This is a genomic window from Streptomyces sp. NPDC001513 (genome assembly GCF_042894695.1).
Lineage (GTDB): Bacteria > Actinomycetota > Actinomycetes > Streptomycetales > Streptomycetaceae > Streptomyces.
Genome location: NZ_JBIAVU010000003.1, coordinates 1 through 55,608 on the forward strand (window position 1 = coordinate 1; position 55,608 = coordinate 55,608).

Annotated in this window: 48 protein-coding genes, 1 other RNA gene and 1 pseudogene (1 of these 50 only partly in view); 19 read left to right on the top strand and 31 right to left on the bottom strand. The window is 73.0% G+C overall.

All coding sequences use genetic code 11. The annotated features are described in order from the left end of the window. Nucleotides 1-220 precede the first annotated feature (220 nt). Nucleotides 221-622: RNase P RNA component class A (gene rnpB / locus ACFYZ4_RS06585), an RNA gene on the bottom strand. A 77-nt stretch (nt 623-699) separates the two neighbouring features. Between rnpB and ACFYZ4_RS06590 the strand changes: the two genes are divergently transcribed. Together ACFYZ4_RS06590 and ACFYZ4_RS06595 are read left to right on the top strand one after the other, a co-directional pair. Continuing rightward, nucleotides 700-1,434, top strand: coding sequence for a MerR family transcriptional regulator (locus tag ACFYZ4_RS06590; protein ID WP_351304655.1), 735 nt, complete (start codon nt 700-702; stop codon nt 1,432-1,434). Next, nucleotides 1,431-2,267: a hypothetical protein gene (locus ACFYZ4_RS06595; RefSeq protein WP_390783253.1), complete on the top strand. Its 837-nt coding sequence runs from the start codon at nt 1,431-1,433 to the stop codon at nt 2,265-2,267. The genes ACFYZ4_RS06590 and ACFYZ4_RS06595 overlap by 4 nt, the downstream gene beginning before the upstream one ends. Here ACFYZ4_RS06595 and ACFYZ4_RS06600 read toward each other — a convergent pair. Continuing rightward, nucleotides 2,264-3,706 carry an RNB domain-containing ribonuclease gene (locus ACFYZ4_RS06600; RefSeq protein ID WP_390783254.1) on the bottom strand — a complete coding sequence of 481 codons (1,443 nt, stop codon included), beginning with the start codon at nt 3,704-3,706 and terminating at the stop codon, nt 2,264-2,266. The genes ACFYZ4_RS06595 and ACFYZ4_RS06600 overlap by 4 nt on opposite strands. A 102-nt stretch (nt 3,707-3,808) precedes the next feature. Here ACFYZ4_RS06600 and yaaA point away from each other — a divergent pair, with 102 nt between their 5' ends. Beyond that, entirely contained in the window at nt 3,809-4,612 is an 804-nt protein-coding gene (gene yaaA / locus ACFYZ4_RS06605; protein ID WP_390783255.1) for a peroxide stress protein YaaA, read from the top strand. A 146-nt stretch (nt 4,613-4,758) separates the two neighbouring features. Here the strand turns inward: yaaA and ACFYZ4_RS06610 are convergent, their stop codons facing one another. Then, a complete protein-coding gene (locus tag ACFYZ4_RS06610) occupies nt 4,759-5,508 on the bottom strand; it encodes a bifunctional DNA primase/polymerase (protein WP_390783256.1) in 750 nt (249 codons plus the stop codon). Between the two features lie 170 nt (nt 5,509-5,678). Further along, nucleotides 5,679-6,290, bottom strand: coding sequence for a TetR/AcrR family transcriptional regulator (locus ACFYZ4_RS06615; protein WP_351304030.1), 612 nt, complete (start codon nt 6,288-6,290; stop codon nt 5,679-5,681). Nucleotides 6,291-6,423: 133 nt separating this feature from the next. On the opposite strand from ACFYZ4_RS06615, the pseudogene ddaH reads away from it, so the two are divergent. Beyond that, nucleotides 6,424-7,242: pseudogene (ddaH, locus tag ACFYZ4_RS06620) on the top strand (dimethylargininase); the annotation flags it as partial. Between the two features lie 3 nt (nt 7,243-7,245). On the opposite strand, the gene ACFYZ4_RS06625 reads toward ddaH, so the two are convergent. Together ACFYZ4_RS06625 and ACFYZ4_RS06630 are read right to left on the bottom strand one after the other, a co-directional pair. Then, the gene (locus ACFYZ4_RS06625; protein WP_390783257.1) at nt 7,246-8,262 is read right to left on the bottom strand and encodes a small ribosomal subunit Rsm22 family protein; all 1,017 of its coding nucleotides are present in this window, start codon (nt 8,260-8,262) and stop codon (nt 7,246-7,248) included. Between the two features lie 68 nt (nt 8,263-8,330). Beyond that, nucleotides 8,331-9,629: a Bcr/CflA family multidrug efflux MFS transporter gene (locus ACFYZ4_RS06630; RefSeq protein ID WP_390783258.1), complete on the bottom strand. Its 1,299-nt coding sequence runs from the start codon at nt 9,627-9,629 to the stop codon at nt 8,331-8,333. A 108-nt stretch (nt 9,630-9,737) separates the two neighbouring features. Between ACFYZ4_RS06630 and ACFYZ4_RS06635 the strand changes: the two genes are divergently transcribed. Beyond that, nucleotides 9,738-10,499, top strand: coding sequence for an SDR family oxidoreductase (locus tag ACFYZ4_RS06635; RefSeq protein ID WP_390783259.1), 762 nt, complete (start codon nt 9,738-9,740; stop codon nt 10,497-10,499). Nucleotides 10,500-10,514: 15 nt separating this feature from the next. On the opposite strand, the gene ACFYZ4_RS06640 is transcribed toward ACFYZ4_RS06635, so the two are convergent. Further along, entirely contained in the window at nt 10,515-10,823 is a 309-nt protein-coding gene (locus tag ACFYZ4_RS06640; protein ID WP_390783260.1) for a hypothetical protein, read from the bottom strand. Between the two features lie 121 nt (nt 10,824-10,944). Between ACFYZ4_RS06640 and ACFYZ4_RS06645 the strand changes: the two genes are divergently transcribed. Both ACFYZ4_RS06645 and ACFYZ4_RS06650 read left to right on the top strand, forming a co-directional pair. Next, the gene (locus ACFYZ4_RS06645) at nt 10,945-11,811 is read left to right on the top strand and encodes a PhzF family phenazine biosynthesis isomerase (RefSeq protein WP_351304016.1); all 867 of its coding nucleotides are present in this window, start codon (nt 10,945-10,947) and stop codon (nt 11,809-11,811) included. Between the two features lie 246 nt (nt 11,812-12,057). Next, entirely contained in the window at nt 12,058-12,627 is a 570-nt protein-coding gene (locus ACFYZ4_RS06650) for a GNAT family N-acetyltransferase (protein ID WP_390783261.1), read from the top strand. Between the two features lie 4 nt (nt 12,628-12,631). On the opposite strand, the gene efeU is transcribed toward ACFYZ4_RS06650, so the two are convergent. From efeU to ACFYZ4_RS06680, 6 genes are all read right to left on the bottom strand, one after another. Beyond that, on the bottom strand, nt 12,632-13,480 hold the full coding sequence (gene efeU, locus ACFYZ4_RS06655) for an iron uptake transporter permease EfeU (protein WP_390783262.1): 849 nt from the start codon (nt 13,478-13,480) through the stop codon (nt 12,632-12,634). 24 nt (nt 13,481-13,504) lie between these two features. After that, complete coding sequence (gene efeB, locus ACFYZ4_RS06660) at nt 13,505-14,812, bottom strand: iron uptake transporter deferrochelatase/peroxidase subunit (RefSeq protein WP_390783263.1); 1,308 nt, start codon at nt 14,810-14,812, stop codon at nt 13,505-13,507. Nucleotides 14,813-14,840: 28 nt separating this feature from the next. Next, nucleotides 14,841-15,995 (bottom strand): iron uptake system protein EfeO, encoded by a 1,155-nt coding sequence (gene efeO, locus ACFYZ4_RS06665; protein ID WP_351301017.1) that lies wholly within the window; start codon nt 15,993-15,995, stop codon nt 14,841-14,843. 210 nt (nt 15,996-16,205) lie between these two features. Next, nucleotides 16,206-17,102 (bottom strand): heme ABC transporter ATP-binding protein, encoded by an 897-nt coding sequence (locus ACFYZ4_RS06670; RefSeq protein WP_390783433.1) that lies wholly within the window; start codon nt 17,100-17,102, stop codon nt 16,206-16,208. A gap of 44 nt (nt 17,103-17,146) precedes the next feature. Then, entirely contained in the window at nt 17,147-18,385 is a 1,239-nt protein-coding gene (locus tag ACFYZ4_RS06675) for a FecCD family ABC transporter permease (RefSeq protein ID WP_390783264.1), read from the bottom strand. A gap of 1 nt (nt 18,386) precedes the next feature. Beyond that, on the bottom strand, nt 18,387-19,403 hold the full coding sequence (locus tag ACFYZ4_RS06680; protein WP_390783265.1) for a hemin ABC transporter substrate-binding protein: 1,017 nt from the start codon (nt 19,401-19,403) through the stop codon (nt 18,387-18,389). A 116-nt stretch (nt 19,404-19,519) separates the two neighbouring features. Between ACFYZ4_RS06680 and ACFYZ4_RS06685 the strand changes: the two genes are divergently transcribed. Genes ACFYZ4_RS06685 through ACFYZ4_RS06700 form a run of 4 tightly spaced genes read left to right on the top strand, consistent with a single transcriptional unit; the run spans nt 19,520 to nt 24,226 of the window. Further along, complete coding sequence (locus ACFYZ4_RS06685; protein ID WP_390783266.1) at nt 19,520-20,896, top strand: HtaA domain-containing protein; 1,377 nt, start codon at nt 19,520-19,522, stop codon at nt 20,894-20,896. Between the two features lie 56 nt (nt 20,897-20,952). Further along, nucleotides 20,953-22,392: an HtaA domain-containing protein gene (locus ACFYZ4_RS06690; protein ID WP_351301006.1), complete on the top strand. Its 1,440-nt coding sequence runs from the start codon at nt 20,953-20,955 to the stop codon at nt 22,390-22,392. A gap of 19 nt (nt 22,393-22,411) precedes the next feature. After that, complete coding sequence (locus ACFYZ4_RS06695) at nt 22,412-23,089, top strand: PhzF family phenazine biosynthesis protein (protein ID WP_390783267.1); 678 nt, start codon at nt 22,412-22,414, stop codon at nt 23,087-23,089. A 24-nt stretch (nt 23,090-23,113) separates the two neighbouring features. Next, nucleotides 23,114-24,226: a hypothetical protein gene (locus tag ACFYZ4_RS06700; protein ID WP_390783268.1), complete on the top strand. Its 1,113-nt coding sequence runs from the start codon at nt 23,114-23,116 to the stop codon at nt 24,224-24,226. A 25-nt stretch (nt 24,227-24,251) separates the two neighbouring features. On the opposite strand, the gene ACFYZ4_RS06705 is transcribed toward ACFYZ4_RS06700, so the two are convergent. Both ACFYZ4_RS06705 and map read right to left on the bottom strand, forming a co-directional pair. Beyond that, on the bottom strand, nt 24,252-24,899 hold the full coding sequence (locus tag ACFYZ4_RS06705) for a biliverdin-producing heme oxygenase (RefSeq protein WP_351300997.1): 648 nt from the start codon (nt 24,897-24,899) through the stop codon (nt 24,252-24,254). A gap of 139 nt (nt 24,900-25,038) precedes the next feature. Beyond that, on the bottom strand, nt 25,039-25,896 hold the full coding sequence (gene map / locus ACFYZ4_RS06710) for a type I methionyl aminopeptidase (protein ID WP_351300994.1): 858 nt from the start codon (nt 25,894-25,896) through the stop codon (nt 25,039-25,041). A 72-nt stretch (nt 25,897-25,968) separates the two neighbouring features. On the opposite strand from map, the gene ACFYZ4_RS06715 reads away from it, so the two are divergent. Then, nucleotides 25,969-26,205 (top strand): hypothetical protein, encoded by a 237-nt coding sequence (locus ACFYZ4_RS06715; RefSeq protein ID WP_351300991.1) that lies wholly within the window; start codon nt 25,969-25,971, stop codon nt 26,203-26,205. A 32-nt stretch (nt 26,206-26,237) separates the two neighbouring features. Here the strand turns inward: ACFYZ4_RS06715 and ACFYZ4_RS06720 are convergent, their stop codons facing one another. Continuing rightward, nucleotides 26,238-26,843, bottom strand: coding sequence for a hypothetical protein (locus ACFYZ4_RS06720; protein WP_390783269.1), 606 nt, complete (start codon nt 26,841-26,843; stop codon nt 26,238-26,240). A 95-nt stretch (nt 26,844-26,938) separates the two neighbouring features. On the opposite strand from ACFYZ4_RS06720, the gene npdG reads away from it, so the two are divergent. Then, complete coding sequence (gene npdG / locus ACFYZ4_RS06725; protein ID WP_351300985.1) at nt 26,939-27,643, top strand: NADPH-dependent F420 reductase; 705 nt, start codon at nt 26,939-26,941, stop codon at nt 27,641-27,643. A 91-nt stretch (nt 27,644-27,734) separates the two neighbouring features. Here npdG and ACFYZ4_RS06730 read toward each other — a convergent pair whose 3' ends face one another. After that, nucleotides 27,735-29,813 (bottom strand): TerD family protein, encoded by a 2,079-nt coding sequence (locus tag ACFYZ4_RS06730; RefSeq protein WP_390783270.1) that lies wholly within the window; start codon nt 29,811-29,813, stop codon nt 27,735-27,737. Nucleotides 29,814-30,053: 240 nt separating this feature from the next. Here ACFYZ4_RS06730 and ACFYZ4_RS06735 point away from each other — a divergent pair, with 240 nt between their 5' ends. Then, entirely contained in the window at nt 30,054-30,236 is a 183-nt protein-coding gene (locus tag ACFYZ4_RS06735) for a hypothetical protein (RefSeq protein WP_390783271.1), read from the top strand. A 12-nt stretch (nt 30,237-30,248) separates the two neighbouring features. On the opposite strand, the gene ACFYZ4_RS06740 is transcribed toward ACFYZ4_RS06735, so the two are convergent. Beyond that, on the bottom strand, nt 30,249-31,043 hold the full coding sequence (locus tag ACFYZ4_RS06740) for a site-2 protease family protein (protein ID WP_390783272.1): 795 nt from the start codon (nt 31,041-31,043) through the stop codon (nt 30,249-30,251). Nucleotides 31,044-31,116: 73 nt separating this feature from the next. Between ACFYZ4_RS06740 and ACFYZ4_RS06745 the strand changes: the two genes are divergently transcribed. Then, entirely contained in the window at nt 31,117-34,569 is a 3,453-nt protein-coding gene (locus tag ACFYZ4_RS06745; protein WP_390783273.1) for a BTAD domain-containing putative transcriptional regulator, read from the top strand. 57 nt (nt 34,570-34,626) lie between these two features. Here the strand turns inward: ACFYZ4_RS06745 and ACFYZ4_RS06750 are convergent, their stop codons facing one another. From ACFYZ4_RS06750 to panB, 3 genes are all read right to left on the bottom strand, one after another. Next, the gene (locus tag ACFYZ4_RS06750) at nt 34,627-35,478 is read right to left on the bottom strand and encodes an ABC transporter permease (protein WP_390783274.1); all 852 of its coding nucleotides are present in this window, start codon (nt 35,476-35,478) and stop codon (nt 34,627-34,629) included. After that, nucleotides 35,475-36,497: an ATP-binding cassette domain-containing protein gene (locus tag ACFYZ4_RS06755; RefSeq protein ID WP_384348871.1), complete on the bottom strand. Its 1,023-nt coding sequence runs from the start codon at nt 36,495-36,497 to the stop codon at nt 35,475-35,477. The genes ACFYZ4_RS06750 and ACFYZ4_RS06755 overlap by 4 nt, the downstream gene beginning before the upstream one ends. Before the next feature lie 178 nt (nt 36,498-36,675). Beyond that, nucleotides 36,676-37,545, bottom strand: a complete 870-nt coding sequence (gene panB / locus ACFYZ4_RS06760; protein WP_351291500.1) for a 3-methyl-2-oxobutanoate hydroxymethyltransferase — start codon at nt 37,543-37,545, stop codon at nt 36,676-36,678. Nucleotides 37,546-37,831: 286 nt separating this feature from the next. Between panB and ACFYZ4_RS06765 the strand changes: the two genes are divergently transcribed. Further along, a complete protein-coding gene (locus ACFYZ4_RS06765; protein WP_351291502.1) occupies nt 37,832-38,860 on the top strand; it encodes an endonuclease/exonuclease/phosphatase family protein in 1,029 nt (342 codons plus the stop codon). Nucleotides 38,861-38,872: 12 nt separating this feature from the next. Here the strand turns inward: ACFYZ4_RS06765 and ACFYZ4_RS06770 are convergent, their stop codons facing one another. From ACFYZ4_RS06770 to ACFYZ4_RS06785, 4 genes are all read right to left on the bottom strand, one after another. Then, nucleotides 38,873-40,627 (bottom strand): NAD+ synthase, encoded by a 1,755-nt coding sequence (locus ACFYZ4_RS06770; RefSeq protein WP_351291504.1) that lies wholly within the window; start codon nt 40,625-40,627, stop codon nt 38,873-38,875. 64 nt (nt 40,628-40,691) lie between these two features. Next, complete coding sequence (locus ACFYZ4_RS06775) at nt 40,692-42,080, bottom strand: DUF4352 domain-containing protein (protein ID WP_390783275.1); 1,389 nt, start codon at nt 42,078-42,080, stop codon at nt 40,692-40,694. A gap of 138 nt (nt 42,081-42,218) precedes the next feature. Further along, nucleotides 42,219-43,859, bottom strand: coding sequence for a multicopper oxidase family protein (locus ACFYZ4_RS06780; protein WP_390783276.1), 1,641 nt, complete (start codon nt 43,857-43,859; stop codon nt 42,219-42,221). A gap of 264 nt (nt 43,860-44,123) precedes the next feature. Continuing rightward, nucleotides 44,124-44,651, bottom strand: a complete 528-nt coding sequence (locus ACFYZ4_RS06785; RefSeq protein ID WP_390783277.1) for a hypothetical protein — start codon at nt 44,649-44,651, stop codon at nt 44,124-44,126. 73 nt (nt 44,652-44,724) lie between these two features. On the opposite strand from ACFYZ4_RS06785, the gene ACFYZ4_RS06790 reads away from it, so the two are divergent. Both ACFYZ4_RS06790 and ACFYZ4_RS06795 read left to right on the top strand, forming a co-directional pair. Then, nucleotides 44,725-45,426 carry a DUF998 domain-containing protein gene (locus ACFYZ4_RS06790; RefSeq protein ID WP_351291512.1) on the top strand — a complete coding sequence of 234 codons (702 nt, stop codon included), beginning with the start codon at nt 44,725-44,727 and terminating at the stop codon, nt 45,424-45,426. 83 nt (nt 45,427-45,509) lie between these two features. Beyond that, nucleotides 45,510-46,376 carry an alpha/beta fold hydrolase gene (locus tag ACFYZ4_RS06795; protein WP_390783434.1) on the top strand — a complete coding sequence of 289 codons (867 nt, stop codon included), beginning with the start codon at nt 45,510-45,512 and terminating at the stop codon, nt 46,374-46,376. On the opposite strand, the gene ACFYZ4_RS06800 is transcribed toward ACFYZ4_RS06795, so the two are convergent. The 4 genes from ACFYZ4_RS06800 to ACFYZ4_RS06815 all read right to left on the bottom strand — a co-directional run bounded on the left by ACFYZ4_RS06800 (nt 46,361) and on the right by ACFYZ4_RS06815 (nt 49,011). Continuing rightward, nucleotides 46,361-46,780: a CBS domain-containing protein gene (locus ACFYZ4_RS06800; RefSeq protein WP_351291514.1), complete on the bottom strand. Its 420-nt coding sequence runs from the start codon at nt 46,778-46,780 to the stop codon at nt 46,361-46,363. The genes ACFYZ4_RS06795 and ACFYZ4_RS06800 overlap by 16 nt on opposite strands. 360 nt (nt 46,781-47,140) lie before the next feature. Next, nucleotides 47,141-47,845 (bottom strand): DUF305 domain-containing protein, encoded by a 705-nt coding sequence (locus ACFYZ4_RS06805; protein ID WP_390783278.1) that lies wholly within the window; start codon nt 47,843-47,845, stop codon nt 47,141-47,143. Further along, on the bottom strand, nt 47,842-48,543 hold the full coding sequence (locus ACFYZ4_RS06810; RefSeq protein WP_351291517.1) for a DUF3105 domain-containing protein: 702 nt from the start codon (nt 48,541-48,543) through the stop codon (nt 47,842-47,844). Before ACFYZ4_RS06810 ends, ACFYZ4_RS06805 begins: the two co-directional genes overlap by 4 nt. Nucleotides 48,544-48,597: 54 nt before the next feature. After that, a complete protein-coding gene (locus tag ACFYZ4_RS06815; RefSeq protein ID WP_390783279.1) occupies nt 48,598-49,011 on the bottom strand; it encodes a hypothetical protein in 414 nt (137 codons plus the stop codon). Between the two features lie 172 nt (nt 49,012-49,183). Between ACFYZ4_RS06815 and ACFYZ4_RS06820 the strand changes: the two genes are divergently transcribed. Next, nucleotides 49,184-50,545, top strand: a complete 1,362-nt coding sequence (locus tag ACFYZ4_RS06820; protein WP_202201807.1) for a glutamine synthetase family protein — start codon at nt 49,184-49,186, stop codon at nt 50,543-50,545. Nucleotides 50,546-50,665: 120 nt separating this feature from the next. On the opposite strand, the gene ACFYZ4_RS06825 is transcribed toward ACFYZ4_RS06820, so the two are convergent. After that, on the bottom strand, nt 50,666-52,726 hold the full coding sequence (locus ACFYZ4_RS06825) for a PIG-L family deacetylase (protein WP_351291523.1): 2,061 nt from the start codon (nt 52,724-52,726) through the stop codon (nt 50,666-50,668). A gap of 239 nt (nt 52,727-52,965) precedes the next feature. Next, nucleotides 52,966-55,608, bottom strand: the 3' portion of a protein-coding gene (locus ACFYZ4_RS06830; protein WP_390783280.1) for a PIG-L family deacetylase. The gene runs 663 nt beyond the window's last position; the window shows 2,643 of its 3,306 coding nt (coding positions 664-3,306); its start codon lies beyond the right edge, outside the window; its stop codon occupies nt 52,966-52,968.

Sequence of the window (55,608 nt, forward strand, 5' to 3'; positions counted from 1 at the left end):
TGCGGGGATCACCCCGACACACACCCGACCCCGGCCCAACCGGCCCGGTTCGATCCCGGCCGCGGCGGCATTTCACCCCGGCCTGGCTGCACCATTCGGCTTCGCCGCACCAATTCAGCCCCTCCGGCGTTTGAGGAGCGGGGTTCGGGCCGGGCCCCGGTTTCCAGCCTCGCCGGCGATTGAGGCGCGGGGGCTGGGGCCGAGCCCCCGGAGGGAAGGGCAGACGAGTCGGCCTGTACGCCGGGTTCTGTCGCCCGGAGACCTCGCGGTCGCCGGGGAGACGGCCATCCATCTAGGACCGGTGTTGCCACCGGCCTCGTGCGGTCTACCCGCGAACTCGGGCGGGCAGCCCTCAAGCGTTCGCGCAGACCCGTCCGGAGACGGATCCTCTTGACCTTGCTCCGGGTGGGGTTTACCTAGCCGCCTGAGTCACCTCAGGCGCTGGTGGTCTCTTACACCACCGTTTCACCCTTACCGGGGACCGAGGTCCCCGGCGGTCTGTTTTCTGTGGCACTGTCCCGCGGGTTACCCCGGGTGGGCGTTACCCACCACCCTGCCCTGTGGAGCCCGGACGTTCCTCGGCGGGATCCGAGGATCCCGACGCGGCCGCCCGGCCGACTCGTCTGCCGTGGTGGACATGTTACCCGGGGCGACGGCCGCGCTTGACCTTGACGCAACGGCAGGGTTTCTACTGGGCTCATGCGGATCGGAGAGATCGCCGCGGTCGTCGGGGTCACCACCCGGGCGATCCGGCACTACCACCATGTCGGGCTGCTCCCGGAGCCGGAGCGGCGCCCCAACGGATATCGGGCCTACAGCGTCCGCGACGCCGTCCTGCTCGCCCGCGTACGCCGCCTCACCGAGCTCGGGCTGAGCCTCGACGAGGTGCGCGACGTGCTCGCGGACGACGCCGGGCGCGAACTGGCCGACGTACTCGAAGAGCTCGACGCCGACCTGGCCCGGCAGGAGGCCGAGATCGCGGAGCGCCGCCGGCGGCTCGCGGTGCTGCTCGCCGCCGGGCCGGGGGAGGGCGAGCCCCTGTCGCCCGCGCTCGCCGAACTGCTGGCGAAGGCGCCCGCGACCGATTCCCCGACCGCGGCCAAGGACCGTGAGCACCTGATCCTCCTCGACGCGGCGGGCGCGGGCGGCCAGGAGGTCTACGCCGCTCTCGGGCCGCTCGCCGCGGACCCCGCCGTGCTCGTCCTGTACGAGCGCCTCGACGAGCTCGCCGACGCCCCCGTGGACGATCCGCGGATCCCGGCGCTGGCGGCGGAGCTCGTGGCGTCCGTCCCCGATGAGGTGTTCGCCGCGATCCCCACCGACGGGACGGTCGTGGCCGGGTTCAAGGAGGCGCTGCTCGCCGAGTACGCGCCCGCGCAGGCGGAGGTCGTCCGCCGCGTCATGGAGGCGTTCATCGAGAGGGGGCGGGGATGACCCGCATACGGGCGGCGCGGATCGCCGTCACCGCCGTGGTCCCGGCGGAGCTGGGGCTCGTGGTGTGCCTGGCGGCCGGGGTGCGCGTGCCCGGCTGGGCGCTCGCCGCCACCGAGGTGGTGCTCGTCGCCGTGCTGCTGCTGGAGGCCTGGGTGCTGCACGGGCTCTACGCCGCCGGGCGGGCCCGCGGGGCCGGGCGCGGGGAGGCCCGGCGGGAGGCCGTGCGGGCCGTGGTCCCGGTCCAGGTACGGCGGCTGCTGCGGCACGAGCTGCACGCCCTCGCCGCCCTCGGCAGGTGGACGGTGCGCAGGCGGCACGGGGTGCGCCCCGGTGACCTGGCCGTCGCGTACACGGGGCCGCAGACGGCCATGATGTACGGGATGCTCTTCGTGTCGGTGGTGGAGACGGTGGCCCTGGCCTTCCTCATCCCCTGGCCGGCCGTCCACAGGGTGGTGCTCGTGCTCGACGTGTACGGGATCCTGATCGTGCTCGCCCTGCATGCCGCCTGCGTCACCCGGCCGCACGTGGTCCGCCCGGACGGGTCCCTGCTGATCCGCTACGGAGCCCTCTTCGACCTCGCCGTACCGCCGGACGCGGTGGCCTCGGTCCGGGTGGAGCGCCGCTACCCCGAGGGCCGGCTGGTCACGCTGTCGGAGGACGGGGTGCTCGACCTGATCGTCGGCAGCCAGACCACGGTGACCCTGGAGCTGAACCGGCCGGTGCGCTTCACCCGCCCGCTCGGCGCCACCGCCGAGGCGCGGACGGTGCGCTTCCACGCCGACGATCCGCGTGCGCTGGTCACCGCCCTGCGCCGGCAGCCGGCCACGTCCTAGGCGGGCGCGAAGAGGATCTTCGCCGTGCCCGGGTCGGCCTCCGTCAGCCGGACCCGGATGCGGTCGCCCAGCGGCAGCGCCAGCGTGGCGGACTCGATGCGTCCGACGACCGCCGGGTCCTCCAGGTGGACCGTGCCGACCAGCGGCTCGTGGTCGTTGACGTCGATGACCGTGGCCTCGAAGGTCTCGCCGACGCGGTCCTTCAGCACGGCCGCCTCGACGAGGTCCACGGACTCCCGCTCGACGGTGTTCGCCAGCCGGGTGCCCTCCGCCATCTCCCGGGGGAGCGCGTCCAGGGCCGCCACTGCCCACTGCGGAGGCTCGGCCCCGGCGACCGCCGCCACGCAGAGCTCGCCGGCGTACCGGTCGGCGAGTCGGCGCAGCGGCGCGGTGCAGTGGGCGTACGGGGCCGCCACCGCGGAGTGGATCGCCGGGTCGGGGGTCTCGCCGCCGGTGAAGACGGTGTAGCCCGCGCCGCGCAGCAGGGCCGTGCACTCCTGGAGGAAGGCGGCGTGGGCGGGGCGGTGCGGATCGAGGGAGCGTACGAGTTCGGCGTACGGGACGTGGTGCGGCCAGTCGATCCGCAGGGCCTTCGCCGCCCGCCGGAGCCGGCCGACGGCGCCGTCGGGGGCGCTCGGCAGCGTACGGAGGATGCCCGTGCCGGTGGCCAGCATCAGATCGGCCGCGGCCATGCCGGTCATCAGGGAGAGCTGCGCGTTCCAGCCGTCCGCGGGGAGCGGGGCGCGGTAGGCCAGGGAGTACGTGCCGTCGTGCTCGACGACCTCCTGCTCGGGCACGTTGAGCGAGATGCCGCCGCGCTCCTGTTCCAGGGCCTCGCGGAGCCGGCCGATGTCCCGCAGCAGGGCCAGCGGCTCCTCGGCCGTGCCGCTGTCGATGGCCTTCTGGACGCGGTCGTAGTCGAGTTTGGCGCGGCTGCGGACGAGGGCCCGCCGCACGTCGGCGGTCTCCACCCGGCCGTCGGGGTCCAGGTCGAAGCGCCACAGCAGGGCGGGGCGGGTGCGGTCGGGCAGCAGGCTGGCCGCGTCCTCCGAGAGCACGGCCGGGTGCAGCGGGATCCGCTCGTCGGGGAAGTAGAGGGTGGTGACGCGCCGGTGGGCCTCCGCGTCGAGCGGGCCGCCGGGGGTGACGAAGGCGGCGACGTCGGCGATGGCGTAGTGGACGCGGTAGCCGCCGGCGGGGCGCTTCGCCAGGTGCATGGCCTGGTCGAGGTCGACGGAGGACGGCGGGTCGATGGTGAAGAGGGGGATGTCGGTGCTGTCCAGGTCGGGGAGGCGGGGGTGCGCGGCCGCGTGCTCGGCCTCGGCGAGGACCGCCGCCGGGAAGTGCGCGGGCACTCCCAGCTCCGTCCGCAGTTCACGCAGCGCGGCCCGCAGAGCAGCCCCGTCTGCGCCGGTCATGTGCATCTGACGGCGTGGCATGGACCGAGCCTATGGTCGGGCGGCCCGGACGGCACGGCGAGCCGTCTACCCTGGCCGGGGGGCCGCATCCCCTGCGCCGTGTCGTATTGAAGGAGAACCACCGTGCTCGTGCTGCTGCCGCCGTCCGAAGGAAAGGCCGCCGGCGGCTCCGGCGCACCGCTGAAGCCGGAGTCCCTGTCGCTGCCCGGTCTGGCCCCGGCCCGTGCGGCGGTGCTGGAGGAACTGGTCGAGCTGTGCGCGGGCGACGAGCTCAAGGCGCGCGAGGTGCTGGGGCTGAGCGAGGGCCTGCGGGGCGAGGTCGCGAAGAACGTGGAGCTGCGCTCGGCGGTGGCCCGGCCGGCGGGGGAGATCTACACGGGCGTGCTGTACGACGCGCTGGGCCTGGCCGACCTGCCCGCGGCGGCGCGGGGCCGCGCGGAGGACGCGCTGCTCGTGTTCTCGGGGCTGTGGGGCGCGGTGCGGATCACCGACCGGATTCCCTCGTACCGCTGCTCGATGGGCGTGAAGCTGCCGGCGCTGGGCGCGCTCGGCGCGTACTGGCGGGGGCCGATGGCCTCCGTCATGCCCGAGGCGGCGGGCGAGGGGCTGGTCCTGGACCTGCGGTCCTCGGCGTACGCGGCCGCGTGGAAGCCGAAGGGCGAGGTGGCGGGGCGGACGGCGACCGTGCGGGTGCTGCACTCGCAGGTGGTGGACGGGGTGGAGAAGCGGTCGGTGGTGAGCCACTTCAACAAGGCGACGAAGGGTCGCCTGGTGCGTGACCTGCTGCTCGCGGGGGCCGCCCCGGCGTCGCCCGCCGAGCTGGTCACGGCCCTGCGCGACCTGGACTACGTCGTCGAGGCCGAGCCCCCCACGAAGCCGGGCAAGGCCTGGTCCCTCGACGTGGTCGTCACCCAGATCCACCATTGAGACCAACGCCGGCGAGGCTGGGCATTTCAGCCTCGCCGGTGGCATCAGCCATATCCAGCCCCGCCTGGGGGCACCTCCCAGCGGTAGCTGGGGGAGTTTGAGGCGCGGGGTGTGGGGCGGAAGCCCCAAGGCCGGGCGGAGCCCGGCTAGTGGCCCAGGGGCCAGGCGACGGCGGCCGGGGTCAGATTCGCGGTACCCGCGTAAGTGGCGCAGGCGTCCGTCAGCGTTTCCAGGAGCGTCAGCGGGTCCGGCAGCGGGTGCTCCATGCCGCGCAGCCACGTCACCGCGAGGTCACCGGGGAGGGCCGCCGGCGGGACCAGGACGTAGCTGCCGCGGCAGTGCCAGCGCAGCCCCGGGTGTTCGTCCATCGTCTCGGGATGGCAGTCCAGTTCGCACGGCCACCACTCGTCCTCGTCCTCGGGGGTGCCGCGGGTGGCGGTGAAGAAGAGCATGCGGGCCTGCTCGCCGGTGCCGCCGGACTCGGCGACGGGGCCGACCTCGATCCCGGCCTCCAGCAGGCGGGCCAGTGCGGCGGCGCCGGCTTCCAGCGGGACGTCGAGCACGTCGTGGACCATGCCGGTCGCGGTGATGAAGTTGGCCTGGGGCTGGTTGCGCGCCCAGCGTTCGACCTGTGCGCGGTCGGTGGTCGACTGGGTCTGCCAGGCGAAGGAGATGGGGTGCCGTGCGGGCGTCGGACAGCCGATCCTGTCGCACGAACATCGGTAGCCGGCGGGATGGGCGGCGGGGGCGAGCGGCAGACCGGCGGCGGCGACGGCCAGGAGGAGCGCCTCGCGCTCGCGTGCGGGGTCCTCGGTGGTGGGTTTCTGGCGCCGGCGCAGCCACTGGGAAATCCTGCTCTGCTCGCCGCGTTTGACGCGGCCGGACTCAGACCCCATCTATCCCCTCACCTCACCGTATCCCCGGCGGACCTTCACATCGTCCCACCATCCTGCGCCCCGGGTGACCGCTCTTGACGACCGGGGGCCGGGGATGAGTGACCGGCAAACCATTAGATATCGGCAGGAACGGGATGAATCCTCTCGGGTGGTCGCCGGCCGTCGGGCGGCTAGCGGGCGGTGACGTTGGCCACCCCGCCCAGCACCCGGTCCACCAGCGCGTCCGTGTAAGCGTGCGTCAGGGGTGCGGTGCGCAGCAGCCAGCGGTACGTCAGCGGCCCGAGCAGCATCTCGACCGTCAGCCGCAGATCGGTGTCCGGTGCGAGCTGGCCGGCCTCCCGGGCCGTGTGCAGCCGAGCCTCGTAAAGGGCGAGCTGCGGCTCCAGCAGCTGCTCGGTGAAGCGGGCGCCGAGTTCGGGGTCGGTGGCCCCGGCCGCCGTCAGGGCGCGCGCGGGGGCCTCGTACTTCTCGTCGTTGAACTCGTCGACCGTGGCGCGCAGTACGTACTTCAGGTCGGCGGCGAGGTCCCCGGTGTCGGGGAAGCCGGTCCACTGGCCCTCCGTCTCGGCGTCGCCGGCGAGGGCGAGCGAGGCGTCGAGGAGGACGGCGGCCTTCGACGGCCACCAGCGGTAGATGGTCTGCTTGCCGACGCCCGCGCGGGCGGCGATGGCCTCGATGGTCAGCTTGTTGTAGCCGACCTCCCCGACGAGGGCGAGCGCGGCGTCGAGGATGGCGCGCCGGGAGCGGTCGCTGCGGCGGGTGGCGTCAGGGGTCTTGGTCATGGCCCGAACCTATCAATGCGAGACGTCTCGTCTTCCTATGGTTGCGTAAACCACCCGGTCAGTTCACTGTGTCGTCCAGCGGGAGGAGAGACGATTCTCTTCCGTACTCGTCCAGAGTCGTGAAAGTCGTGAGGAGCCTTCTTTGCGCAGAGACGCCACACCCCGGCGCTACCTGATGTGCCCACCCGCACACTTCAAGGTCACGTACTCCATCAATCCGTGGATGGATCCCACGAAACCGGTGGACCTGCCCCTCGCACACGCCCAGTGGGAAGACCTGAGGGACCGCTACCGCGCCCTCGGCCACACCGTCGAGACCCTCGTACCCGACCCCGGGCTGCCCGACATGGTGTTCGCGGCGAACGGGGCCCTCGTCGTCGACGGACGGGTGCTCGGCGCCCGGTTCGCCTACCCGGAACGGGCCGCCGAGGCCGAGATCCACCTCGACTGGTTCCGCGGCCACGGCTTCCAGGACGTCCACGAGCCGTCCCACGTCAACGAGGGCGAGGGCGACTTCGCGGTCACGGCCACCTACATCCTGGCCGGCCGGGGCTTCCGCTCCAGCCCGCTCTCGCACGACGAGGCCCAGGAGTTCTTCGGCCGGCCCGTCATCGGCCTCGACCTGGTGGACCCGCGCTACTACCACCTGGACACGGCGCTCAGCGTCCTCGACGGCGACGAGATCATGTACTACCCCGACGCCTTCTCGCCCGGCAGCCAGGGCGTGCTCAGACGCCTCTTCCCGGACGCCCTGATCGCGGACGGCCGGGACGCGGCCGCCCTCGGCCTGAACGCGGTGTCCGACGGCCGGCACGTCCTGCTCCCGCAGGCGGCCACCGGCCTGCTGGAGCCGCTGCGGGACCGGGGGTTCGAGCCGATCCCGATGGATCTGGGCGAACTGCTCAAGGGCGGCGGCAGCGTGAAGTGCTGCACGCAGGAGCTGCGGCCCTAGGTCCTAGTCGTCTTCGGAGGGGGGCGGCCAGGCCTGGCCCCAGTCGGCGTCCCGCGCCGCCTTGTAGAGGTCGCCGTGGCGTTTGGTCACGTTGACCCGGGTCAGGCCCGCCCCCTCGCCGTCCTGCGGGCCGCACAGCTCCAGCAGGACGAGCCCCTTGCGGATCTGCGGCCTTCGGGTGATCCGGGAAGCGGCCGGCTCCACCGGGAAGCGGGTCGCGGCGACGTAGCTGAACTTCTCGTCCTCGTACGGGAGTGAGCCGCCCTTGACCTTCCGGTGCAGGGAGGACCGGCTGACCCGCGCCGAGAAGTGGCACCAGTCCTGACCGACCTCGATCGGACAGGTCCCGTCGTGCGGGCACGGGGCGGCGACCCGCAGCCCGGCCGCGATCAGCTGGTCGCGGGCCTCGCGGATGCGGAGGTAGCCCTCCGGCGTGCCCGGCTCGATCAGCACCACCGCCTGCCCGGCCCGCGACGCCTCGGCGACCACCGCGGTACGGGCCTGCGGGGTCAGCTCGCCCAGCACGTACGAGACCGTCACCAGGTCGGCGTCGGGCAGGGACAGGCCGGAGCCGATGACGGCCCGCCGCCAGTCCGCCGCGCGGAGCACCGGCGAGGCCGAGGCGCGCGCCAGCTCCTGGCCGAGCTTCAGCGCCGGCTCCGCCCAGTCCAGCACCGTGGTCTGCCGCGGGCCGTCCCAGGTGGCGTCCACCGCCCAGGTCGCGGCGCCCGTGCCGCCGCCCACGTCCACGTGCGAGCCCGGCGCCCAGTCCGGCGCCGCCTCGGCCAGGCCGTCCAGGGCCGCCCGTACCGCCTCGAAGGTGGCGGGCATCCGGTACGCCGCGTACGCCGCCACGTCGGAGCGGTCGCGCAGGACGGGGGCGTCGGTCGGGGTCTGCCCCCGGTAGCTGGCGATGAGCCGCTCGACGGCGGCCGCGGCCTGCTTGGGCGGGAGGCCGTCGAGCAGCCCGCCGAGCGTGTGGCGGAGGGTCTCGGCGGTGGTGGGGGCGGAGGCGTTCACCTGCGAAGTTTATGTCGCGAGCGGAACGCCCCCGACCCTCCCCCAGACTCCGTCCGGGGCCCCCCGCCTCAGACGCCGGCGGGGCCGGATTTCCACGGGCGGCAGAGGCCCAGGAAGGCGGTCAGGGAGAGGAGGGCGCAGACCAGTTGGACCAGTGCCATCGGGACGGCCGTGTCCTCGCCCGCGATGCCCACCAGCGGCGAGGCGATCGCGCCGATCAGGAACGAGGACGTGCCGAGGAGCGCGGAGGCCGAGCCCGCCGCGTGCGGGGTGCGCATCAGGGCCTGGGCGTTGGTGTTCGGCAGGACCACGCCCATCGCCGACATCAGGACGAACAGCGCGGCGGCGATCGGGGTCAGCCCGACCTCGCCGAACACCCCCGTCGACATCAGCAGCAGGGCCACCGCCGCCGCCGTGATGGTCGCGAGGCCGACGGCCAGGACCTTGTCCAGGCTGACCCGGCCGACCAGCAGCTTGCCGTTGACCTGGCCGACGAGGATCAGGCCGACGGAGTTCAGGCCGAAGAGCAGGGCGAAGGCCTGGGGCGAGGCCCCGTAGATCTCCTGCACCACGAAGGGGGAGGCGGAGATGTACGAGAAGAGCACGGCGAAGGCGAAGCCGCCGGTCAGGGTGTAGCCGGCGAAGACGCGGTCGCCGAGCAGCCCGCGCATGGTCCGCAGGGCGGAGCCGACGCCGCCGGTGTGCCGCCGCTCGGGCGGCAGGGTCTCGCCGAGGCTGCGCCAGACCATCAGGGTGAGGACCGTGCCGACGCCGGTGAGGACGACGAAGACGCCCCGCCAGTCGGCGAAGCGCAGCACCTGGCCGCCGATGAGCGGGGCGATGATCGGGGCGGCCCCGGATATGAGCATCAGGGTGGAGAAGAAGCGGGCCATCTCGTCGCCGTCGTACAGGTCGCGTACGACGGCCCGTGCGATGACGATCGCGGCGGCGCCGGCCAGGCCCTGGAGGAGCCGGAAGGAGATCAGCAGCTCGGCGGTCGGCGCGAGGGCGCAGATCGCGGTGGCCAGGACGTAGACGACCATGCCGGCGAGCAGGGGCCGGCGCCGGCCCCACTTGTCGCTCATCGGGCCGATCACGAGCTGGCCCAGGGCCATGCCGGCGAGGCAGGCCGTCAGGGTGAGCTGGACGGTCGCGGCGGGGCTGTTCAGGGCATCGGTGACCTGCGGCAGGGCCGGCAGGTACATGTCCATGGACAGCGGGGGGAGGGCGGTGAGCCCCCCGAGTATGAAGGTGACGAGAAGCCCCGTGCGGCGTGCTGCCGTCAGGGGCTTCGTGGTGACGGGGGCGGAGGGCGATTCGGGCGACGAGTCGTGCGAGGGTGCCGTCGCGGGGCCTCTCTCCGACATGCGGAACTCCAGTCTGCTCATCTGCTTTACGCACCCCTGACCGACCCATGCTCTCAGCAATCGGAACGTCCCGGGACCGGGCGGCCGTGTGACGTACCCTGCGGGCCCATGGACGAAAGTACGAAGAAGATCGCCGTGGTCACCGGCGCCGGCTCCGGAATCGGCCGCTCCGTGGCGCTGACCCTGGCCGCGGCGGGCTGGTCCGTGGCCGTCGCGGGCCGCCGGACCGAGCCGCTCGAACAGACCGCCGCCGCGGCCGGATCCGACGCCGACGTGCTGTGCGTACGGGCGGACGTCAGCGACCCGGACGACGTGACTGCGCTGTTCGAGTCAGTGCGGGCCCGTTACGGGCGCCTCGACCTGCTGTTCAACAACGCCGGCACCTTCGGCCCGGGCGGGGTCCCGCTGGAGGACATCACCTACGAGGCCTGGCGCTCGGTCGTGGACGTCAACCTGACCGGCGCCTTCCTGTGCGCGCAGGCCGCCTTCCGGCAGATGAGGCGGCAGGACCCGCAGGGCGGCCGCATCATCAACAACGGCTCCATCTCGGCGCACGTGCCGCGCCCGAACTCCATCGCCTACACCGCGACCAAGCACGCGATGACGGGCCTGACGAAGTCCCTGTCGCTGGACGGACGTCCGTACCGGATCGCCTGCGGCCAGATCGACATCGGCAACGCGGCGACCGAGATGACCGAGCGGATGCAGACCGGCATCCTCCAGGCCAACGGGCAGCTGGTCGTCGAACCGGTGATGGACGCCGCCGACGTGGCCCGTACGGTCCTGCACATGGCGGAACTCCCGCTGGGGGCCAACGTGCAGTTCGCGACGGTGATGGCGACGTCGATGCCGTACATCGGGCGGGGCTAGGCCGGCTCTTCCGGCCTAGGCCGGCTCCGGCGCGTCGGTCCCGTGCTGTGCGCGGGCCGCGAGCCGGCCCTGGAGGAACGGGTCGGCGTCCGGGGCGTACGGGCCCCGGTGCGCGGCCAGGTGTTCCTCGATGCGCTCCCACTCGGCGACCACGGCCGGGTCGGCGGCCGCCGCGCGCGCCGCCTCGAGCTCGGCCTCCACCTGGTGGTGCCCCATCCCGACGGCCTCGGCGCGGACCCGGTCGACGGCGGTGCGCTCTCCCGGGGCCGGGTCGTGCGGCTCGTGGGCGGCCTCCACGGCGGCCTCGTCGGGGTGCTCGGTCATCGTCGTCCCCGTTCTCGCGGTGCGTGTGCCGGTCGCCCCGCTCGTACCCAGCGCGGAGCCGTCCACTCCGTCGGGCCCGAAAGGCCTGGACCCGCACGGTGCTCCGCACGATCATGGCCGCATGACCGTTACCGAGGTACTGCGCTACACGGCCTTCTCCCACGACCCCGCCGGCGGCAACCCCGCCGGGGTCGTGCTCGACGCGGCCGGGCTGGACGACGGCGCGATGCTCGCGATCGCCGCCCGCCTGGGGTACAGCGAGACCGCCTTCCTGACCGCACCGCCCGAGGGGCTCGGCGGCCCGGCGGGCCGGTCCTTCACCGTGCGGTACTTCAGCCCCAAGGCGGAGGTCCCCTTCTGCGGGCACGCCACCGTGGCCACGGCCGTGGCGCTGGCCGAGCGGATCGGTCCGGGCGAACTGCTCCTCGCGACGCGGGCGGGCACCGTGCCGGTGTCCGTCACCGCCGAGGAAGGCGGGCGGCTGCGGGCCACGCTGACCAGCGTCGAGCCGCACATCGAGGAGATCGGCTCGGACGACCTCGCCGAGGCGCTGGCCGCGCTGGACTGGCCGGTGGGGGACCTGGACCCGGCGTTCCCGCCCCGGATCGCCTACGCCGGAGCCCGCCACCTGGTGCTCGGTGCGGCCAGCCGGGCGCGACTCGCGGACCTCGCGTACGACTTCGCCCGGCTGGAGGCCCTGATGCGGCGTCTGGACCTCACGACGGTCCAGCTGGTGCACCGGGCGGGCCCGGCGGAGTTCCACGTACGGGACCCCTTCCCGGTCGGCGGCGTCGTCGAGGACCCGGCCACGGGGGCCGCGGCGGCCGCGTTCGGCGCGTACGCGCGGGAGCTCGGGCTGGTCCCGGCGGACGCCGTGCTCACCCTCCACCAGGGCGAGGACATGGGCCGCCCGGGGATCCTCACGGTCGAACTCCGCGCCGGTGACCCCCGGGTCAGGGTGGGCGGCGAAGGCATCCGCCTCCCGTGACGGCGCATGTCGGCCCCGCCGGTCCCGACGCCCGGGCGTCCGCCCAGACCCACACGGAGAACGGCCCGTGCGGCCCGGCTTCCTGGGGCTCCGCCCCAGACCCTCCCCCAGACTCCGTCCGGGGGGACCCCCCCTCCTCAAACGCCGGAGGGGCTGGATATTTCAGCCTCGCCGGCGTTTGAGGAGCGGGGGTCCGGGGGCGGAGCCCCTGGGAACGGCGCCGCAGGCGAGTCGGGAGGTGCGCCCATGAGGGTGGTCGGATTTGCCGAGGCTGAGCTGCCCGCAGGGCTGCGGCGGGGGGTCGCGGAGCTGGAGGACGCGGCCTGGCCCGGGGCGGAGCCTGGGCATGATCCGGCCCTGGCTCCGCGGGCGCTGCTCCTGCTGGACGCGGACGGCGCCGTCGCCGCCTCGCTCGCCTTGCTGTTCAAGGAGATCCGGCTCGCGGGGCGGACCTACCGCGCGGCCGGGCTGAGCGCGGTCGTGACCCGGCCCGCGCTGCGCGGCCGGGGCTGCGGGGCGCGGCTGGTGGCGGCGGCCCGCGCCGAGCTCGCGGCGGACCCGGCCGTGGACCTGGTCCTGTTCAGCTGCGACCGCCCGCTGGCCCCCTTCTACGAGGCGGCCGGCTTCGCGCAGCTGCCCGGCACGGTGCTGGTGGGCGGCGCCCCCGACGACCCGGAGCCGCTCGCCACCGATGCCCCCGGCTTCGACAAGGTGGTGCTGGCGGACTTCTTCACGGACGACCCGGGCCGGGACCGCGCGGCCTTCACCGGCGTCCGCGTCCCGCTCCACCCCGGGCACACCGACCGGCTGTGGTGAGCGGTCAGCCCGCGGGCGCGGCGTCCGCGGGCTGCGGCTTCGGGCTGGCCGGGCGGCTGCGGTCGAGGAAGAACAGCACCAGCACGGGGACCAGGTACAGCGCCCACACCGTGAGCTGCAGGACGGTCGGGTCCGGCTGGAAGTTGAAGACGCCCTTGAGCAGCGTCCCGTACCAGCTGTCCGGCGGGATCGTCGCCGTGATGTCGAAGGCCTTGTCGCCCAGGCCGCCCAGGAAGCGGGCCTCCTGGAGGTCGTGGACCCCGTACGCGAGCACGCCCGCGGCCACGACCACCAGCATGGCGCCGGTCCACTTGAAGAACTTCGCCAGATTGATCTTCAGGGCGCCGCGGTAGAACAGCCAGCCCAGCACGATCGCCGTGGCGATGCCCAGCAGCACGCCGATCAGCGGGGCCGAGGAGCCCTCGCCGCTGGCCCGTACCGACGCCCACACGAACAGCGCGGTCTCCAGGCCCTCGCGGCCGACGGCCAGGAAGGCGGTGGCGACCAGCGCGCCCGTGCCCATGGCGAGGGCCGCGTCGAGCTTGCCGTGCAGCTCGGCCTTCAGATGCCGCGCGGTGCGCTTCATCCAGAAGACCATCCACGTCACCAGGCCCACCGAGATGATGGACAGGCTGCCGCCGAGGAGCTCCTGCGCCTCGAAGGTCAGCTCCTGGGTGCCGAATTCGAGCATCGCGCCGAAGGTGAGCGAGAGCGCGCAGGCGATCCCGATGCCGATCCACACGGGACGCAGGGCGTCCCGGCGCTCGGTCTTCACCAGGTACGCGACGAGGATGCAGACGACCAGGCTGGCCTCCAGCCCCTCGCGCAGGCCGATCAGATAGTTGCCGAACACGGCGTTGTTCCTCTCCGGCGGGGACTACGCGAACAGCGTCCGGCCCCACCAGTCGTCCTTGTCGCGGACGCCCGGCGGGACGGCGAAGACGGCCGAACCCACGTGCTGGATGTATTCGTTGAGAACGTCGGACTTCGCCAGGCTCCGCTGGATCGGGACGAAGCCCTTGCGCACGTCCCGCTGGTAGGCGAGGAAGAACAGGCCCGCGTCGAGGCGGCCCAGACCGTCCGTGCCGTCGGTGAAGGAGTAGCCGCGGCGCAGGATCGTCGCACCGTTGTTGGTGTCCGGGTGCGCCAGGCGGACGTGCGCCTCCGGCTTCATGGCCTTCAGGAAGGGCTCGTCGCGCTCCTTGGACTTGCCGACGGGGGCACCCTCGCCCTTGTCGCGGCCGAAGATGTCCTCCTGCTCCTGGAGGGGGGTGCGGTCCCAGATCTCGATGTTCATCCGGATCCGCCGGGCCACCAGGTAGGAGCCGCCGGTCAGCCAGTCGCTGCCGTCGCCCGCGCCGACCCACACGTGCTTGTCCAGGGCTTCCTTGTCGGTGCCCGAGATGTTCCGGGTGCCGTCCTTGAAGCCCATCATGTTGCGCGGGGTCTGCTCGTCGGGCGTGGTCGACGAGGTCTTGCCGAAGCCCAGCTGGGACCAGCGCACCGCGGTCTTGCCGAAGCCGATGCGGGCGAGCTGGCGGATGGCGTGCACGGCGACCTGCGGGTCGTCGGCGCAGGCCTGGACGCACAGGTCGCCGCCGGAGCGGGCCGGGTCCAGGTTGTCGCCGGGGAACAGCTCCAGGTCGATCAGCGCCTCGGGGCGCTTGCCCTCCAGGCCGAACCGGTTCTTCGCGAACAGGCCCGGACCGAAACCGACGGTCAGGGTGAGGCGGGAGGCCTTCAGACCCAGCGCCTCGCCCGTGTCGTCCGGCGGGGCCTCCGGGAGGCCGCCGAAGCCGCCCTCGCCGACCGGCTGGCCGGCCGTCATGCGGCGGGCCGCCTCGGTCCACTCCTTGAGGAGCCGGACCAGCTCCTCGCGGCTCTTCGTCTTCACGTCGAAGGCCGCGAAGTGCAGGCGGTCCTGCACGGCGGACGCGATACCGGCCTGGTGCTCGCCGTGGAAGGGGACGGCACTCCCGGCGGCCGCGGCGGAGACCATGTCCGACCCGTCGCCGAAGGCGGCCACCGCACCGCCGGCCGCGGCGGCGCCGAGCGCGAGCCCGGCACCGCCCCAGCCCAGGACGGCGCGCCGCGAGGGCGCGGCCGGGGACGTGTCGGCCGTCTGCTGCGGCTCGGGCGCCGTCGGCTCCGACTCCGGCTCCGACTGCGCGTGCGACTCGGTCATGGTGCTCTCCCGCCTGCCTCTTCTGCCGTTACTTCGTGACCGCGGCGGCGAGCTTGGAGAGCGGCTCACCGAGGGCGCTGACCGCGTCCGAGAGCTCCTTCTTCTCCGCGTCGCCGAGCTTGTCGTACGAGGTGAACTCGTAGGACGCCTTGTCCGCGCGGTACTTGTCCAGCAGCACCGTCATCGCCGCGAACTGGGTGTCCAGCTGCTTGGCGAGCTCCGGGTCGTTCTTCGTGGCGATCGGCTTCAGCAGCTCGTACGCCTTCTCCGCGCCCTCGATGTTGGCCTTGAAGTCGACCAGGTCGGTGCGGGAGTAACGCTCCTCCTCGCCCGTGACCTTGCCGGTGGCGACCTCGTCGAGGAGCTCCTTGGCGCCGTTGGCCATCGAGCTGGTGGTGATCTCGGCCGTGCCGACCCTCTTCTGCCAGTCGGCCAGGTCCGCCATCAGGGTGTCGGCGAGCTTCTTCTCGTCGTCGCCGATCTTGTTGTCGGCCCAGAGGGCCTTCTCCAGGCGGTGCCAGCCGGTCCAGTCCTTCGCCGGGTCCTGGCCGGCCTCCAGGCCGTCCTCGCGGACGTCGACCTTGGGGTCGATGTCGCCGAAGGACTCGGCGACCGGCTCGGTGCGCTCCCAGCCGATGCGGGAGGCGGCGTACAGCTTCTTGGCACCCTCGATGTCGCCGGCCTTGACCGCGTCGGCGAAGGCCTGGGCCTTGGGGAGGGTCTCCTCGGCCTGCGCGACCACGTAGGCGCGGTAGGCGGCGACCGCGGCGTCCGCCTCGGGGCTGCGCTTCTCCTCGGCGGCGCCCTTGCCGGTGGCCTTGACCTTCTTGGCGATGCCGTCGCCCTTCATGCCGGGCTTGCAGACGATCTCGTAGTCGCCCGCCTTGATCTCGGCGGTGATGGAGGCCTTGGTGCCGGGGCCGATGTTCTCGCGCTCGGTCACGATGCGGGCGTCCGGGAAGAGGACGTAGACCTCGGTGACCTTCGAGCCCTTGTTCTCGACGTCGATCTGCACCTTGCCCGACGGGAACTCCGTCTTCGACACGTCGCAGGCGCTGTCGGAGGCCGCGACCTTGATCACGTCGTCGCCACCCGCGTCGCTCTTCTGCGAGCAGCCGGTGACGGCGGTCAGAGCGGCCGCGACGGAGGCGGCGGCGATGACGGTGAGGCGGGCGGGGCGCATACGGGGCTCCTGGGCGTCGGACGAAGGGGCCGTCCCAAGGGGGAGAGGCCAGTGAGGCGGACCTAACTTAACCGAGGCTTACCTGAGCCATACCCACCCGTCCAGTGATTCAGCTCTCACCTTCTCGCGGGGGGTGGCGGCCGGACACGGAGCCGTCACGGACCCTCCACGGCAGCCCCATGGCCGGGTCAAGCCACGGTCAAGACGGGCTCAGACGGGCTGTTCGTTCCGCACTGCGGAAGGCTTGGCCGGGATGGCGGAAGGCTCCGCCGTGCGGACGGGGACCACCAGCGGGGCCCCGGTGCGCGGGTGGGGGAGCACCTCCACCGGCTGCCGGTAGACCCGGCTGAGCAAGGCGTCCTCGAACACCTCGGCGGGCGGTCCGGCCGCCGCGATCCGGCCGTCGTGCAGGACGGCCGCCCGGTCCGCGTAGGCGGCGGCCAGGCCCAGGTCGTGCAGGACGACGACCACCGCGTCCCCGGCCGCGGCCCGCTCCCGGCAGATGCGCAGCACGAGCTCCTGGTGGCGCAGGTCGAGGGCGGCGGTGGGCTCGTCGAGCAGCAGCAGCGGGGCCCGCTGGGCCAGTACGCGGGCCAGTGCGACCCGGGCCCGCTCGCCGCCGGAGAGGGCGGAGAAGGGGCGCGAGGCGAAGTCCGTCACCTCGGTCGCGGCCATGGCGGCCGCCACCGCCTCCTCGTCGGCGTCGGCGAGGTGGGTGCCGGCCCAGGGGGCGCGGCCCATCCGGACCACGTCCTCCACCGGAAAGGGGAACGACAGTGCGGCCGACTGGGGGAGCACGGAGCGGCGCAGCGCGAGATCCGGGGCGCTCCAGTCGCCCACCGGGCGGCCGTCGATCCGGACCTCCCCGGAGGCGGCGGGCAGGTCGGCGGCGAGTGCGGCCAGCAGGGTGGACTTGCCGGCGCCGTTGGGGCCGACCAGCGCCAGCACCTCGCCGGAGCGGGCGGTGAGGTCGATGCCCGAGAGGACCTCGCGCGCGCCGAGGCGGACGTGCAGGTCCACGATCTCGGCGAGGGGCGTGCCGGGGGTGGGGCGGGACGGGAGGGTGCGCTTGTTGCGGGCGAGCAGCCCGGCCAGTCTGCGGGTCAGGTTGCTCGTCGCGTCGCTGGTCGCGCTGCTGGTCACACTGCTGGTCACGCCCAGCCTCCTTGCTTGCGGCGGGTGCGGCGCAGCAGCCAGAAGAAGAAGGGGCTGCCGATCAGGGCGGTCAGCACACCGAGCGGCAGCTCGGCGGGCTGGGCGAGGGTCCGGGCGGCGAGGTCGCCCGCGACGAGGACCACGGCTCCGGCGAGCGCGCTGCCGGGGACGAGGAAGCGGTGGCCGGGGCCGTTGGCCATGCGCAGCAGGTGCGGGACGAGCAGGCCGATGAAGGTGATGACACCGGCGACGGCGACGGCGGCGGCGGTCAGCAGGGCGACGACCAGGATCAGGGACAGGCGCAGCCGCTCGACCTCGACGCCGAGGTGGCGGGCCGGGCGTTCGCCGAGGGAGAGCAGGTCGAGGCGGCGGGCGTAGAACGGGGCGATCAGCAGGCCGGCGACGGCGCAGGGCAGGACGGCGAGCACCTTGGGCCAGGTGGCCTGGGCGAGGGAGCCGAGCTGCCAGAAGGTGATCTGGTTGACCTGGCCGCTGTCCGCGAAGAAGACGAACAGGCCGATGAGGGCGCCGGCGAAGGCGTTGACGGCGATGCCGGTCAGGATGAGCGTGACGACCTCGGTCTTCCCGCCGTTGCGGGAGAGGAGGTAGACGGAGCTGACGGTGATCAGGCCCGAGACGAACGCGCAGACGGTGATCGTCCAGTTGCCGAAGAAGCTGAGGCCGAGGCCGATGGCGGCGACCGCGCCGACGGCGGCGCCGGCCGAGATCCCGATCACGCCGGGCTCGGCGAGGGGGTTGCCGAAGACGCCCTGCATGAGCGCGCCGGCGCAGCCGAGGCTGGCGCCGACGAGCAGCGCGAGGACGACGCGGGGGAGGCGTACGTTCCACAGCACGCTCTCCCCGACCCGGTCGAGGGGGGCTCCGCCGAGGCCCATGCGGTGCTGGACGGAGGCGAGTACGTCGGGGGTGGGGATGCGGTAGGCGCCGGTGCCGGCGGAGACGAGGGCGAGGAGGAGGAGCGTGGCGACGAGGGCGGCGGTGAGCCAGAGAGCTCTACGGCCGCGCGGGGCCCCGGGCTCCGCCCGAACCGATCCAGCCTCTCCGGCGTTTGAGGAGCGGGGTCTGGGGCGGAGCCCCAGTTTCGGGAAGGGGTGGGTCGGGGAAGGCCGCCCGCAGGGCTCGGGCGCCTCCGGCACTTCGACGGCAGACGCTTCGTCGGGCTCGCCCGCATCGGCGGGGGATCCGGCCCGCGGGGAATCGTAGGGCAGGGTCATCTCAGGCGGCCTTGCCGTAGAGCTGGGTGACCAGGGAGGTCAGTACCTGGTCGGTGCGGGGGCCGTAGTTGAGGAGGACGCCGTCGTCGACGGTGACCACGCGGCGGTCCATGCCCGCCGGGGTCTGGGCGACGCCCGGGATCTTGACCAGGCCGTCGATGCCGCCGACCGATTCGAGGCCCTTGGACATGACCAGGATCGCGTCGGGGGCGGCGGCCGCGAGGGCCTCGCTCGTGATCGGGGTGAAGTCCTTCCCGAGCCCGGACTCCTTGCCGGTGTCGACCGCGCCGGCCGCCTCCAGCAGGGACGCCGCGCCGGAGTCCGAGCCGCCCAGCAGGTACACGGAGGCGGTGCCGCGGAGGTAGAGGAAGGCGACGCGGGGCTGCTTGCCGGAGGTGGCCGGGATGCCCTTGCGGACGGCTGCGATCCGCTCCGCGGTGCGCTGGTTGAGCTGGGTGCCCGCGTCCTTGACGCCCAGGGCGCCGGCGACCGTGTCGATGCGCTTCGGTACGTCGTCCAGGGACTTGGCCGGGGCGACGACGAGGACGGGGATGCCCGCGTCGCGGATCTGCTGGATCGCCTCCGCGGGGCCGCTGGTGGTCTCCGCGATGACGAGGGTCGGGCGCAGCGACAGGACGCTCTCGGCGGAGACGTCGTGGCCACGTGTCACCACCGGCAGGTCGGCGGCCTGTTCGAAGGTGGCGGTGATGTCCCGGGCGACGACCTGCCTGCCGAGGCCCAGGGTGTAGACGATCTCGTTGAGGCTGCCGGTCAGCGGGACGACGCGGTCCGCGGAGGTGACGGTGACCTGGGCGCCGTCGGCCGAGGGCACCGTCACCGGCAGTGCGGACTGCGGCGCCGTGGCGAGTGGTTCCACTCGGTCCGGAACGGCGGCTGTGGTGGGGGCGGATGAGCCCGGGGTGGTGGCCGTACCTCCGCAGCCCGTCAGTGCGAGTGCCAGTGCTGCCACGGCAAGCGCGAGGCGGGGAATGCGGTGTGACGCGGCGGGCGTAGGCACGAAGGCACCGTCCTGATCGTCCGACTGAGGTTCTGGGGACCGGGGGGTTACGTACCCGGCCGTGGGTAGCTTAGGTTAGCCTAACCTTGCTTAGCCATACCCAGGAGGGGACGTTCATGTCCGCTAGACCCGTCCGCGCGTTCGCCGTCACGCTGTTGGCGGCCCTGCTGGGAGTCCTGCTCCCGGCCACCGCCGCCCGGGCGGGCACCGTGCAGGGCGGTCGACTCGACTGGGGTATCAAATCGTCTTTCCAGAGTTATGTCACCGGTCCGGTCGCGAAAGGCAGTTTCAAGCTGAAGAGCGGAGCCGCCACGGTCGGCGGCAGTCTGTTCCGTTTCCACTCGGCGGCCGGCTCCTACGACCCGGCGTCCGGCACCTTCGAGGCCTCCTACTCGGGCGGGGTGACCTTCCAGGGACACCAGAAGTCCGACGGAGTCTACGAGCTGGACATGACCGTCAGCCGCCCCACCGTCAAGATCAGCGGCGGTAGCGGCACCCTGTACGTGGACGTCTCCAGCAAGGCCAAGGACACCGGCGCGGTCAGCAACCAGTCCCAGGTGCCCTTCGCTACGCTCGGCCTCGGCGGCATCAACATGAAGGGCGGCGCCAGCCCGCTGACCCTCACCAACGTCCCGGCCACCCTCACCGCGCAGGGCGCCCAGGCCTTCGCCGGCTACTACGCGGCCGGCACGCAGCTCGACCCCGTCTCGCTCTCCGCCGACGTCAAGGCGGCCCCGGCCGCGGAGCCCTCGCCGTCGGCGACCCCGCAGCCGGGCGCCAGCGAGCAGACCCCGCAGGCGCAGGGCGCCTTCGCCGACGCCGCCGTCGACTGGGGGGTGCGCCGCACCTTCCGCGAGTACGTCACCGGTTCGGTCGGCCAGGGCAAGTGGACCCTCGCCGAGGGCGCCCAGGACGGCGGCGCGCTGTTCCGCTTCCCGCAGGGCAAGGGCGCGTACGACGGCGGGAAAGGCACTCTTGACGCGGCCTTCGCCGGCACCGTCCAGTTCACCGGCGCCCATCTGGACCTCAAGCTCGGCAAGGTGAGCGTCAAGGTGGAGAACGGCAAGGGCGTGCTCTCCGCGGACGTGACCACCGGCAGCGAGACGAAGAACGCCGTCCCGCTGGTGGAGTTCGACGCCAAGGGCCTGAAGACCGAGGGCGGGCTGGCCACGCTGACCGAAGCCCCGGCCGTCCTCACCGAGGGCGGATCGCAGGCCTTCAACTCCATGTACAAGGCGGGCACCGAGATGGACCCCGTCTCGCTCGCCGTCGCCCTCGACGCCACCGCGAAGCTGCCGGCCCTGCCCGACCTGGGCTCCACCGCCTCGCCCGCGCCCGCCCCGACGGCCGTCGAACCCGCCCCCGCGGCGAAGGCCGAGGAGTCCTCCCCTGCCGGGCTGTTCATCGCCCTGGCCGTGGCCGTACTGGTCCTGGCCGGCGGCGCCGTCTTCCTGGTGGTCCGCAGGCGGCGTACGGCCGCCACCGTCGAGTAGTTCCCTCCCTTCCTCTCCCTTTCCCCTTCCTTCGTGTCCCCCAGGAGTTCCCAGCCATGTCGTCCATCCGCCGCCCGATCTCCCTCGCGGCCGCCGTCCTCACCGCCGCCGCGCTCGGCACCACCGCCCTCGTCCTGCCCGCCCAGGCCGCCGGAGGGCCCCCGACCCAGCCGATGGAGATCATCGGCGGCTCCCTCGACTGGGGTGTGCTCGCGAGCTACCGGGCTTACGTGACCGGCATGGCCAAGGGCGCCATCACCGTGGCGGACGGCGCCAAGCAGAACGAGGACGGCACGCTGCGCTTCGTCGAGCCGACCGGCCAGTACGACCCGGCCGGCGGCCACGTGGTGAAGGCGGCCTTCAAGGGCAGCGTCACCTTCTCCTCGCCCGCCCCGCCGACCGGCCACGGCTTCGAGGTCAAGCTCTCGGACATCCGTATCGACACCGGCACCAAGAACCTCACCGCGGACGTCACCAAGTCCGGCACGACCACGCAGGACGTGCCGCTGGCCAAGGTGGCCTTCGCCGGCCAGGCGATGACCGGCCTGGCGACCACGCTCACCAAGGAGGCGGCCGACGCGCTCGGTTCGCCGGGCTACGAGAACAAGGCGGGCGACCCGCTCACCGCGAAGCTGGAGTTCAAGCAGCCCACCCCGGACCCCGAGCCCACCCCGACGAAGCCCACCCCCACGCAGCCCACGCCCACCGCCCCGACGCCCACCGCTCCGGCCGACGGCGTGCAGAAGGTCCTCAGCGGCAAGCTGACGTGGGGCGTGAAGGAGTCCTTCCGCAAGTACGTGCTGGCCGCCGGCTCGATCACCCCCGCCGGCGGGGCCGCCAAGAACGGCGACCTCTTCGACTTCTCCTTCGGCAAGGGCGAGCTGGACGTCAAGAAGCAGAAGCTGAACGCCTCCTTCGAGGGCAACCTCCGCTTCCAGTACGCGGCCCACGGCATCGACATGACCTTCGCCAACCCCCGCCTCGACGCAACCGGCAAGACCGGCACCCTGTACCTGGACGTCAAGAACGCCTCCGGCAGCAAGACGGCCGTCCCCTTCGCCACGCTCGACCTGTCGAAGACCGACTACAAGACCAAGAACGGCGTGCTCACGCTGAACGCCGTCCCGGCCGCCTTCACCGCCGACGGCGCGGCGACCTTCGCCAACGACACCACCGGCTCCATGTACAAGGCGGGCGACGCGATCGACCCGCTCACCTTCTCCGTGGCCGTGGACAAGGACGCCACCCTTCCCACGACCACGGGCGGCACCACCGGCGGCACGGGCGGCACGGGCGGCACCGGAGGTACGGGCGGCACCACCGGGGGCACCGGCGGTACGGGCGGCAGCGTGGGCGGCGGCTCCGTCGGCGGCAACCTCGCCAACACCGGCGCCGAGATCCCGGCCGCGGCCCTGCTCACCACCTCCGGCGCGGTGATCGCGGCCGGCGCGGGCGCGCTGTTCCTCGCGCGCAGGCGGCGTACGGCCCAGGTCTGAGCCGTGCTTGAATTCCCGCGTGAACGATCTCGACGTGCTGAAGGTCTTCTGCGCGGGTGACGGCCGGTACGGCAACCTGCTCGGCGTCGTACGCGACGGCCGGACCTGCCCCGACGACGCGTCGAGGCAGGCGCTGGCCGCCGAACTCGGCTACAGCGAGACGGTGTTCGTCGACGACCCCGAGCGCGGGGTCGTCGACATCCGCACCCCCGGCACGCGGATGTCCTTCGCCGGACATCCGCTGGTCGGGGTCGCGTGGCTGCTCGACATCGAGGAGCTCCAGCCGCCCGCCGGATCCGTATGGGCCCGCGACGACGGGGAGTTCACCTGGATCACGGCCCGCGCCGAGTGGGTCGAGGGCAAGCGCACCGAGCAGTACGGATCCGTCGCCGAGGTCGAGGCGCTCCCGGCCCCGCCGCCGGGCGAGGGCTGGCTGTACGCCTGGGCCTGGGAGGACGAGACCGCGGGCCGCGTGCGGGCGCGCGGCTTCCCGCGCCGACCCGACGGGGTCATCGCCGAGGACGAGGCCACCGGCTCGGCGGCGATCCTGCTGACGGCCCAGCTCAACCGCGCCCTGAACATCACCCAGGGCGCCGGCTCCCAGATCCTCACCGCCCCCGGCCCCGACGGCACCGTAGAGATCGGCGGCCGCGTCCGCTTCGCCCGGGCGGTGACTCCGGCCGGCCCCCTGGGCTGATCGTTTGGCTCTAGGCTGCCGCCCGTGAGCGGAATAGACGTGGGCAACGGAGTGGTGGGCGCCATCCTCGGGGTGGTCTTCGCGACGCTGTTCCAACAAGGCCTGCAAGACGCGTGGTTCAAGGTCCGTCGCCGGTCGGCGGGCATGGTGCGCAGCATCACCTTCCGGGAGCATCAGCAGGGCGGCGCCTGGTCCACCTTCGCCCTCGGCCCCCTGCACACCTCCGCGCTCATCGTCGACGGGGACGGGCACGCGGTGATCTCGCCCGAGTCCGTCCACATCCAGGTCCTGGACGGCGACGTCGAACTGCCGGCGGAGATGGCGGCCTGGCGGGAGCAGATCGCGGCCGAGGAGGACCGGGCACGCGAGACGGGAGACCGGGTCCCGGTGTGGAACGGCCCGCGCTACGCCGTCGAGTCCCTCGACGTCTCGCGGACCGCCCTCGACGAGCAGGCGGAGATCCACCTGCGGCTGCGGCCCACGGACTACCACACCTTCCTCGCGGCCCAGCAGCTGGACCGCCGCTTCGCGGACGGGGGCACGCCCCGGACCCGCTATCTCGACCCCGAACAGCCGCTGGCCGCCCCGGCCTTCCTGCAGTGCAGCTTCGGCGTCAACATCGCCGTGGTCACCGCCGACCACCTGCTCGTCGTGAGCCACCGCAGCGAGCGCGTGCGTACGGCGCCGGGCGTGTGGAACTCCTCCGTCAACGAAGGGCTCTCCCGGCACATCGACTCGTCGGGGCGGGGCGCTCCCGACGTGCACGCCGCCGCCCGCCGGGGCATGCGCGAGGAACTGGCACTGGAGCCGCACGAGTTCACGCTCTCGCTGCTGGCCTTCGTACTGGACGTGGACAAGCGCGCCTGGAGCGCCCACTACTACGCCCGGCTGAACGACCTGACGGGCGAGCAGCTCCGGACGCGCATGAGCAGGGGAGTGCCCGACCGGTGGGAGCACCAGGCCGTCGAGTACGTCCCCTTCCGCTCGGCCGAGGTGACCCGGTACCTGCTGCGCCCCGACCGGATCCACCGCTGGGCGCCGGTGGCCCCGGCCCTGTTCCACCTCGCCCTGGTGCACGTACACGGCAGGGCGTCGGTGGAACGGGCCGAGGCGCAGGCGGTGCGCCGGCTCCGCTGAGCCGCGGGGCCGGCCCCCGGAGGGGTTACGCGCTGAGGCGGAACTCCTCGCCCAGCTCGCGGAAGACCGCGCCGTTGAAGTCGAAGGCGCGCTTGCACTCGTCGATGATGCGCTGCTTCTCCAGGTCGTCCGCGGCTATGGCGTCCAGCAGCTCGCGGTAGGTCCGCTTGAAGGCAGCCGGGTTGGAGATGTCCGCGAAGACGTAGAAGCGGACGCCGTCGCCCTTGCGCTCGAAGCCCCAGGTGCGCTCGGCCTTGTCGCGGATGATCTGGCCGCCGGAGAGGTCGCCCAGGTAGCGGGTGTAGTGGTGGGCGACGTACCCGCCGGGCCACTCGGCGGCGCACTCGGCGACGCGGGCGGCGTACGCCTGCGTCGCGGGCAGCGCCACCACGTTCTGCTGCCAGTCCGGGCCCAGCAGGTGGGCGAGGTCGCGTTCGATCTCGGCGACGCGCATCAGCTCGGGCTGGATGAACGGGCCGGCCACGGGGTCGTTCCGGAGGGCCTCGGCCGCGTCCTCCAGGGCCCGGTACACGAACCACAGCTGTTCGGTGTAGCGCGTGTACGCGTCCACGCCGAGCCGTCCGCCGAGCAGGTCGCTCATGAAGGTCGACGTCTCGGCCTCGGTGTGCTGCTCATGCGACGCGACGCGGATGACCGTAGAGAAGGCGTCCAAGGCGGACCTCCAGGAAGAGGAAACAGGCGTGGCGGCAGTGCCGCCACGCCCGATACTCCTACTTAGGCTTGCCTAAGTCAATGTGTTCCCGACGTCTTGTCGGTAAAAAAATCCGCCCCGGCGATCCGGCCGGGTTCCGCTACGGCAGGGTCAGGATCTCCGCCCCCGAGTCCGTCACCACCAGGGTGTGCTCGAACTGCGCGGTCCGCTTGCGGTCCTTCGTGACGACCGTCCAGCCGTCCGCCCACATGTCGTACTCGTGCGTGCCCAGGGTCAGCATCGGCTCGATGGTGAAGGTCATCCCGGGCTCGATGACGGTGGTGGCGTGCGGGCTGTCGTAGTGCGGAATGATCAGGCCGGAGTGGAAGGAGGAGTTGATGCCGTGGCCCGTGAAGTCCCGGACCACGCCGTAGCCGAAGCGCTTCGCGTACGACTCGATGACCCGGCCGATGATGTTGATCTGGCGGCCCGGCTTGACGGCCTTGATGGCGCGGTTCAGCGCCTCGCGGGTGCGCTCCACCAGCAGCCGCGACTCCTCGTCCACCTCCCCGCACAGGTAGGTGGCGTTGTTGTCGCCGTGCACGCCGCCGATGTACGCGGTCACGTCGAGGTTCACGATGTCCCCGTCGCGCAGGACGGTGGAGTCCGGGATGCCGTGACAGATGACCTCGTTGACGGAGGAGCACAGCGACTTCGGGAAGCCGCGGTAGCCGAGCGTCGACGGGTAGGCGCCGTGGTCGCACATGTAGTCATGGGCGACCTTGTCGAGCTCGTCGGTGGTCACCCCCGGCGCGATCAGCTTGGCGGCCTCTTCCATCGCCTGGGCGGCGATCCGGCCGGCGATGCGCATGGCCTCGATGGTCTCGGCCGTCTGCACCTCCGGTCCGGTGTACGGAGTGGGCGCGGGCTTGCCCACGTACTCGGGCCGGCGGATGTTTCCGGGAACGGAACGGACGGGAGAAAGCTCGCCTGGTACGAGCAGCGACTGGCCAGACATGCAAGCGAGTGTATCCAGCGGGGATGGGGCAGCATGGCGGCAGAGAGCGGTAACGAGAGGAGCCCGACAACGATGGCCCTGTTCAAGAAGCGCCAGGTGGGCAAACCGGGCGAGTGGTACTACTGCCTGGTCCACAACAAGGTCGAAGAAGGCCCCGAGTGCCCGGCGAAGGACCGTTTCGGCCCGTACGAGACGCCCGAGGCGGCGAGCCACGCCATGGAGACGGCGCAGGAACGCAACCTCGAATGGCAGAACGACCCCAAGTGGAACGACAAGACCCGCGAGGAAGAAGAGGGCACGCCCTCGTAGCGGTCACGGCGCCGTGGCGGCTGCGACCGCGGCTACCAGCGGCTGGGCGGCGGCGCGGTCAGCTGGTCGGCCAGCCGCGCCAGCCGGTCCCGGAAGCTGCGCGACCCGCGCTGCGCCGGCAGGCCGTTCTCCCCGGCCGCCGCGCTGACCAGGTGCTGCACGGTGTCCAGATCCAGTTCGGCGCCGTCCTCCGGCACGGACAGCACCTCGTGCGCGAGCGTGCCCAGTTCCGGATCCCCGCCGTCCAGGGACAGTACGGTCGCCCCCGCGCGCCGGACCTCGTGAACGCGCTCCAGCAGCGCCTCGCCGGGCTCCCCGGGCGCCACGACCAGCAGCGTGTGCCCGCGCCGGGCCGCCGCGAGCCTGCCCAGCCCCACCGACAGGTGCGGCGGCTCCCCGGGCCGCACCCGGTGGCGTACGAGCGTGGGCGCCAGCTCCGGCAGCCCCGACCAGGCGGCCTCGTCCACCAGGTGCGCCGCCAGGTGCCAGGGCTCGTAGCCCTCCGTCCCCACCAGCAGCAGGTTCCCGCCGGCCGGTACGACGGACCGGCGCAGCGAGCCGGCGAAGCGCCGGGCGGCCCCCGGCCACTGCGTACCGGCGAGCACCTCGCGCAGCAGCGCGACCCTCACGGCATCCATATCGGCATCCTGCCGCATGGAAGGGACATAGGGGAGCAGTACGGGAGCGTTCCCTCCTCTTCGACTGTGGGCTACCCGGCAGTACTCTCGCCCCCATGACTTCCTCAGACAGCACGCAGAAGCCGCCGGTCAAGGACCCGTGGGAGCTGCCGGACGTATCCGGCCTCGTCGTCGGCGTCCTCGGCGGCACCGGCGACCAGGGCCGCGGCCTCGCCTACCGGCTCGCCCGGGCCGGCCAGAAAGTGATCATCGGCTCCCGCGCCGCCGACCGCGCCCGGACCGCCGCCGAAGAACTCGGCCTCGGCGTGGAGGGCGCGGACAACGCCGAGTGCGCGCGCCGCAGCGACATCGTGATCATCGCGGTGCCGTGGGAGGGCCACGCCAAGACCCTCGAAGCCCTGCGCGAGGACCTCGCGGGCAAGCTCGTCGTGGACTGCGTCAACCCGCTGGGCTTCGACAAGCAGGGCGCCTACGCCCTCCGGGTCGAAGAGGGCAGCGCCGCCCAGCAGGCCGCCGCCCTGCTCCCCGACTCCCGCGTCACGGCGGCCTTCCACCACCTCTCGGCGGTCCTCCTCCAGGACGAGTCGATCGACGAGATCGACACCGACGTGATGGTCCTCGGCGAAGCCCGCGCCGACACCGACCTCGTGCAGGCCCTCGCCGCCCGCATCCCCGGCATGCGCGGCGTCTTCGCCGGCCGCCTCCGCAACGCCCACCAGGTCGAATCCCTGGTCGCCAACCTCATCTCCACCAACCGCCGCTACAAGGCCCACGCAGGCCTGCGCATCACGGACGTCTGAGCAGCGCGTTCCACGGGCACGGACGCCCGTTGCCGGGGCATGCACGGCGGAGCGGTCCTCCTCGGGCCGGACCGTCGGGCATGCCCCGCGCTCACCCCCGCCGGCCGGGGCGCGCCTCGACGGCCCCCAGGTGGGCCACCACACCGTGGTGGAAGCGTGCGACGGCATCGTCCACGCTGCGGATGAAGCCGGACTCGGTATTGCCGCGACTGTTGCCCATTCCCTTGATCAGCGACAGCCGGAACCCGCTGGGCAGGGCCCCGTCCCTGGGCAGCAGATCACCCGGTTCCGGGCGCAGGCGCTCCAGAGTGCCGCGCGGCCCGTTCTCCCCCTCCACGAGGCTCTGTACGTGCAGATCCGCCGGCGCCTCGGACAGCAGCCGCATCAGCCGCTTCACCGTGGCCAGCGGATACGCCCCCTCCGGGGCCGGGATGTCGACGGACGTGCGGATCTTCCCCGTCCGCAGATCGGCGATGACCGCGATGACGGAGCCGGCCCCGTCGACCCGCAGTTCCGCGGAGAGCCTGCCCTCCGTGCACAGCCTCCCGGCCGCCGCGACCCGCCGGGCCCGCGGATCGCTGCCGCGCCGGGCCCGCTGCACCGGCAGCGCCTTCTGCCCGAGTTCCCCGCCGAGGCGCAGGCAGACCTGCCGGATGAGGCGCTCCCAGCTCTCCACGACGTCGACGGCGCGGGCGTCGGCGGGGTCGATGGTCTCGTCGTCGATGCCGTTGCGCACCGGCACCCAGGCGGGTCCCATGTTCTGGAAGCCGTGGCATCCCGAGTTGTCGTGCTGCAGGTACTCCAGGAGCTCCTGGAGGAGCCACGCGTGGGCGGCGTTGCCGACACCCTCGTGGCGGATCAGCATCTGGGCCTGGTGCGCCACCTCGGCCCACGACAGGTGCCACAGGCTGACCTTGTGCTTGCGCCGTCCGTCGATCTTGACGTCGACGATGGCCGCACCTTCGAGGGCCACGTCGTTGGACAGCGTGATCACGGCCTCGTAGCCGCGGCGGGTGGCGATGTCCATGTACTGCTGGACCTGCTCGGCCTTGAGCGGGTTGCCGTTCGTCTTCGTCTCGACCAGCGCCGTCCACAGCCTGCCCGCGCGTTCCACCCGGATCACACCGTCGGGGCGCTTCGGGGAGTCGCCGTGCGGCAGGGGCACCTCGGTGAAGGTCTGCATGCGGCCGGCCGGGGCGCCGAACGCGGCGGTGAGGCGCCGCCCCAGCTCGGGGACCTGGGCCATGACGGACAACAGGACCGAGGTCGCCCGTACTTCGCGCTCCTTGTCGCTCTTGAGGGACGGGACCGGGAACAGCCGCGCGGTCTGCCAGGAGTCGTTCTCGGCGAGGGACTTCCCGGCCACCTTGGGCAGGGTGACCTTCTTCCTCGTCGTGCGCGGACCGCGACCGCGCGTCTGGGCCGGCACGGCGGCAGCGGCTGCCGGCTCCGCGGCAGCGACGGGAGGGACGGGAGGGACGGGAGGGACGGGAGGGACGGGAGGGACGGGAGGAGTGCGATCGGCCGGCGCGGCAGAGGGGACGGGCGGGACCGGTGCGCCGGTCCCGGACGCCCCCGCCGCCGCGGGGGCAACCGGTTCCTCGGACACCGGGGGTTCGTCGCCGTCCTCGGTGACGATGATGCCGAAGTCCGTGGCCAGCCCGGCCAGGCCGGTCTCGTACCCCTGCCCCACGGCCCGGAACTTCCACTCGTCGCCCCGGCGGTACAGCTCACCGAAGATGAAGGCCGTCTCCACCCCCGCGCCCTCGATCGAGAATCCGACGAGGGGTTCGCCGGACCGGTCCGAGACCGTCATCCGCAGGTCGTCGAGGTCCCCGAAACGGGCGCCGCCGTACTGGCTGGCCGCCACCACGATCCGCGCGACGTCCTCCGCGACGGCGGTCAGGTCCACGCTGATGCGGTCCTCGTCCCCGCTGTCGGTGGGCGTCTTCCCGAGGAGCTGCACGCTGCCGTCGGCGGCCGCGGGATGGTTGTAGAAGTAGAAGTCGTTCTCGCTGCGGACCTTGCCGTGCTCGTCCAGGAGCAGTACGGAGACGTCGGCATCGCCGGCTCCGGAGGTGCTGGTCCAGCCCAGACTCACGACGACGGAACCGGCGTCCTCGCTGAGGGCGGTCAGGCTGACGTTCGCACCCTTTGAGATCTCCTGCATGTGTGTTCCCCCCACTCGCCGGCGTCGTCCGTCGCGGGCGGAGCGGGCCGGGATGTTCGCTCTGTCGCGCCCCCGATACGGCGCGTCACCGGCGAACCGTAGCGCCGGGCAGCACAGGAGGTCAGGCAAAGGGGGAAATGGACCGGCCGCGGTTCGCCGCCGCCCTTACGGCGGCACTGCGGGGCATGGGGGACACTGGAGGGGCTCGACTGCCTTCAGTGTTTCCGAGGAGCTCTTTCCATGCCCCGCCTTGCCGTCTTCGCCGTTGTCGTCTGCGTTCTTGCGGTGGCCGCGGCCGTCGTCGCCTTCGTGGAGGGCAGCTTCCTCGGGATCATCTGGGTGCTGCTCGCCGGCCTCACGTCCAACCTGGCCTGGTACTACCTGCGCAAGGCCAAGGCCGAGAAGGCCGCGCGGACCTCGTAGCCGGCCGGCCGGTCAGCGGGCCTGGCAGAGGTCGCCGGCGTCCTGCCAGAAGCGGTAGAGGGCGCGCCCGCAGTCCGTCTCCAGGTCCGACACGCCGAGTGCGGACAGCAGGTCGCGCACCACGCCGAAGAAGAAGAAGTTGACCTCCGGGATCCACAGCAGCGCGAACACGGCGATCAGCCCGAACGGCGCCAGCGGCTCCACCTCGCGGCGCACCCGGTACGACAGCCAGGGCTCGATGACCCCGTAGCCGTCGAGGCCCGGCACCGGCAGGAAGTTCAGGATCGCCGCCGAGACCTGGAGCAGGGCCAGGAAGGCCAGCGCGTACCGGAAGGGCATCGGCACCCCGTCGAGGGCGTCCAGCCAGAACGGGGCCGTGCAGATGACGGCGAACGCCACGTTCGTGAGCGGGCCCGCCGCCGAGATGAGGCTGTGCTTCCAGCGCCCCTGGATCCGGCCGCGCTCGATGTAGACGGCGCCGCCGGGCAGGCCCAGCCCGCCCAGGATCACGAACAGCACCGGCAGCACGATGCTGAGCAACGCGTGCGTGTACTTCAGCGGATTCAGCGTCAGGTAGCCCTTGGCGCCCACCGACAGGTCGCCGCTGTGCAGGGCGGTGCGGGCGTGCGCGTACTCGTGCAGGCAGAGGGAGACGATCCACGCCGACGTCACGAAGAGGAACACCGCCAGCCCGGTGCTCGTCGAGTACCCGGTCCACACGGCCCAGCCGGTGACGGCCATGACGGCGAAGATGCCGAGGAATACCGAACTGATCCGCCGCTCGCCGCGGCCGCCCTGATGACCCATGCCGGGAAACCTATCCCGGGCGCGGTGCGGAAAACGGTTCGGGGCCGGGCCGGGGTCCGGGGACAATGGGCCGGTGCGTTACGCGATTCTCGGCACCGCCCAGGCCATCCACGACGACGGGACCCCCGTCGGCGTCGGCGGAGCGCGCCTGCGGGCGCTCCTGACCGCGCTCGCGCTCCGGCCGGGGCGGGTGGTGCCGACCGCGCTGCTCGTCGCCGAGGTGTGGGACGGCGCCCCGCCGGCCGACGCGCCGGCCGCCCTGCAGGCGCTGGTCGCCCGGCTGCGGCGGGCCGTCGGGCATGCGGCCGTGCGTTCCGCGGAGGGCGGCTACCAGCTCGCCGCCGACCGCGAGGACGTCGACCTGTACCGCTTCGAGCGCCTCGCCCGGGCCGCGGCCGAGACCCGGGACCCGGCCGAGGCCGCCGCCCGGTACGAGGAGGCCCTCGCCCTGTGGCGCGGACCCGCCCTCGCCGACCTGCCCGACCCGGGCGCGGAATCCGCACGCTGGGAGGCCGTACGGACGGACGCGCGCCGGGGCCGGCTCGCGGCGGCCCTGGCCCTGGGCCAGGCGGAGCAGGTCCTGCCGGAACTGACCGCGCTGTGCGCGCGGCAGCCGCTGGACGAGCCGCTGCAGGCGCTGCGCATCCGGGCGCTGCGCGACGCGGGCCGCCCGTCGGAGGCGCTGGCCGCGTACGACGCCGTACGCCGGGACCTGGCGGCCCGGCTGGGCACGGACCCGGGCCCCGCCCTGCGCGCCCTGCACACCGAACTCCTGAACCCGCCGGCCGCGGCGGCCCCGCACCCGCACCCGGCCCCGCACCCGGCCGACGCCGGGCCCGTCGCGCAGCCGGCCCGGCCCGAGCAGGGCTCCGCCGCCGGCTCCCACCCGGACGAGCACCCGGCCCCGCCCCACCCGGACGGGCACCCGGCCCCGCCGCGCCCCGGCGCCACCGTCCACGCCGCGGGTTCCGCCGGATCCGGCCCGAACCCGTATCCGGCCCCGGCGGGGAACCTGCGGGCGCGGCTCACCACCTTCGTCGGCCGTGAGGACGACATCCGCGTCATCGGGGACGATCTCGCGCGGGCGCGGCTCGTCACGCTGCTCGGGCCCGGCGGGGCCGGCAAGACGCGGCTCTCGCAGGAGGCCGCCGAGGCGCACGACGCACGCGGCGGCTGGCCCGACGGGGTGTGGTTCGTCGAGCTGGCCCCCGTGGACGACCCGGAGGACGTCGCCGAGGCCGCGCTCGCCGCGCTCGGTGCGCGGGAGACCAAGCTGCGCGGAGCCGCCGCCGAGGAGCTGCGGGCCCTGACCGACCGGACCGGGGGCGCCCCGCTCGACCGGCTCGCCGAACACTGCGCACGGCAGCGGCTCCTGATCCTGCTCGACAACTGCGAGCACGTGATCGGGGCCGCCGCCGAGCTGGCTGAGGAGCTGCTCGCGCGCTGCCCCGGCGTGCAGATCCTGGCGACGAGCCGGGAGCCGCTGGGTGTGCCGGGGGAGTCGTTGCGGCCGGTGGAGCCGCTGCCCGATCCGGTCGCGTTGCGGCTGCTCGGCGACCGGGGGGCCGCCGCGCGCCCGGGGTTCCGTACGGAGGACGATCCGGGCGCGGCCGCGGAGATCTGCCGGCGGCTGGACGGGCTGCCGCTGGCGATCGAGCTGGCTGCGGCCCGGCTGCGGCTGCTCACCCCGCGCCAGATCGCGGACCGGCTCGACGACCGTTTCCGGCTGCTGACCAGCGGCGCCCGTACGGTCCTGCCGCGTCAGCAGACCCTGCGGGCCGTCGTCGACTGGTCGTGGGACCTCCTCGACGAGCCCGAACGCACGGTGCTGCGCCGGCTGTCCGTGTTCGCGGGCGGCTGTGACCTGGCGTCCGCCGAGGCCGTGTGCGCCGACCCGTCCTACGACACCGCCGACGTCCTCGGCTCCCTCGTCGACAAATCCCTCGTCGTCGCCGCCCCCGGACCCGACGGCTCCGCCATGCGCTACCGCCTCCTGGAGACCGTCGCCGAGTACGCCGACGAGCGCCTCGCCGCCGCCGAGGGCGACCGCGAGCACACCGAGCGCCGCCACCTCGTCCACTACCGCGAACTGGCCCGCACCAACGAGCCCCTGCTCCGCGGCCACGGCCAGGGGGCCGCCACCGAGCGGCTCGTCACCGAGTACGAGAACATCCGCACCGCCCTGCGCCGTGCGGTGGCCGCCCGCGACGCCGACGAGGTGCTGTGCCTCGTCCACTCCCTGGGCTGGTACTGGCACATGCACGACCTGGCCACCGAGTCCCGGCACTGGTCCGCGGCGGCCGCCGCGCTCGGCCCCAACCCCTTCGCCGAGCCCTCCGCCCCCGCCGAGCCCGTCTACCAGCGGATCGTCGACACGCCCCCGCCGTACACCGGCGAACTGCTCACCGAGGCCTGGCGCGGCATCCAGCTGATCCGGCTGGCCGCCCGCGACCAGAACAGCGACACCTGGGACACCCCCGAGGTCCGTGCCCAGATCGACGGCGTGATCGCCGCCTACCGGCCCGGGCTGCCGCAGACCTGCCGGTCCCCTTCGTTCCTCTGGATCTACGCCGTCATGATCGCGGGCGATCCCGGGCTGCTCCAGCGCGTCGTGGACGACACCGTCGAGACCGCCCGTTCCTTCGGCTACCGCTGGGAGCTCGCCTCCGCCCTCCAGCTCCGCGCCAACATCCTCGCCAACCGGGCGGACTGGGCCGGCGACGCCGCCCGCGACGCCGAGGAGAGCCTGGACCTCTTCCGCGAGCTCGGCGACGACTGGGGCTGCGCCGAGGCGCTGTCCGCGCGCGCCGAATCCCGGGAGAAGCGCGGCATGTACGCGCTGGCCGCCGAGGACTTCCGGGCGGCCATCGAGCACGCCGAACGCCTGGGCGCCAAGGCCCAGGTGACGGTGTTGCGCGTACGGATGGCAGGGACGCTGATCGAGAACGGGGAGGCCGAGGAGGCCGAGGCGATCCTCACCGAGATCACGGCGAGGTGGCAGGGGTACGGCAACGAGGCGATGCCCGCCGCCCGGATGTTCCTCGCGAACCTCCTCGGCCGCACCGGCCGGATCACCGAGGCCCGGGCCCAGATCCAGGCGCTGCGCGAGGACTTCGCGCTCGGTGCGTACGCCGTCTTCGACGTGTTCCTCCTCGCCACGATCGCCTGGCTGGACAACCGGGAGGGCGAGTACGCGGAGGCGCTCGTGCAGATCCGCGAGGCCACGAACAGGGTCCGGGACCCGCTCGTGATGATGGTCGCCCCGCAGCTGCCCGCCGTGTACCTGCTGACCGGGGCCGTCTCCCTCGTCTCGCTCGGCGGTCCGCGAGGCGCGTACGACGCCGTCCGGCTGCTCGGCGCCTACCGCACGCACCTGCCGCCCGGGCACTTCCCGATCACCACGGAACGGGAGGACAGCGCCCTCGTCGAGGAGCTCGCGCGGGCGGCGCTCGGCGACGCGGCCTTCGAGAAGGCGTACGCCGAAGGCGGCGGCCTCACCATGGAGGAGGCCACCGCCCTCATCTGACCCGGCCCCCGGCCGGTGCCCGTCCGGGACGCGATCCGGAATGGACCGGCCCGCGGGTCAGGTCTTCTGGCGGAACTTGCGCACCGCGAGCGGCATGGTGACCGCCGTGATGGCGATCGACCAGGCCAGCGTCATCCACACCGAGTCGCCGACCGGAGTGCCGTTGATCAGGGCACGGGCGGCGTCCGCCAGGTTGGACAGCGGGTTGTAGTCCGTGAAGGCCTGCAGCCAGCCGGGCATGGTGGACGGCATGGCGAAGATCGAGCTGCCGAACTGCAGCGGCATCAGCACCAGCATCGCCATGCCCTGGACGGCCTGCGCGGTCTTCATGGTCAGACCCAGCAGGATGAAGATCCACATCAGCGAGGCGCCGAAGACGACCGACAGACCGATGGCGGCGAACAGGTCCAGGACCGAGCCGTCGATCGACAGGCCGAGGATGAAGCCGACGCAGAGCAGGATCGAGATCGCGATCAGCATCCGGCCGATCTCGACGACGATCTTGGCGAGGAGGACGGACGACCGGGCGATCGGCATGGACCGGAAGCGGTCCATCACGCCCTTCTTGAAGTCGTCGTTGACCCCGGTGCCCACCGCCATGGCGATGTTCATGCCCATCATGGCCATCAGGCCCGGGACCAGGTAGCTGACGTACTCGCCCTGGTTGCCCTTGCCGGAGACGGCGCCGCCGAACACGAACACGAACAGCAGCGTGAAGATGATCGGCATGAACAGGACGTCGAACATCGACTCGGGGTCCTGCTTGATCTGGAGGGCGTTGCGGCGCACCAGGGCGCCGATGTGCCGCAGATTGGCCCGCAGGCCGATCCGGCCCTCGCCGGCGTGCGCGGCCACCGAGGCCGGACCGGGCGCGGTGGGCGCGGGCTTCGTCGTGGTTACGGTGCTCATGCCGCGACCTCCTCGGTCTTCTCGGTGGGGACGGAGTCCTCGAGGAGCGTGGGCTTCTGGCCGGTGATGGCCAGGAACACCTCGTCGAGGCTGGGCAGGTAGGTGCCGAGGTCGGCGATCGCGTACCCGCGGGAGGCCAGCAGGCCGACCACGGCGGTCAGCTGCTCGTCGCTCAGGATCGGGACCAGCAGTACGCCCTCGTCCGGCACGGCCTGGGAGCCGGCCACGCCGTCCAGTCCGGCCTCGGCCAGCGCGCGGGCCATGCCCGGCAGGTCGGCGGAGGCGACGGGGCGGATCTTCAGGGTGCGGCCGCCGACGCGGGCCTTCAGCTCGTCGACCTTGCCGTTGGCGATGACCTTGCCGCGGTCGATGACCGTCAGCTCGCTTGCGAGCTGCTCGGCCTCCTCCATGTACTGGGTGGTGAGCAGCACGGTGGCGCCCTCGGCGACCAGCCGCTGGACCTCGTCCCACACCTCGTTGCGGGTGCGCGGGTCGAGACCGGTGGTCGGCTCGTCCAGGTAGAGCACGGCCGGGTTGCCGATCAGGGAGGCGGCGAGGTCGAGCCGGCGGCGCATGCCGCCGGAGTAGTTCATGGCCGCCTTCTTGGCCGCCTCGGTGAGGGAGAACCGCTCCAGCATCTCGTCCGCGCGGCGGCGGGCGTCCTTGCGGGAGAGATCGAGCAGCCGCCCGATCATGTAGAGGTTCTCCCAGCCGGAGAGCTTCTCGTCGACCGAGGCGTACTGGCCGGTGAGGCCGATGGTGCGGCGCAGCTGCCGGGGCTGGCGGACCACGTCGAACCCGGCGACGACGGCCGTGCCGGCGTCGGGCACGACCAGGGTGGAGAGGCAGCGGACGAGGGTGGTCTTGCCGGCGCCGTTGGGGCCGAGGACCCCGAGGACCGTGCCCTCCCGGACGTCCAGGTCCACGCCGTCGAGTGCTTTGGTCTCGCCGTAGTGCTTGACCAGCCCCCGTACCTCCACGGCGTTGGGCTTCTTGTCGTTTCGCGTCATGTCCACCATGGGACCATCCGCCACTGACAAAGCACCGACAGCCGACCGACAGCCCGCCGACAAGCAGTCGACGCCCCGGCGGCGGACCGGCGGCGGACCGGCGGCGCACCGGCGGTGGACCGCCGCCGGACACGCGACGGCCCGCCGGCGAAGGGTCGCCGGCGGGCCGTCGCAGCCGTTCACCTGATCAGTGGAAGGCGTGCTCCGCCTGCGGGAACGTTCCGCCGATCACGTCCTCGGCGAAGGCCTTCGCCGCGTCGCCCATGGTCGCGCGGAGGTTCGCGTACTGCTTCACGAACCGCGGCAGCTTCCCGCCGGTCAGGCCCATCATGTCGGTCCACACCAGCACCTGCGCGTCGCACTCCGAGCCCGCGCCGATGCCGACCGTCGGGATGTGCAGGGACCGGGTGACCTCGGCGGCCAGCTCGGCCGGGACGAGCTCCAGCACCACCGCGAAGGCGCCCGCGTCCTGCGCCGCCTTCGCGTCGCGCAGCAGCCGGTGCGCGGCCTCGTCGCCGCGGCCCTGCACCCGGTAGCCCATCGCGTTCACGGACTGCGGGGTCAGGCCCAGGTGGGACATGACGGGGATGCCGGACTGCACGATCAGCTCGGTCTGGGCCAGCGAGCGCTCGCCGCCCTCCAGCTTCACCGCTCCGACCCCGGCCTCCTTCACGAGACGGGTGGCACTGCGCAGCGCCTGCACGGCGCCTTCCTGGTACGAGCCGAACGGCATGTCGCCGATGACCAGGGCGCGGCTCGTGCCCCGTACGACGGCCGCCGAGAGCATGGCCATCTGGTCCATCGTCACCGGGACGGTGGAGTCGTAGCCGAGGTGGCAATTGCCCATGGAGTCGCCGACGAGGATGACCGGAATGCCGGACTCGTCGAAGACGGACGCGGTCATGGCGTCGTAGGCGGTGAGCATGGGCCACTTCTCGCCGCGTTCCTTGGCGAGCGTCAGGTCGCGGACGGTGATGCGCCGGGTGCCCGTGCCTCCGTACAGGGTGGGGGAGGCCGCTGATGCGGGTTCGCGGGCAGGCGAAACGGCATGCGTCATTGCAACTGCTCCTTGTGTCATCTCGAGGCGCCCTCACGGCGTCCCCGGACTCACCCACCATGGTGGCATCCGCGGGGCCGAAGGCGGAAGTGGTGTGGGAGACACCCGGCCCGCGGGATCCAATGTGCGCGTTTCGTGACAAGCGGAACCCCGTGCGCGCGGCCGTTCGTCCTCCCGGACGTACGGCCGCGCCGGAGGGTCGTGACGTACGACACGGAAGGCTCCGTGCATCGCCTAGGGTCAAGGGGCGGGGACGGAGCGCGAGCACGGCAGTGAGGGCAGTGGCATGGCACAGGCGTACATGACGGAATCGGGGAACGGCGGCTCGGAGCCCGAGCCCTCCGGATCCCGCTTCCGGCGCCGACTGGCCGAACTGCGCAAGGACCCCGGCATCTGGCGGCGCGGATGGGTGCTCGCCGCGATCGCCCTGCTGATCGCGCTGGTGATGATCTTCCACGCGGAGCTGCCCAACGACGTGGGCAACCTCGGCAGCCTCACCGAGACCTTCCTGCCCTGGCTGGGCCTGGCCATCCCGCTCCTGCTGGCCGGCGCGATCTTCCGCAGGTCCGCGACCGCGCTCATCGCGCTCGTGCTGACCGGCGCGGTCTGGGTGAACCTCTTCGGCGGGCTGGTCACCGACAAGTCCGGCTCCGGCGGCAACCTCGTGGTCGCCACCCACAACGTCGACGCCGACAACCCCGACCCGCGCGGCACCGCCGAGTCCGTCGCCAGGTCCGGAGCCGACATCCTGGCCCTCACCGAGCTCAAGGGCAGCGCCGTCCCCGTCTACGAGAAGGCCCTCGCGGGCACGTACAAGTACCACTCGGTCGAGGGCACGGTCGGCCTCTGGAGCAAGTACCCGCTGAGCGCGAGCGCGCCCGTCGACATCAGGATGGGCTGGACCCGGGCCATGCGCGCCACCGTCGACACCCCGCACGGGAAGGTCGCGGCGTTCGTCGCGCACCTGCCCTCGGTCCGGGTCAAGCTGAAGGCCGGCTTCACGGCGAACCAGCGCGACGACAGCGCCGACGCGCTGGGCGCGGCCCTCGCCGCCGAACCGCTGAAGAACGCCATCCTGCTCGGCGACCTCAACGGCACCATGAACGACCGCGCCCTGTCCGAGGTCACCTCGCAGATGCGCTCCACCCAGGGCGCGGCGGGCGACGGCTTCGGCTTCAGCTGGCCGGCGCAGTTCCCGATGGCCCGGATCGACCAGATCATGGTCCGCGGGATCCGGCCGGAGGCCTCCTGGACCCTGCCGCGCACGGGCAGCGACCACCTTCCGGTCGCCGCCCGGGTCACGGTCAAGCCCTGACGAGGGTGGCGGTTACGCCTGCTCGCGCCAGCCGTTCGTGATGGGCAGCCGGCGGTCCTTGCCGAAGCCCTTCGCGGAGATCTTCGTGCCCGGCGGGTACTGGCGGCGCTTGTACTCCGCCGTGTCCACCATCCGCAGGGTCCTGGCGACCAGCTCGCGGTCGAAGCCGGCCTCCACGATCGCCTCCATGCCCTGGTCGCGGTCCACGTACAGGGCGAGGATCGCGTCGAGCACGGGATAGTCCGGCAGTGAGTCCGTGTCCACCTGGCCCGGGCGCAGTTCGGCGCTCGGCGGCTTCACGAGGGAGTTCTCCGGGATCGGCGGGATCTCGCCGCGCTCGGCGGCGGCCCGGTTGCGGTACTGCGCGAGCCGGAAGACGTCCGTCTTGTAGACGTCCTTGATCGGGCCGTACGCGCCCACCGAGTCGCCGTAGAGCGTGGAGTAGCCGACGGCCAGCTCCGACTTGTTGCCCGGGGCCAGCACGATGTGGCCCTCCTGGTTGGAGACCGCCATCAGCATGGTGCCGCGCAGCCGGGACTGGAGGTTCTCCTCGGCCAGGCCGGTGAGGCCGAGCGAGCCCATGTACGCGTCGAACATCGGCTCGATCGGCACGGTCCGGAAGTTCAGGCCGGTCCGCTCGGCCAGGTCGGCCGCGTCGTCCTTGGAGTGGTCCGAGGAGTACTTCGAGGGCATTGAGACGCCGTACACGTTCTGCGCGCCGATCGCGTCGCAGGCGATGGCGGCGACGAGCGCGGAGTCGATGCCTCCGGAGAGCCCGATCAGGACGGAGCGGAATCCGTTCTTCTTGACGTACGCGCGCAGGCCCACGACCAGCGCGTCGTAGACCTCCTCGTCGTCGTCGAGGCGGTCGGCGTATCCGCCGGTGACGACGGGCTCGTACGCCTCCACGGGCTCCTCGGACAGGATCACGCGGTCGATGCGCAGTCCGTCGTCCACCACGCCCTCGGGGGCGTCGGCGCGCGCGGCGGGCAGGTCGAGGTCGACCAGGACGCAGCCCTCGGAGAACTGCGGGGCGCGGGCGATGACCTCGCCGTCGGCGTCGACGACGATCGAGTCGCCGTCGAAGACCAGCTCGTCCTGGCCGCCGATCATCGCCAGGTAGGCGAGGGTGCAGCCGGCCTCCTGGGCCCGCTTCCGTACCAGTTCGAGGCGCAGGTCGTCCTTGTTGCGCTCGTACGGGGACGCGTTGACCGAGATCAGCAGTCCGGCCCCGGCGGAGCGGGTGGCCGGGACCCGGCCGCCCTCCTGCCAGAGGTCCTCACAGATGGCCAGGGCCACGTCGACGCCGTGGACCCGGATCACCGGCTGGGTGTCGCCCGGCACGAAGTACCGGAACTCGTCGAACACCCCGTAGTTGGGCAGGTGGTGCTTGGCGAAGCGCAGGACGACCTGTCCGCGGTGCAGCACGGCCGCCGCGTTCTCGGGGGAGCCGGCCGGCTTGCCCAGCCGGGGGACGGCCTTCTCGGTGCGGTCGAGGTAGCCGACGACCACCGGCAACTCGCCGAGGCCCTCGGCCGCCAGCCGCTGCGCGAGCTCGCGCAGCGCGGCGCGGGAGGCCTCGACGAAGGAGCCCCGCAGGGCGAGGTCCTCGACGGGGTACCCGGTCAGCATCATCTCCGGGAACGCCACCAGGTGGGCACCCTGCTCGGCGGAGTGCCGGGTCCAGTGGACGACCGAGTCGGTGTTGGCGGCGATGTTGCCGACATGCGAGTCGATCTGATTCAGAGCGAGGCGTAGTTGAGGCACGGGGCCCAGTCTAATCGTCTTTCTGACGCGATGTCCTGGGCCCCGGCCGTCCGGTGGGCTCGCGTCAGCCGATCGAGCCGCTGAACTTGGCGTGGGGCAGCAGGATTCCGGGCGAGATGTCGGCGCTGATGCGCTCGGTGCCCTCCGGGACCTCGAAGGCCACGACCCCGCTCGCCGACTCGCCCGGCAGGATGTCGCCCTTGATCATCTTCGGGACGTCGCCGTCGAAGACGAGCTTGGCGGTCATCCCGTTCTCGTCGCGGACGTTGGGCATCGCGAAGATGACGTTGTGCGTGTCGGACGAGCCGTTGGTGATGGTGAGCGTCATCTCCACCGCGTTGCCCACCTTGGAGTACTTGTTCTTCGTGACGTACTTCTTCGGCGTCGAGAGGCTCACCTTGAGGCCGTTCGGGTAGGTGACGGTCTCGCCGAACGGCACCGCGCTGGTCAGGCCCGGGACCTGGGAGGGCGACGGGGACGCGGACGGCCAGGGCTTACTGCTGGGGTAGAGCCCCTCCAGGTCCAGCTCGTCCTCGTCGATGTCCATCCCCCGCTCGTAGCGGCTGGAACTGTCGTCGAGGAAGGTGGCCGTGAAGTAGAGGCCCGCGCCGGAGGCGGCGAGGCCGAGCACGCCGAGGACGGTGCCGACGACGGACATCGTCTTGTTCGGGGCGCCCTTGCCGGCGCGGACGATCCCGCCGATCCCGAGGCCGATGGCGACGACGGCCATCAGGGCGCCCACCCAGAAGAAGAAGGGCAGGAGGCCGACGAAGACGGCGAAGGAGGCGACGATCACGGCGGCGACGGCCAGGCCGTTGGTGGTCGGGGGACCCTGCGGGTAACCGGCGTACGGGACCCCGCCGAATCCGGGCTGTCCCCACGCGGGGGCGGGCCCGCCCCAGGCGGGGGCCGGTCCGCCGGGGACGGTCGGCGGGCCCGGAACCGGGGCGGGCGGGGCGAACGGCGAGGGGCCGGGGGCTCCCGGGGCGGCCGGTGCCTGGGCGGCGGACGGGGCCGCGGGTGCCTTGGGAGCCGAGGGGTCGGGTGTGGCCCACGGGTCGGTGGGGACGGGGGTGGGGGCCGGGGCGGGGGTGACGGGCGCGTCGACGGGGACCGGGGCCGGGGTGACGGGTGCGTCGACGGGGGCCGGGGCCGGGGTGACGGGTGCGTCGACGGGGGCCGGGGCCGGGGGCGCATCGGCAGGGGCCGGGGCCTCGGGAGTTCCGGCGTAGGCCGGGGTCTCGGGGGTCTCGGGGGCTGCCGGGCTTTCCTTTTCGAGCGACAGTGGCTGCGCCGGGGTCTCCGGGGCTGCCGTGGCCGGGGTCTTGTCGAGCGACAGCGGCTGTGCGGGTGCGGACGGCGCCGGTATGGAGGCAGCCTCGGGTATCGGGGTGCCCGCCGGCTCCGCAGGGGAGCCGGGAGGGGTGCTGGGCGGGTTCGGCGTGGTGCTCATACCGGCGGAGGCGTCCTTTTGTCGCGGCTGCTGTGATCACCGCAAGGGTGCCATGACCGGGGCCGGCGCCCCTCCGAATTCCGGCCCGGTCCCGGGCCGGCCCGCCGAGGGGCCGGCCCGGGACCGTACGGCCGCCGCCTACAGCTGGTAGCCCAGCACCGTCATCATTCCGGACTCCGAGTGGTAGACGTTGTGGCAATGGACCATCCACAGCCCGGGGTTGTCCGCGTCGAAGTCCGCCGTCAGCCTGCCGCCCGGCAGGACGATCGCGGTGTCCTTGCGCGCCCCGCCGCCCTCCCCGGCCAGCGCGAAGGTGTGGCCGTGCAGGTGCAGCGGGTGCCACATCGGCGTCGCGTTGCGGAACTCCAGCCGGACCCGCTCGCCCGCCTTCACCGGGTGCCGCTGGTCCGGTGTGTACGGCTTGCCGTCGAAGGCCCAGTTGTACCGGGTCATGGAGCCGGTCAGGCGGATCTGCACCGTACGGTCCGGCTCGCGCGGGGCCAGTACGGCCGCACCGGCGGCCCTGAACGAGTCCGCGGACGGCGGCGACGCGTCCAGTTCGGCCGGCCGGGTCGCGGCCGTGGGCGCCGTACCCGACCCGGTGCGCAGCACCGCCAGCGCCGACTGCCCCTTGCCCTCGGCCAGCGCGGTGAGCGGGAACACCCCGTCCTCGGCGGTGACCAGGACGTCGTACCGCTCGCCCATGCCCAGCAGCAGTGAGCCCGCCTTCGTGTGCTCCACCGGGTAGCCGTCGGTGTGGGTGACCGTCAGCTCGTGGCCGCCGAGGGCGATCCGGAAGGCGGTGTCCCCGCCGGCGTTGATGATGCGCAGCCGGATCCGGTCCCCGGGACGGGCGGTGAAGACCGACGGGTCCTCCGCCACCCGGCCGTTGATCAGGTAGTAGGGGTAGGCGACGTCGCCCGCGTCCTTGCCGAGGATGTCGCTGTCGGCGCCCATGAGGAGGTGGGAGCGGCCGCCCGTGCCGGCGGCCCCCGGTGCGGACGGGGTGGCGGGGGCGCCGTGCCCGGCGTGGCCTCCGCCGTTCCCGCTTCCGCTCCCGCTCCCGCCCCTGTTCCCGTCCCCGTTCATGCCCTTGCGGAGCTCGGCGAGGACGGCGTCCGGGGTGGCGCCGTCCACTCCGTCGATCCAGTCGTCCAGGACCACCACCCACTCCTTGTCGTAGGAGAGGGGCTCCTTCGGGTCCTCGATGATGAGCGGGGCGTAGAGGCCGCGGTCCTGCTGGACCCCGGTGTGGGGGTGGAACCAGTACGTCCCCGGCTGGGCGACGGCGAACTTGTACGTGAAGGATCCGCCCGGGGCGATGTCCCGTTGGGTCAGCCCCGGGACCCCGTCCATGTCGTTGCGCAGCGCGAGGCCGTGCCAGTGCAGGGAGGTGGCCTCGGGGAGGTTGTTGGCCAGGGTGAGGGAGAGGGTGCCGCCGGCGGTGGCCCGGATCTCCTGGCCAGGCAGCCTGTCCCCGTACGCCCAGGAGCGGACGGTCCGCCCGGCGCCGAGGTCGAGCGGGGTGGCCGTGGCGGTGACCTTGACCTCGGTGAGCGGGCCGGTGGCCTTGCGGGCCGCCTCGGCGGCGCGGACCTCGGGTCCGGCCGGGTCCACGTACCCCTCGGGGCCGTCGGCGGCGGAGCCGCCGTGGTTCATGGAGCCGTGGTCCGTGCCCGAGGAGCGGGAGGAGGAGCCGGAGCAGGCGGCGAGCAGTCCGGAGCCGGCGAGGGCCGCGGATGCGCCGAGCACGGCGCGACGGGTGGGAAGAGAGCGCATGGGAGCACCTCGTGGGTCTGGTGGTACGGATTCATGGGCGCGGTTCGGCGCCGCCTCGCGGGCGTACGGGGGTACGGACATGCCGGCGTACGGGGAGTGGGGCACCGCGGACGTGCGGGTGCCCCCGGGTACGGGCACGAGGGCATGCCGGGCGTGCGAACGCGCGGACGTACGGACGTATTGACGTACGGACGTATTGACGTACGGACGTATGGGCGTACGGGCGGGCATGCGGGCATGCGGAGGCGACGGCCGGGGCCGGGCCTATACCCGCAGGACCGCCAGCCGGGTGAGGAGCTCACGGGGCGAGGGCGGATCCGGGCCACCGGACCGGCCCGGTATGCGGGCCGCGCCCCCGAGCGGCGCGGTGTCGCGGAAGCCGGCCGGTCCGGCGCCGAGGTACAGCAGGACGAGCCCCGCGAGCACGGCGGAGCAGACGGACATGGGGTCCATGCCGGTGCCGGGCCACTGCGTCCCGGCGGTCTGCGCCGCGCCCGCGGCCGGTCCCATGGCCGCTTCCACGGCCGGTTCCGCCGCCGGTTCGAGGGCCGGCAGGGGGTCCTGCCTGCGGTCCGGCGCCGTCGGCGGGGGCGCCGGAATGTGGTGCGCGCCACGGTCCGCGGCCGTGCCGGATGACCCGGCCGAGGCAACGGAGTGGGCCGCGGACACGTCCTCCATGGCATGGGAGTCAGCCGGATGGCCGAGGGTGTGCATGGTGACGATGCCCAGCAACAGCGCGGCGAGCAGCAGCAACCGGGGTCCTGGGGCGGCTCGCTCGGCACTGCGCGTCATGGCCGGAACCCTACCCGGGGTGGGTATCCGATCATAGGACCGACCCCCGGGTCTGCTTAGGATTAGTCACACTATGTCCCCACATGGCCTCTCTCCGCGGACCGCCTGGCCGGTCGCCGTGCTGATCGGTCTCGCCGCAGCCGCCTACACCGCGTGGGTGCTCGAAGTCGTGCTCTCCACGGGCCTCAACCCCATCGAGACGTACGTCAGCGAGCTCGCCGCCCAGGACCAGCCGCTCGGCGGCCTGTTCCGCGCCACCGACTTCACCGCCGGGCTGCTCGCCTTCTCCGGCGGACTGCTGGCCCTGTCCCGGCTGCTGAAGTACGCCGAGTCGCGCCGCCTCTGGGCCGTCGTCGGCTGGGCCGGGGTCACCCTCTTCGGCGCGGCCACCGCCGCCGACGCCTGGCTGCCGCTGAGCTGCCAGCCCACCGTGGACCCCGAATGCGCCGCCCTGGAGACCGCCGGCCTGGTGCCCGCCACCCACCGGGCCCATGCCGTCAGCAGCAGCCTCGCCATGACCGGTGCCCTCGTCGGCCTGGTGGCCCTGACCGTCGCCGCCCGCCGCTACGGCTGGTTCGCCCCGCTGGCCCGCTACGGCCCCGCGCTCGTCGCCCTCGAACTGCTCGCCACCGCGTGGACGCTGACCGCCATCGCGATGTTCACCGCGGGGCGCGGGACCTGGGCCCTCGGTGCGGGGCAGCGGCTCCAGGTGCTGCTCGTGGCGCTCTGGCTCGGCCTGCTCGCGTACTCGGTCCACAAGGAAGGCCGCACGTGACGCCGCGCGTGCCGCCGTACGAGGAGCCGTACCGGGACCCGTACGCGGCTCCGTACGCGAGCGGCGGCGGCCGGTTCGTCCGCGTGGACGGGGTGCCGCTGCACGTCGTCGTCGAGGGCCGGGGGCCCGTGTGCGTGCTCAGCGCCGGGCTCGCCATGGCCTGGTTCGACTGGGACCCCGTCGCCGCGCTGCTCGCCGCCTCGGGCCGCACCGTGGTCCGCTTCGACCGCCCCGGACACGGCCTCAGCGGCCCGGCCGGCGAGCCGCCGACGACCGCCGGGGAGGCCCACCGGATCGCCGGCCTGCTGGACGCACTCGGGTTCACCGGCCCGGACGCCGTAGGCCCGGACGCCGTAGGCCCGGTCACCGTCGTCGGGCACTCGATCGCCGCGTTCCACGTCGAGGCCTTCGCCCGCCTGTACCCACGCCGCACCGCCGCCGTGGTCCTGCTCGACGGCAGCGTCGAGGAGGACCCCCGTACGGTGCTGCCCGCCGCGCTGCGCACCGGCGCCGCCCGCGCCCTCGGGCGGGCGGTCACCGCCGCCGGGCTGCCGGCCGCCCTGGGGCCACTGGCCCGGCGCGCGGCCGTACGGGCCTCCCGCACCGGCGGCTCCGACCCGGCCGCACGGGACCTCGTACGCCGCTGCTACCGCACCGGCCGCGTCTGGCGCGGCGCCCTGCTGGAGAACTCCCGCTACCCGGACATGGCCGCCGAGCTGCTCGCCCTGCGCGGGACGCACCCGCTGACCGCCCCCGCCACCGTCCTCGCCGGCCACGACGGCTCGGCCGGCGCCTGCGCCCTGCGCTGGCTGGCCCGCCAGGCGGACCTCGCGGACGTGCTCGGCGCGCGCTTCGAGGTCGCCGAGCCCGCCGGCCACCTGGTCATGCTCGACCGCCCGGACCAGGTGGCCCGGGCGGTCCGCAACGCCGCCGGTCAGCTCCTCGCGTAGACCTTCTCGGCCCAGCCCGCGATCTGCTCGTCGGAGAGGTGCTTGGCCAGATCGGCCTCGCTGATCATGCCGACCAGCTTCTTGTCGCTGATCACCGGCAGTCGGCGGATTTGGTGGCTCTGCATCTCCTCCAGCACCTCGGAGACGTCCGCGCCCGCGTCGATCCAGCGCGGGGTGCCCCGGGCCATGTCACCGGCCGTGATCTTCGACGGGTCGTGCCCCTTGGCCACGCAGCCGACCACGATGTCGCGGTCGGTCAGGATCCCGCAGAGCCGTTCCTCGCTGTCGCTGATGGGCAGCGCGCCCACGTTGAGCTGGCTCATCAGCTGGGCGGCCCGGTCCAGGGTCTCGGTGGCGGGGATCCACTGGGCCCCCCTGTGCATGATCTCTCCGGCGGTGGTCATCGCATCAACCTCCTGAGCGCCGTACGAGCGGCGGGGCGCGGCTGCGCCCGCCTCGGCGTCCCCCGCCCACGGACCGCGGTGCGACTCCACGCACGGGAGTGCACGCCCGTACGGGTGAGAGGGCGCCCTCCCACCACCGTACGGGCGTGCCCCGTCACCCGCGCGGCGCACGGCCGGCCACCCGCGCGGCGCACGGCCGGTCACCCGCGCGGCGGACGGCCGGTCACCCGCGCGGCGGACGGCCGGTCACCCGCGCGGCGGACGGCCGGGCACCCGCGCGGCGTATGGCCGGGCACCCGCGCGGGGTGGGCCCGGCCGTCCGCGTCGGGTGGGCCCGGCCCTGCGCGTGCCGCGTTCGCGTCAGCCGCGCGGGGCGGCTCCGCGCTTGCCGAGCATGTCCGCCATCAGCGTGAGCTCCGAGCGCTGCGCGTCGACCATGCCCTGGGCGAGCGCCCGCTCGACCGGGGTCACGCACTGCTGCGCACAGCCCTCAGCCATCGCGACGCCGCCCTTGTGGTGGTCGGTCATCAGCTGGAGGAAGAGCACCTCCGCGTCCCGGCCCTCGGCGGCGTCCAGCCGGGCCAGCTCCTCCTTGGTGGCCATGCCGGGCATCAGCGCGCCGGGCCGGGCCGCGCCGTGCTCCGCATGGCCCCCGCCCCCATGACCCCCTTGACCTCCGGAAGCCCCCATCCAGGACATCGGCGGCTCGTCGGCCACCACCTTCGGCAGCCCCCACAGGTCCAGCCAGCCGAGCAGCATGCCCCGCTGGTTGGCCTGGGTGTTGGCGATGTCGAAGGCGAGGGTGCGCACCGCCTCGTCCTGGGTGCGGTCCCGCACGATGAAGGACATCTCCACCGCCTGCTGGTGATGCACGGCCATGTCCCGGGCGAAGCCCGCGTCCGGTGAGTGCAGCCCCGGCGTGGCGGGGGCGGCGGTCCGGGGCGGCGCACCGGGATCGCCGTTCGCGGCGGCGACCGTGGCCGCCGCCGCGAACAGCAGCGCCAGCAGGACGGCCGTGCCCGCGGCCCAGTACGTACGGGGCGTGCGGGGCGTACGGCCGCTCACTTGTCGGCCAGCCCGCTCGTGCAGGCCGCGCCCGGCTCGGGGGTCTGCTCGCCCTGCACGTACTTGGTGAAGAACTGCTTCACCCGCGGGTCGTCCGCCGTCTCCACGGCCAGCTGCTTGCCCCACGCGCTGAGCATGATCGAGCCGGTCTGCTCCTTGACCGGGCTCATCAGCGTGTACGGAGTCTTGCCGACGGTCGCGGCGAGCTTGTCCACGTCGGCCTTGGCGGCCTTCTCGTTGTACGTCACCCAGACGGCCCCGTGCTCCAGCGAGTGCACGGCGTTCACCTCGGGCAGCGGGTTCTTGTAGACGTCGCCGTTGCAGTTCATCCAGCGGGGGTGGTGGTCACCGCCGACCGGCGGGTTCATCTCGTACTTGACCGGGGTCTCGACGTGGTTGCGGCCGAGCTTCTTCGCGTCCCAGGCCTGCTCGCCCTCGACGGGCTTCTTGCGGACCTCCTCGGCCTCCTTGCGGATCTGCTCCGCGGCTTCCTTCTTGCGCTGCTCGGTCTGCTTCTGGTCGATCAGCACCCATGCGCCGAAACCGACCAGACCGGCGACGATGACCGTCGAGACCGTGATCGCGATGGCCTTGTTGCGCCGCTCCCGGATCTTCTCGGCGCGGCGCATCTCGGCTATGCGCGCCTGGCGGGAGTGCGGGTCGGTGTGCTGCTGGGTCCTGCCGGACTTGCTGGCCATGTGCCCTGGTTCCTTCTGCTGATGGGGGGTGGATGGAACGCGAAACCGGACCTGTCAGGTCCGCAGCACCTGGAGGGCATGCAGGTCGGGGGCGCGCGCGAGCGGCCCGGGCGGCCGGATCCGGCCCGCCCCGGAGACCTCGGCGGCGGGCGGCGGCTCGCCGCCCGGCACGGTCATGGCGGGCGGCGGCACGGGCAGCACGCCCGGGGTCACGTGCGCGAGGGGTGAGCAGCCGGGCAGGTCGTACGGGGACACGCAGACGGCGTGCGCCGTGCCGTGCGCCGTGACGTGCGCCCGCGGCTCGGCCGGCGTGGCGGACTCGCCCGACCGGGAGGCACACAGGAACAGCGCCCCGGTCAGCGCCCCGACCAGGGCCCCGACCAACGTCCCGAAGACCGTCAGCAGAAGGGCGCGCCGAAGCCCGGGACGTCCCCGACGCCCCGGCCGCACGCACTGCAGGCCCCCCATGGGCGCAGATGGTAATGCTCATGACGGCTCCGAGGTCAGTGCGGGGGTGCCGCGAGCTTTCCCGGGTGCGTAATGTGGCGGAAACCACCACTGGCGATACTGGGCCGGCCCGACTGTGTCCCGAACCGTGAGGCGGTGGTGCACAGGCCGTCTGAACTGCGAGGATGAAGGCATGGACAAGCAGCAGGAATTCGTCCTCCGGACGCTTGAGGAGCGCGACATCCGCTTCGTGCGCCTGTGGTTCACCGACGTACTGGGCTTCCTCAAGTCCGTCGCGGTCGCCCCCGCGGAGCTGGAGCAGGCCTTCGACGAGGGCATCGGCTTCGACGGCTCCGCCATCGAGGGCTTCGCACGGGTCTACGAGTCCGACATGATCGCCAAGCCGGACCCGAGCACCTTCCAGATACTGCCGTGGCGCGCCGAGGCCCCCGGGACCGCCCGGATGTTCTGCGACATCCTCATGCCGGACGGCTCGCCGTCCTTCGCGGACCCGCGCTACGTCCTCAAGCGCATCCTGAACAAGACCTCCGACCTGGGCTTCACCTTCTACACCCACCCGGAGATCGAGTTCTTCCTGCTGAAGGACAAGCCGCTGGACGGCACCCGCCCGGTCCCGGCCGACAACTCCGGCTACTTCGACCACACCCCGCAGAACGTCGGCATGGACTTCCGCCGCCAGGCGATCACCATGCTCGAATCCATGGGCATCTCGGTCGAGTTCAGCCACCACGAGGGCGCCCCCGGCCAGCAGGAGATCGACCTCCGCTACGCCGACGCCCTCTCCACGGCCGACAACATCATGACCTTCCGTCTCGTCATGAAGCAGGTCGCCCTCGAACAGGGCGTCCAGGCCACCTTCATGCCGAAGCCCTTCTCGGAGTACCCGGGCTCGGGCATGCACACCCACCTCTCCCTCTTCGAGGGCGACCGCAACGCCTTCTACGAGTCGGGCGCCGAGTACCAGCTCTCGAAGGTGGGCCGCTCCTTCATCGCCGGCCTCCTGCGCCACGCCGCCGAGACGGCGGCGGTCACCAACCAGTGGGTCAACTCCTACAAGCGCATCTGGGGCGGCTCCTCCCGCAGCGCCGGCGCGGGCGGCGAGGCCCCCTCGTACATCTGCTGGGGCCACAACAACCGCTCCGCCCTGATCCGCGTCCCGATGTACAAGCCGGGCAAGACGGGCTCCTCCCGCGTCGAGGTCCGCTCGATCGACTCGGGCGCCAACCCGTACCTCACCTACGCCGTCCTCCTCGCGGCCGGCCTCAAGGGCATCGAGGAGGGCTACGAACTCCCCGCGGGCGCCGACGACGACGTCTGGGCCCTCTCCGACGCCGAACGCCGCGCGATGGGCATCGAACCCCTCCCGCAGAACCTCGGCGAGGCCATCTCCCTGATGGAACGCAGCGAACTGGTCGCCGAAACCCTCGGCGAACACGTCTTCGACTTCTTCCTCCGCAACAAGAAGCAGGAGTGGGAGGAATACCGCAGCGAGGTAACGGCCTTCGAACTCCGCAAAAACCTCCCGGTCCTGTAAGGCCAGGTCAGAGCCCTATCGGGGCATGCACGACACTCCGGGCCGGTGGTCATCGACCACCGGCCCGGAGTCGTTCCGTGGCCCTGCTGATGCCTCTTCACAGCCGGCGTCGTACGGGAGTCAGTGGACTGCGCGGTGCCAGGTGGGGTGGGTGGGGGTGGTGGGGGTGGTGGTTGTGTGGAGTTCGGCGTCCAGGCCCAGGACCGTGGTCGTGGTGGTGCCGGTGGGTTCGAGGACGGCCGAGGGGGCGCCGGCGAAGAGCATGCGGGATTCCGCCCAGGCAGGGGGGCCGCCGAGGCCCGTCGTGCCGATGGTGCCGCTCTCCGCGCGGCCCGCCACGAGGCGGCCCGCGGCGCCGACCGCGCCGTAGCCGGCCCGGCCGCCCGCCTCCGCGACGCTGGAGACCTGGGGCCTGGCGGTGGGGCCCGCCGTGACCAGGGCGGTGCGGACGACCCCGGAGTCGGGGCGGCGGAAGTACAGGCGGACGCCCGCGCCCTCCGGGGAGGCGGAGAGCGGGACCGTCGTGGCGGGCAGGCCCGTCGGGGAGGGCCCGGCCAGCGTGGTGCCCGCGGCGGGCTGGGTCCAGGCCAGGACGGACTTGGTGGTGGTGGCGTACACGTGGCGCCGCCCGGCGGTGTCGACCGCGGTCACCGGGTCGCCCTGCAGGTCCTCGCCGCCGAGGCGCTGCCAGGGGGAGAAGCCGCCGTCCGGCAGCTGGGCGGCGGCGCGCAGGGTGCGGCGGGAGTCGCGCAGGTAGACCGTGAGGAGGCCCTGCCCGTCCACGGCGGCCGCCGGGGCGCTGATCGCCGAGGTGCCCTCCTCGTCGGTCCGTTCGGGGGTGCCGAGCGACTGCCACGGGCCGAACGGCCCGTCGGGCGCGGACTGGACGGCGTACACGACGTCGCGCCGGTACTCGGCGGGCGCGGAGCCGAAGGCCGTGCGGGTGGCGAGGACGGCGATGCGGCCGTCGGGGAGGCGGGCGGTGTTCGCCCCCGGGTCGATGCCCGTGCCCGGGAGGAGGACCGGGCCCGTCCAGTCGCCGCCGGGCCCCCGCGTCCAGTACGCCATCTGGCCGTCGAGCGCGGCGAACGCCCAGAGGCGGCCCGGCGTTCCCGCCGTCAGCCAGGAGGTGCTGTCGGCACGGGTGTAGCGCAGCGACTGGGCCCAGTTGCGCCCGGTCGGGTTGCCCGCGACCTTGCGGTCGCCGCACCCGGAGGGGCTTCCGCAGTGGTCCTGGTGGTCCTGCCAGGCGTAGGTGCGCAGGTAGTTGGTCTTCGTCTCGGCCGTCTGCGGGTCCAGCGAGTGGGGCAGGGTGCTGTTGTGGTAGCCGAGGTAGCTCTGGACCGAGAAGCGGGGGCGGCGCTGGACCTGGGCGGCGTAGGCGGCGGTGGCGGCCTGCACGAAGCGCGCCCCGTACATGTGGTCCTGGTGGTCGGTGTACCGGCCGCTGTCCCCGTACCGGTTCGGCGTCGGGTCCTGCATCCGTATCGTCGTCGGCCGGTACAGCTCCAGGACTCCGGCTATCGACTGGACGAGCTGGTCCTTCGTGTACGAGAACGGCTGCTTGACCGGGGTCCCGGAGGTCAGCTGCGCGTCCAGCGAGGCTATCCGGCCGTTCCACAGGCCGCGCAGGCTCTCGGGGGTGTCCCCGCCCGTGCTGCGGGCCTCGCGCAGCATCAGCCACACCAGGTTGACCTGCGGCTTCGCTATGAGGACGTCGAGCTCGGCCCGGCCGCCGCCGGCGGTGGGTATGACCGTGCGCTTCCACGCGCTGGTGCGGTCGCCGGTGGCCATCTGGGCGTACGCGGAGCGGATGCCGTTCTGCCGGGCCTCCGCGTAGTGGGTGCGGTCGGCGGGCTGCTCGGGGTCCTTGGCCGCACCGCCGCCGGCCTCGTTGCGCCCGTCGGACTCGCCGGAGGTGAGGTACGCGGTGGTGACCTGGGTGCCGGACAGCAGGGAACGGCTGAGGTCCGGGTTCATGAAGAAGAGGTCGTCGTCGGGGTGCGCGACGACCTGGACGACGGACCCGGAGTCGACGCTCGCGGGCAGGACGGCGGCCGGGCCCTTCTCCTGGGTGGCCTCGGCCGAGGTCTGCTGGCCGGTGGCCACGGAGAGCACGCCGGTGGCGCCGGCTGTCAGCACGGTGAGCAGAGCCGCGAAGCGGCGACGGGTCACGGGCATCGGGTCACGCCTTGGGTCGTTCCGGGCGGGGAAACCGCTGAGCAGTCAGAGAGAGGCCAAAACGGGGAACTTGGTTCACCGATTCGGCCGATGACCGCCACTTTCCGAAAGCGATCGGATGTGATGCCGTGTGGTGGGGTTTCGATCCCGGTATGTGACTGGGGTGTGGCCGAGATGTGGAGGCGCTTCGTCCGCCTCTGGCCCCCTTTCTGCGGGCCCGGCCCCTACGAGGCCCTGCCCTACGGGGCCGTGTTGCGCGGGCCCACCGGCTGCCACGGCGCGAGGTACGCGTCCGGGGCGTCGGCCGAAGAGGTCACGTACAGCCGCGCGTCGAGCCCCACCACCGCCAGGCTGACCATGTTCTTCCCGAGCATCACGGAGGACGGCGCGCCGACGAACATCAGCGGGGACCGCTCCCACGGCCGGCCCGGGCCGACCTCCGAGCCCAGCTGCCCGCCCGCCGAACGGCCCGCCAGCACGTGACCGCTCGCCGTCACCGAGCCGAAGCCCTGGAGCCCGCCGAGGTCGGTCATGTTGTTCAGCTTCAGCCCGCCGTCACCCGTCATCAGGGCCGTACGGACGTTGCCCGACCCGGGCTTGCGGAACCACAGCCGCACCCCGCCCTCCCGGCCCTCCGCGGTCAGCGGGAGCGTGGTGTCCGGCAGCCCCGTCGGCGTGACCGGGCCCAGCGGGGCGCCCGGCTTCGGCTGCACCCAGCCGACCACCGTCTTGGAGGTCGCGGAGAACACCATGCGCCGCCCGGCGCCGTCGGTCGCGGTGGCCGGGCTGCCGTGCAGATCGCTGCCGCCGTACTTCTCCCAGGGCCCCCAACTGCCGTCCGCCTGCTGCACCCGGCCGCGCAGGGTGTACGAACCGTCGCGGACGTACGCAGCCGGCTGCCCCGTGCCGTCGACCGAGACGGCCGGGGAGCTGATGTCGGAGGTCCAGTTCTCGTCCGCGGCCTCGGGGGTGCCGAGCGACTGCCACTCCCCGAACCGCTCGGCCCCCGCCCGCTCCTGGACGGTGTAGACGACCTCGCGCTTGTAGTCGGTGGGCTTCGTGCCGAAGGAGGTGCGGGTGCCGAAGGCCGCTATCCGGCCGTCCTTGAGGGTGACGGTGCTCACGCCCGGGTCCATGCCGGTGCCGGGCAGCAGGTCCGGCCCCTTCCAGCGGCCGACCAGACCGGGCCGGTGCCAGACGGCGACCTGGCCGTCGAGCACCTTGAAGGCCCACAGCCCGTGTTCCTTGTCGGAGGTCAGCCAGGTGGTGCTGTTGCCGCGGGCGTAGTTGATGGAGTCCGACCACCGGTTGCCGCCCGGATGGTCGGAGATCTTGAGGTCGCCGCAGCCGGCGTCGCTGCCGCAGTGGTTCTGCCGGTCGAGCCAGGCGTAGGTGTCCAGGATGTCCAGCTTCTCCTTGGCCTCGTCCGGGTCCAGCGCGCTGGGGAGGGAGCCGTTGAAGTAGCCGAGGTAGTTCTGCACCGCGAAGTGCGGGCGGTCCTTGACGTCCTTCGCGTAGGCGGCGGTGGCCAGTTGTACGAAGCGGGCGCCGTAGAAGTGGTCCTGGTGGTCGGTGTACCGCTTGGTGTCGGGGAACCGGCCGGGGGTCGGGTCCTGGGAGCGGACGGTCGTCGGCTTGTACTGCTCCAGCACGCCGACGAGGGTCTGGACGACCTGGTCCTTCGAGTACGAGAACCTCTGCTTGACCGGCGAGCCGGAGGCGATCATCGAATCCAGCCGGGCGACCTTGCCGTCCCACAGGCCGTGCAGACTCTCGGGGACGTCGGCGTAGACGTTGCCGGCCTCGCGCAGCTGGAGCCAGACCAGGTTGACCTGGGGTTTGGCGACGAGGACGTCGACCTCGGCGTGGCCGCCGCCCTTGGTCGGTACGACGCTGCGCTTCCAGGCGCTGCTGCGGTCGCCGGTGGCCATCTTGGCGTAGGCGGCGCGGATGCCGTTCTGGCGGGCCTCGGCGTACGCGGACTTGTTGGGGGCCGTGCCGGCTTCCTTGCCGGCGACCGCGTTGATGCCGTCCGCCTCGCCGGAGGTGAGGTAGACCGAGGTCACGGGGTGGCCGGCGGATATGGAGTAACGGAGGTCCGGATTCATGAAGTACAGGTCGTCGTCGGGGTGCGCGATGATCTGGAGCACCCGGCCGGGGTCCGGCGCGTCGGCGGCCGCCGCGGGGGCGGCGACCGCGCTGTCGGGGTCGGCGGGGGAGGCGAGGCCTTCGAGGGCCTCGTTGCCGCGGAGCACGAGCATGCTGCAGGCGGCGGTGGCGGCGCAGAGGGCGACGGCCTTGACGAGGCGGGCCCGGCGCTGGCGCGGGTTCGGGCGCGGCTCGGGCCCGTCCGCGTCGCCGTCGCCGGAGCCGGCCCTGCCGTCGGCGCGGCGGCGCCCGCGTGCGGCTTGCGGCGCGGCGGGGGCGTCGGCGCGGCCGCGGCGGCCGCCACCGGTACCTTCGGCCTCACGGGCCAGCCGCGCGGCCTTCCGCCCGCCGACCGGACCGTCCGCCTCGGGTACGTCGCCCTGCGGAGCCTGTGGGGTCTGCGGGCGCCGGCCGGCCGGGACGTGACCGGTCCGGGGAGAGGGGTGGGAGTGCTGAGCCGGCTCGGCCTCGTGAGACGGGTGGGCCCCCTGGGCCCGCTCAGGCCCGTACGCCCGGGCCTCCCCGGCCTGATGGGGCAGGTAGGCATGCTCGGCCTGTTGGGCCTGCGCGTGCCCCGCCTGGGAGTACTGGGGCTGCTGGGGCGGGTGCGACGCGTGCGACGGGTACGCCGACGCGGACCCGTGAGACGGCGGGAACGGGTGGGCCTGCGGAGCGTGTTGGGTCTGCTGAGGCCCGTGGGCCCAGGCTTCCCCGCCCTGGTGGGGCGGGTACGC

What these genes read in the sequence shown, in the direction of transcription:
- ACFYZ4_RS06590 (WP_351304655.1), top strand. Translation starts at nt 700, where the DNA reads ATGCGGATCGGAGAGATCGCCGCGGTCGTCGGGGTCACCACCCGGGCG.
- ACFYZ4_RS06595 (WP_390783253.1), top strand. Translation starts at nt 1,431, where the DNA reads ATGACCCGCATACGGGCGGCGCGGATCGCCGTCACCGCCGTGGTCCCG.
- ACFYZ4_RS06600 (WP_390783254.1), bottom strand. Translation starts at nt 3,706, where the DNA reads ATGCCACGCCGTCAGATGCACATGACCGGCGCAGACGGGGCTGCTCTG.
- ACFYZ4_RS06610 (WP_390783256.1), bottom strand. Translation starts at nt 5,508, where the DNA reads ATGGGGTCTGAGTCCGGCCGCGTCAAACGCGGCGAGCAGAGCAGGATT.
- ACFYZ4_RS06615 (WP_351304030.1), bottom strand. Translation starts at nt 6,290, where the DNA reads ATGACCAAGACCCCTGACGCCACCCGCCGCAGCGACCGCTCCCGGCGC.
- ACFYZ4_RS06630 (WP_390783258.1), bottom strand. Translation starts at nt 9,629, where the DNA reads ATGTCGGAGAGAGGCCCCGCGACGGCACCCTCGCACGACTCGTCGCCC.
- ACFYZ4_RS06635 (WP_390783259.1), top strand. Translation starts at nt 9,738, where the DNA reads ATGGACGAAAGTACGAAGAAGATCGCCGTGGTCACCGGCGCCGGCTCC.
- ACFYZ4_RS06640 (WP_390783260.1), bottom strand. Translation starts at nt 10,823, where the DNA reads ATGACCGAGCACCCCGACGAGGCCGCCGTGGAGGCCGCCCACGAGCCG.
- ACFYZ4_RS06645 (WP_351304016.1), top strand. Translation starts at nt 10,945, where the DNA reads ATGACCGTTACCGAGGTACTGCGCTACACGGCCTTCTCCCACGACCCC.
- ACFYZ4_RS06650 (WP_390783261.1), top strand. Translation starts at nt 12,058, where the DNA reads ATGAGGGTGGTCGGATTTGCCGAGGCTGAGCTGCCCGCAGGGCTGCGG.
- efeB (WP_390783263.1), bottom strand. Translation starts at nt 14,812, where the DNA reads ATGACCGAGTCGCACGCGCAGTCGGAGCCGGAGTCGGAGCCGACGGCG.
- efeO (WP_351301017.1), bottom strand. Translation starts at nt 15,995, where the DNA reads ATGCGCCCCGCCCGCCTCACCGTCATCGCCGCCGCCTCCGTCGCGGCC.
- ACFYZ4_RS06675 (WP_390783264.1), bottom strand. Translation starts at nt 18,385, where the DNA reads ATGACCCTGCCCTACGATTCCCCGCGGGCCGGATCCCCCGCCGATGCG.
- ACFYZ4_RS06685 (WP_390783266.1), top strand. Translation starts at nt 19,520, where the DNA reads ATGTCCGCTAGACCCGTCCGCGCGTTCGCCGTCACGCTGTTGGCGGCC.
- ACFYZ4_RS06690 (WP_351301006.1), top strand. Translation starts at nt 20,953, where the DNA reads ATGTCGTCCATCCGCCGCCCGATCTCCCTCGCGGCCGCCGTCCTCACC.
- map (WP_351300994.1), bottom strand. Translation starts at nt 25,896, where the DNA reads ATGTCTGGCCAGTCGCTGCTCGTACCAGGCGAGCTTTCTCCCGTCCGT.
- ACFYZ4_RS06715 (WP_351300991.1), top strand. Translation starts at nt 25,969, where the DNA reads ATGGCCCTGTTCAAGAAGCGCCAGGTGGGCAAACCGGGCGAGTGGTAC.
- ACFYZ4_RS06720 (WP_390783269.1), bottom strand. Translation starts at nt 26,843, where the DNA reads ATGGATGCCGTGAGGGTCGCGCTGCTGCGCGAGGTGCTCGCCGGTACG.
- npdG (WP_351300985.1), top strand. Translation starts at nt 26,939, where the DNA reads ATGACTTCCTCAGACAGCACGCAGAAGCCGCCGGTCAAGGACCCGTGG.
- ACFYZ4_RS06730 (WP_390783270.1), bottom strand. Translation starts at nt 29,813, where the DNA reads ATGCAGGAGATCTCAAAGGGTGCGAACGTCAGCCTGACCGCCCTCAGC.
- ACFYZ4_RS06735 (WP_390783271.1), top strand. Translation starts at nt 30,054, where the DNA reads ATGCCCCGCCTTGCCGTCTTCGCCGTTGTCGTCTGCGTTCTTGCGGTG.
- ACFYZ4_RS06740 (WP_390783272.1), bottom strand. Translation starts at nt 31,043, where the DNA reads ATGGGTCATCAGGGCGGCCGCGGCGAGCGGCGGATCAGTTCGGTATTC.
- ACFYZ4_RS06750 (WP_390783274.1), bottom strand. Translation starts at nt 35,478, where the DNA reads ATGAGCACCGTAACCACGACGAAGCCCGCGCCCACCGCGCCCGGTCCG.
- ACFYZ4_RS06755 (WP_384348871.1), bottom strand. Translation starts at nt 36,497, where the DNA reads ATGGTGGACATGACGCGAAACGACAAGAAGCCCAACGCCGTGGAGGTA.
- panB (WP_351291500.1), bottom strand. Translation starts at nt 37,545, where the DNA reads ATGACGCATGCCGTTTCGCCTGCCCGCGAACCCGCATCAGCGGCCTCC.
- ACFYZ4_RS06765 (WP_351291502.1), top strand. Translation starts at nt 37,832, where the DNA reads ATGGCACAGGCGTACATGACGGAATCGGGGAACGGCGGCTCGGAGCCC.
- ACFYZ4_RS06775 (WP_390783275.1), bottom strand. Translation starts at nt 42,080, where the DNA reads ATGAGCACCACGCCGAACCCGCCCAGCACCCCTCCCGGCTCCCCTGCG.
- ACFYZ4_RS06780 (WP_390783276.1), bottom strand. Translation starts at nt 43,859, where the DNA reads ATGCGCTCTCTTCCCACCCGTCGCGCCGTGCTCGGCGCATCCGCGGCC.
- ACFYZ4_RS06785 (WP_390783277.1), bottom strand. Translation starts at nt 44,651, where the DNA reads ATGACGCGCAGTGCCGAGCGAGCCGCCCCAGGACCCCGGTTGCTGCTG.
- ACFYZ4_RS06790 (WP_351291512.1), top strand. Translation starts at nt 44,725, where the DNA reads ATGTCCCCACATGGCCTCTCTCCGCGGACCGCCTGGCCGGTCGCCGTG.
- ACFYZ4_RS06800 (WP_351291514.1), bottom strand. Translation starts at nt 46,780, where the DNA reads ATGACCACCGCCGGAGAGATCATGCACAGGGGGGCCCAGTGGATCCCC.
- ACFYZ4_RS06810 (WP_351291517.1), bottom strand. Translation starts at nt 48,543, where the DNA reads ATGGCCAGCAAGTCCGGCAGGACCCAGCAGCACACCGACCCGCACTCC.
- ACFYZ4_RS06815 (WP_390783279.1), bottom strand. Translation starts at nt 49,011, where the DNA reads ATGGGGGGCCTGCAGTGCGTGCGGCCGGGGCGTCGGGGACGTCCCGGG.
- ACFYZ4_RS06820 (WP_202201807.1), top strand. Translation starts at nt 49,184, where the DNA reads ATGGACAAGCAGCAGGAATTCGTCCTCCGGACGCTTGAGGAGCGCGAC.
- ACFYZ4_RS06825 (WP_351291523.1), bottom strand. Translation starts at nt 52,726, where the DNA reads ATGCCCGTGACCCGTCGCCGCTTCGCGGCTCTGCTCACCGTGCTGACA.